The sequence below is a fragment of the Bacillus sp. EB106-04-02-XG92 genome, from assembly GCF_058791995.1.
Map to the genome: position 1 here is coordinate 1 of NZ_JBYTEA010000001.1, position 57,671 is coordinate 57,671.

59 protein-coding genes and 1 pseudogene (1 of these 60 running past the window's edge) are annotated in these 57,671 nt (G+C 34.1%); 17 read left to right on the plus strand and 43 right to left on the minus strand.

Annotated elements, in window-relative coordinates; genetic code table 11:
- Both AC3WVA_RS00005 and AC3WVA_RS00010 read left to right on the plus strand, forming a co-directional pair.
- A partial coding sequence (locus AC3WVA_RS00005) for a Gly-Xaa-Xaa repeat protein (protein ID WP_492321738.1) occupies positions 1-780 on the plus strand: 780 nt, incomplete at its 5' end.
- A 102-nt stretch (positions 781-882) separates the two neighbouring features.
- A pseudogene (locus AC3WVA_RS00010) lies at positions 883-2,183 on the plus strand (IS3 family transposase).
- 75 nt (positions 2,184-2,258) lie between these two features.
- Here AC3WVA_RS00010 and hfq read toward each other — a convergent pair.
- Entirely contained in the window at positions 2,259-2,483 is a 225-nt protein-coding gene (gene hfq, locus AC3WVA_RS00015) for an RNA chaperone Hfq (protein ID WP_000813896.1), read from the minus strand.
- A 21-nt stretch (positions 2,484-2,504) separates the two neighbouring features.
- Entirely contained in the window at positions 2,505-3,458 is a 954-nt protein-coding gene (miaA, locus tag AC3WVA_RS00020; RefSeq protein WP_098345330.1) for a tRNA (adenosine(37)-N6)-dimethylallyltransferase MiaA, read from the minus strand.
- A 182-nt stretch (positions 3,459-3,640) separates the two neighbouring features.
- On the opposite strand from miaA, the gene AC3WVA_RS00025 reads away from it, so the two are divergent.
- Entirely contained in the window at positions 3,641-3,886 is a 246-nt protein-coding gene (locus AC3WVA_RS00025; RefSeq protein ID WP_071757749.1) for a hypothetical protein, read from the plus strand.
- A gap of 62 nt (positions 3,887-3,948) precedes the next feature.
- Here AC3WVA_RS00025 and entD read toward each other — a convergent pair whose 3' ends face one another.
- The 8 genes from entD to gabP all read right to left on the minus strand — a co-directional run bounded on the left by entD (position 3,949) and on the right by gabP (position 12,925).
- Positions 3,949-4,881, minus strand: a complete 933-nt coding sequence (gene entD, locus AC3WVA_RS00030; RefSeq protein WP_098345329.1) for a cell wall-binding protein EntD — start codon at positions 4,879-4,881, stop codon at positions 3,949-3,951.
- A 347-nt stretch (positions 4,882-5,228) separates the two neighbouring features.
- The gene (locus AC3WVA_RS00035) at positions 5,229-7,085 is read right to left on the minus strand and encodes a PTS fructose transporter subunit IIABC (protein WP_492321739.1); all 1,857 of its coding nucleotides are present in this window, start codon (positions 7,083-7,085) and stop codon (positions 5,229-5,231) included.
- A gap of 13 nt (positions 7,086-7,098) precedes the next feature.
- Positions 7,099-8,010, minus strand: coding sequence for a 1-phosphofructokinase (gene pfkB / locus AC3WVA_RS00040; protein WP_088316304.1), 912 nt, complete (start codon positions 8,008-8,010; stop codon positions 7,099-7,101).
- On the minus strand, positions 8,007-8,759 hold the full coding sequence (locus tag AC3WVA_RS00045; RefSeq protein WP_098345327.1) for a DeoR/GlpR family DNA-binding transcription regulator: 753 nt from the start codon (positions 8,757-8,759) through the stop codon (positions 8,007-8,009). The genes pfkB and AC3WVA_RS00045 overlap by 4 nt, the downstream gene beginning before the upstream one ends.
- Positions 8,760-8,916: 157 nt before the next feature.
- Positions 8,917-10,080: an iron-containing alcohol dehydrogenase gene (locus AC3WVA_RS00050; RefSeq protein WP_088316302.1), complete on the minus strand. Its 1,164-nt coding sequence runs from the start codon at positions 10,078-10,080 to the stop codon at positions 8,917-8,919.
- Positions 10,081-10,196: 116 nt separating this feature from the next.
- Positions 10,197-10,739 (minus strand): DUF420 domain-containing protein, encoded by a 543-nt coding sequence (locus AC3WVA_RS00055; protein WP_000228314.1) that lies wholly within the window; start codon positions 10,737-10,739, stop codon positions 10,197-10,199.
- Between the two features lie 319 nt (positions 10,740-11,058).
- Positions 11,059-11,397 carry a hypothetical protein gene (locus AC3WVA_RS00060; RefSeq protein WP_116746294.1) on the minus strand — a complete coding sequence of 113 codons (339 nt, stop codon included), beginning with the start codon at positions 11,395-11,397 and terminating at the stop codon, positions 11,059-11,061.
- 133 nt (positions 11,398-11,530) lie between these two features.
- Positions 11,531-12,925: a GABA permease gene (gabP, locus tag AC3WVA_RS00065; RefSeq protein WP_048530351.1), complete on the minus strand. Its 1,395-nt coding sequence runs from the start codon at positions 12,923-12,925 to the stop codon at positions 11,531-11,533.
- A 271-nt stretch (positions 12,926-13,196) separates the two neighbouring features.
- On the opposite strand from gabP, the gene AC3WVA_RS00070 reads away from it, so the two are divergent.
- On the plus strand, positions 13,197-14,279 hold the full coding sequence (locus AC3WVA_RS00070; RefSeq protein WP_492321740.1) for a chitinase: 1,083 nt from the start codon (positions 13,197-13,199) through the stop codon (positions 14,277-14,279).
- 119 nt (positions 14,280-14,398) lie between these two features.
- On the opposite strand, the gene AC3WVA_RS00075 is transcribed toward AC3WVA_RS00070, so the two are convergent.
- The gene (locus AC3WVA_RS00075; RefSeq protein ID WP_048530359.1) at positions 14,399-15,292 is read right to left on the minus strand and encodes a metallophosphoesterase; all 894 of its coding nucleotides are present in this window, start codon (positions 15,290-15,292) and stop codon (positions 14,399-14,401) included.
- Positions 15,293-15,487: 195 nt separating this feature from the next.
- Between AC3WVA_RS00075 and AC3WVA_RS00080 the strand changes: the two genes are divergently transcribed.
- Positions 15,488-16,303 (plus strand): formate/nitrite transporter family protein, encoded by an 816-nt coding sequence (locus AC3WVA_RS00080; RefSeq protein WP_048530360.1) that lies wholly within the window; start codon positions 15,488-15,490, stop codon positions 16,301-16,303.
- 141 nt (positions 16,304-16,444) lie between these two features.
- Positions 16,445-16,717 carry an HU family DNA-binding protein gene (locus tag AC3WVA_RS00085; protein WP_001043904.1) on the plus strand — a complete coding sequence of 91 codons (273 nt, stop codon included), beginning with the start codon at positions 16,445-16,447 and terminating at the stop codon, positions 16,715-16,717.
- Between the two features lie 31 nt (positions 16,718-16,748).
- Here the strand turns inward: AC3WVA_RS00085 and AC3WVA_RS00090 are convergent, their stop codons facing one another.
- The 11 genes from AC3WVA_RS00090 to AC3WVA_RS00140 all read right to left on the minus strand — a co-directional run bounded on the left by AC3WVA_RS00090 (position 16,749) and on the right by AC3WVA_RS00140 (position 27,128).
- Positions 16,749-17,216, minus strand: a complete 468-nt coding sequence (locus AC3WVA_RS00090) for a GNAT family N-acetyltransferase (RefSeq protein ID WP_098345325.1) — start codon at positions 17,214-17,216, stop codon at positions 16,749-16,751.
- Between the two features lie 161 nt (positions 17,217-17,377).
- Positions 17,378-19,798 (minus strand): heavy metal translocating P-type ATPase, encoded by a 2,421-nt coding sequence (locus tag AC3WVA_RS00095; protein WP_492321741.1) that lies wholly within the window; start codon positions 19,796-19,798, stop codon positions 17,378-17,380.
- A 95-nt stretch (positions 19,799-19,893) separates the two neighbouring features.
- Entirely contained in the window at positions 19,894-20,100 is a 207-nt protein-coding gene (gene copZ, locus AC3WVA_RS00100; RefSeq protein ID WP_048530366.1) for a copper chaperone CopZ, read from the minus strand.
- A gap of 201 nt (positions 20,101-20,301) precedes the next feature.
- The gene (locus AC3WVA_RS00105) at positions 20,302-20,604 is read right to left on the minus strand and encodes a metal-sensing transcriptional repressor (protein WP_000349636.1); all 303 of its coding nucleotides are present in this window, start codon (positions 20,602-20,604) and stop codon (positions 20,302-20,304) included.
- 288 nt (positions 20,605-20,892) lie between these two features.
- Positions 20,893-21,120, minus strand: coding sequence for a hypothetical protein (locus AC3WVA_RS00110; RefSeq protein ID WP_000849106.1), 228 nt, complete (start codon positions 21,118-21,120; stop codon positions 20,893-20,895).
- 277 nt (positions 21,121-21,397) lie between these two features.
- A complete protein-coding gene (locus AC3WVA_RS00115) occupies positions 21,398-22,216 on the minus strand; it encodes an alpha/beta hydrolase (RefSeq protein WP_098881479.1) in 819 nt (272 codons plus the stop codon).
- Between the two features lie 16 nt (positions 22,217-22,232).
- Positions 22,233-23,054: an ABC transporter ATP-binding protein gene (locus tag AC3WVA_RS00120; RefSeq protein ID WP_098345323.1), complete on the minus strand. Its 822-nt coding sequence runs from the start codon at positions 23,052-23,054 to the stop codon at positions 22,233-22,235.
- A gap of 14 nt (positions 23,055-23,068) precedes the next feature.
- Entirely contained in the window at positions 23,069-24,091 is a 1,023-nt protein-coding gene (locus AC3WVA_RS00125; RefSeq protein ID WP_048530376.1) for a FecCD family ABC transporter permease, read from the minus strand.
- Positions 24,084-25,091, minus strand: a complete 1,008-nt coding sequence (locus tag AC3WVA_RS00130) for a FecCD family ABC transporter permease (protein ID WP_417902491.1) — start codon at positions 25,089-25,091, stop codon at positions 24,084-24,086. The genes AC3WVA_RS00125 and AC3WVA_RS00130 overlap by 8 nt, the downstream gene beginning before the upstream one ends.
- 27 nt (positions 25,092-25,118) lie before the next feature.
- A complete protein-coding gene (locus tag AC3WVA_RS00135) occupies positions 25,119-26,084 on the minus strand; it encodes an iron-hydroxamate ABC transporter substrate-binding protein (protein WP_098881481.1) in 966 nt (321 codons plus the stop codon).
- Between the two features lie 285 nt (positions 26,085-26,369).
- Complete coding sequence (locus AC3WVA_RS00140) at positions 26,370-27,128, minus strand: exodeoxyribonuclease III (RefSeq protein WP_492321742.1); 759 nt, start codon at positions 27,126-27,128, stop codon at positions 26,370-26,372.
- 154 nt (positions 27,129-27,282) lie between these two features.
- Between AC3WVA_RS00140 and adaA the strand changes: the two genes are divergently transcribed.
- Genes adaA through AC3WVA_RS00155 form a run of 3 tightly spaced genes read left to right on the plus strand, consistent with a single transcriptional unit; the run spans position 27,283 to position 29,298 of the window.
- Positions 27,283-27,879 (plus strand): bifunctional transcriptional activator/DNA repair enzyme AdaA, encoded by a 597-nt coding sequence (adaA, locus tag AC3WVA_RS00145; protein WP_048530382.1) that lies wholly within the window; start codon positions 27,283-27,285, stop codon positions 27,877-27,879.
- A complete protein-coding gene (locus tag AC3WVA_RS00150; protein WP_098520156.1) occupies positions 27,860-28,390 on the plus strand; it encodes a methylated-DNA--[protein]-cysteine S-methyltransferase in 531 nt (176 codons plus the stop codon). Before adaA ends, AC3WVA_RS00150 begins: the two co-directional genes overlap by 20 nt.
- Positions 28,387-29,298 (plus strand): DNA-3-methyladenine glycosylase family protein, encoded by a 912-nt coding sequence (locus AC3WVA_RS00155; protein WP_098881482.1) that lies wholly within the window; start codon positions 28,387-28,389, stop codon positions 29,296-29,298. Before AC3WVA_RS00150 ends, AC3WVA_RS00155 begins: the two co-directional genes overlap by 4 nt.
- A 37-nt stretch (positions 29,299-29,335) precedes the next feature.
- Here the strand turns inward: AC3WVA_RS00155 and pepT are convergent, their stop codons facing one another.
- The gene (pepT, locus tag AC3WVA_RS00160) at positions 29,336-30,568 is read right to left on the minus strand and encodes a peptidase T (RefSeq protein WP_098345317.1); all 1,233 of its coding nucleotides are present in this window, start codon (positions 30,566-30,568) and stop codon (positions 29,336-29,338) included.
- Positions 30,569-30,746: 178 nt separating this feature from the next.
- Between pepT and AC3WVA_RS00165 the strand changes: the two genes are divergently transcribed.
- Positions 30,747-31,391: a YczE/YyaS/YitT family protein gene (locus AC3WVA_RS00165; protein ID WP_048530389.1), complete on the plus strand. Its 645-nt coding sequence runs from the start codon at positions 30,747-30,749 to the stop codon at positions 31,389-31,391.
- 91 nt (positions 31,392-31,482) lie between these two features.
- On the opposite strand, the gene AC3WVA_RS00170 is transcribed toward AC3WVA_RS00165, so the two are convergent.
- The 4 genes from AC3WVA_RS00170 to AC3WVA_RS00185 form a co-directional block, all read right to left on the minus strand.
- Positions 31,483-31,800, minus strand: coding sequence for a hypothetical protein (locus tag AC3WVA_RS00170; RefSeq protein ID WP_098345316.1), 318 nt, complete (start codon positions 31,798-31,800; stop codon positions 31,483-31,485).
- Positions 31,801-32,123: 323 nt separating this feature from the next.
- Entirely contained in the window at positions 32,124-32,699 is a 576-nt protein-coding gene (locus AC3WVA_RS00175; protein WP_098345315.1) for a histidine phosphatase family protein, read from the minus strand.
- A 30-nt stretch (positions 32,700-32,729) separates the two neighbouring features.
- A complete protein-coding gene (locus tag AC3WVA_RS00180; protein ID WP_098345314.1) occupies positions 32,730-33,545 on the minus strand; it encodes an alpha/beta fold hydrolase in 816 nt (271 codons plus the stop codon).
- Between the two features lie 209 nt (positions 33,546-33,754).
- Positions 33,755-34,144 carry a VOC family protein gene (locus AC3WVA_RS00185; RefSeq protein ID WP_098345313.1) on the minus strand — a complete coding sequence of 130 codons (390 nt, stop codon included), beginning with the start codon at positions 34,142-34,144 and terminating at the stop codon, positions 33,755-33,757.
- 422 nt (positions 34,145-34,566) lie between these two features.
- On the opposite strand from AC3WVA_RS00185, the gene AC3WVA_RS00190 reads away from it, so the two are divergent.
- Positions 34,567-37,287, plus strand: a complete 2,721-nt coding sequence (locus tag AC3WVA_RS00190; RefSeq protein WP_141539448.1) for a sensor domain-containing phosphodiesterase — start codon at positions 34,567-34,569, stop codon at positions 37,285-37,287.
- 100 nt (positions 37,288-37,387) lie between these two features.
- Here the strand turns inward: AC3WVA_RS00190 and murG are convergent, their stop codons facing one another.
- From murG to AC3WVA_RS00210, 4 genes are read right to left on the minus strand one after another with little or no spacing between them, the layout of a single operon-like run.
- Complete coding sequence (gene murG / locus AC3WVA_RS00195) at positions 37,388-38,452, minus strand: undecaprenyldiphospho-muramoylpentapeptide beta-N-acetylglucosaminyltransferase (RefSeq protein ID WP_098345311.1); 1,065 nt, start codon at positions 38,450-38,452, stop codon at positions 37,388-37,390.
- A gap of 48 nt (positions 38,453-38,500) precedes the next feature.
- Positions 38,501-38,821, minus strand: coding sequence for a DUF6572 domain-containing protein (locus AC3WVA_RS00200; RefSeq protein WP_098881483.1), 321 nt, complete (start codon positions 38,819-38,821; stop codon positions 38,501-38,503).
- Positions 38,822-38,846: 25 nt separating this feature from the next.
- A complete protein-coding gene (locus tag AC3WVA_RS00205; RefSeq protein ID WP_098345310.1) occupies positions 38,847-39,758 on the minus strand; it encodes an SDR family oxidoreductase in 912 nt (303 codons plus the stop codon).
- Positions 39,755-40,741 carry a UDP-N-acetylglucosamine 4,6-dehydratase family protein gene (locus tag AC3WVA_RS00210; RefSeq protein WP_048530402.1) on the minus strand — a complete coding sequence of 329 codons (987 nt, stop codon included), beginning with the start codon at positions 40,739-40,741 and terminating at the stop codon, positions 39,755-39,757. The genes AC3WVA_RS00205 and AC3WVA_RS00210 overlap by 4 nt, the downstream gene beginning before the upstream one ends.
- A gap of 289 nt (positions 40,742-41,030) precedes the next feature.
- On the opposite strand from AC3WVA_RS00210, the gene AC3WVA_RS00215 reads away from it, so the two are divergent.
- Positions 41,031-42,209: a DUF2515 domain-containing protein gene (locus AC3WVA_RS00215; RefSeq protein ID WP_048530404.1), complete on the plus strand. Its 1,179-nt coding sequence runs from the start codon at positions 41,031-41,033 to the stop codon at positions 42,207-42,209.
- Entirely contained in the window at positions 42,115-42,597 is a 483-nt protein-coding gene (locus AC3WVA_RS00220) for a CBO0543 family protein (RefSeq protein ID WP_255285073.1), read from the plus strand. Before AC3WVA_RS00215 ends, AC3WVA_RS00220 begins: the two co-directional genes overlap by 95 nt.
- Before the next feature lie 54 nt (positions 42,598-42,651).
- On the opposite strand, the gene AC3WVA_RS00225 is transcribed toward AC3WVA_RS00220, so the two are convergent.
- Entirely contained in the window at positions 42,652-43,407 is a 756-nt protein-coding gene (locus AC3WVA_RS00225) for an HAD-IIB family hydrolase (protein ID WP_098520152.1), read from the minus strand.
- Between the two features lie 78 nt (positions 43,408-43,485).
- On the opposite strand from AC3WVA_RS00225, the gene AC3WVA_RS00230 reads away from it, so the two are divergent.
- Positions 43,486-44,175 carry a Crp/Fnr family transcriptional regulator gene (locus AC3WVA_RS00230; protein WP_048530407.1) on the plus strand — a complete coding sequence of 230 codons (690 nt, stop codon included), beginning with the start codon at positions 43,486-43,488 and terminating at the stop codon, positions 44,173-44,175.
- A 63-nt stretch (positions 44,176-44,238) separates the two neighbouring features.
- Here the strand turns inward: AC3WVA_RS00230 and AC3WVA_RS00235 are convergent, their stop codons facing one another.
- From AC3WVA_RS00235 to AC3WVA_RS00285, 11 genes are all read right to left on the minus strand, one after another.
- The gene (locus AC3WVA_RS00235; protein ID WP_098345307.1) at positions 44,239-44,664 is read right to left on the minus strand and encodes a YfmQ family protein; all 426 of its coding nucleotides are present in this window, start codon (positions 44,662-44,664) and stop codon (positions 44,239-44,241) included.
- A 21-nt stretch (positions 44,665-44,685) separates the two neighbouring features.
- Positions 44,686-45,357, minus strand: coding sequence for an LrgB family protein (locus tag AC3WVA_RS00240; protein WP_098345306.1), 672 nt, complete (start codon positions 45,355-45,357; stop codon positions 44,686-44,688).
- Between the two features lie 23 nt (positions 45,358-45,380).
- A complete protein-coding gene (locus AC3WVA_RS00245; RefSeq protein WP_098520151.1) occupies positions 45,381-45,737 on the minus strand; it encodes a CidA/LrgA family holin-like protein in 357 nt (118 codons plus the stop codon).
- 33 nt (positions 45,738-45,770) lie between these two features.
- Positions 45,771-47,204, minus strand: a complete 1,434-nt coding sequence (gene pdxR, locus AC3WVA_RS00250) for a MocR-like pyridoxine biosynthesis transcription factor PdxR (protein ID WP_071757762.1) — start codon at positions 47,202-47,204, stop codon at positions 45,771-45,773.
- A gap of 68 nt (positions 47,205-47,272) precedes the next feature.
- Entirely contained in the window at positions 47,273-48,046 is a 774-nt protein-coding gene (locus AC3WVA_RS00255; RefSeq protein ID WP_098520150.1) for an alpha/beta fold hydrolase, read from the minus strand.
- A gap of 23 nt (positions 48,047-48,069) precedes the next feature.
- Positions 48,070-48,750, minus strand: a complete 681-nt coding sequence (gene bshB2 / locus AC3WVA_RS00260) for a bacillithiol biosynthesis deacetylase BshB2 (RefSeq protein ID WP_098520160.1) — start codon at positions 48,748-48,750, stop codon at positions 48,070-48,072.
- A gap of 43 nt (positions 48,751-48,793) precedes the next feature.
- Positions 48,794-48,985 (minus strand): hypothetical protein, encoded by a 192-nt coding sequence (locus tag AC3WVA_RS00265; RefSeq protein WP_000006467.1) that lies wholly within the window; start codon positions 48,983-48,985, stop codon positions 48,794-48,796.
- Between the two features lie 213 nt (positions 48,986-49,198).
- Positions 49,199-49,906, minus strand: a complete 708-nt coding sequence (locus AC3WVA_RS00270) for a GntR family transcriptional regulator (RefSeq protein WP_048530422.1) — start codon at positions 49,904-49,906, stop codon at positions 49,199-49,201.
- A 30-nt stretch (positions 49,907-49,936) separates the two neighbouring features.
- Positions 49,937-51,346: a glycoside hydrolase family 1 protein gene (locus tag AC3WVA_RS00275; RefSeq protein ID WP_048530424.1), complete on the minus strand. Its 1,410-nt coding sequence runs from the start codon at positions 51,344-51,346 to the stop codon at positions 49,937-49,939.
- 191 nt (positions 51,347-51,537) lie between these two features.
- Positions 51,538-52,524, minus strand: a complete 987-nt coding sequence (locus AC3WVA_RS00280) for a phosphatidylinositol-specific phospholipase C (protein ID WP_098520149.1) — start codon at positions 52,522-52,524, stop codon at positions 51,538-51,540.
- Positions 52,525-52,701: 177 nt separating this feature from the next.
- The gene (locus tag AC3WVA_RS00285) at positions 52,702-54,543 is read right to left on the minus strand and encodes a S8 family peptidase (protein ID WP_098345302.1); all 1,842 of its coding nucleotides are present in this window, start codon (positions 54,541-54,543) and stop codon (positions 52,702-52,704) included.
- A gap of 290 nt (positions 54,544-54,833) precedes the next feature.
- On the opposite strand from AC3WVA_RS00285, the gene AC3WVA_RS00290 reads away from it, so the two are divergent.
- The 3 genes from AC3WVA_RS00290 to AC3WVA_RS00300 all read left to right on the plus strand — a co-directional run.
- Positions 54,834-55,631, plus strand: coding sequence for a cell wall hydrolase (locus tag AC3WVA_RS00290; RefSeq protein WP_098345301.1), 798 nt, complete (start codon positions 54,834-54,836; stop codon positions 55,629-55,631).
- Between the two features lie 260 nt (positions 55,632-55,891).
- Entirely contained in the window at positions 55,892-57,229 is a 1,338-nt protein-coding gene (locus AC3WVA_RS00295; protein WP_048530431.1) for an NAD(P)/FAD-dependent oxidoreductase, read from the plus strand.
- Between the two features lie 430 nt (positions 57,230-57,659).
- Positions 57,660-57,671: the start of an LTA synthase family protein gene (locus AC3WVA_RS00300; protein WP_098520146.1), read on the plus strand. 1,908 nt of this gene lie beyond the right edge of the window; the window shows 12 of its 1,920 coding nt (coding positions 1-12); its start codon is at positions 57,660-57,662; the stop codon falls past the right edge of the window.

The window sequence follows — 57,671 nt, forward strand, 5'->3', positions numbered from 1 at the left end:
ACTGGACCTCAAGGTGTTCAAGGTAACACAGGCGCTACTGGTGCTACTGGACCTCAGGGTATTCAAGGTAACACAGGCGCTACTGGACCTCAAGGTGTTCAAGGTAACACGGGCGCTACCGGTGCCACTGGACCTCAAGGTGCTCAAGGACCGGCGGGTGCTACTGGCGCTACTGGACCTCAGGGTATTCAAGGACCGGCGGGTGCTACTGGCGCTACTGGACCTCAAGGTATCCAAGGACCAACAGGCGCTACTGGTATAGGAGTTACTGGACCTACCGGGCCTTCTGGCGGGCCTCCTGGACCTACTGGACCTCAAGGTATCCAAGGACCAACAGGCGCTACTGGTATAGGAGTTACTGGACCTACCGGGCCTACTGGACCTAGCTTCCCTGTAGCAACAATTGTCGTTACAAACAACATTCAGCAAACAGTACTCCAATTTAACAACTTCATTTTTAATACTGCAATTAACGTAAACAACATTATCTTCAATGGCACAGATACAGTCACTGTTATCAACGCTGGTATTTATGTCATTAGCGTATCCATCTCTACAACTGCACCAGGATGTGCTCCACTCGGGGTAGGAATTTCAATAAATGGAGCAGTCGCAACTGACAACTTCTCTTCAAATCTAATAGGCGACTCACTTTCATTCACTACAATCGAAACATTAACTGCCGGCTCAAACATTTCTGTTAAATCTACTCTTAGCGAAATTACAATTCCTGAAACAGGAAACACTAACATTCGCCTTACTGTATTTAGAATCGCTTAAAATCCACTATGTATTGCTTATGGCAAATAAAAAAAGAGCGAGAAATTTGAACTGCACTCCAATTGTTAGACGCCGTCTAACAATTGGAGGCGCAGTTTTTCTATGGTTAAATTTACAGCTGATGAAAAAATACACATCGTTCAACGTTATCTGAACGGAAATGAAAGTTACCGAGAAATTAGTAAAGTGATTGGTATAAGAGACACCGTAATTTTGAATTGGGTAAACCAATATAAATAAAATGGTGCGGAAGCTTTTCTAAAACGGTATACAAATTATACGCAACAATTTAAACTAGACGCACTAAATTTTATGATTGAAAACGGCACGTCCTTATTTGAAACGGCAGCTATTTTTAATATTCCTGCCCCTTCAATCAAAGAAAAAGGGGCGTCCATCCACGAAAAAAGAGTCAAATAAACAATTAAAACAAGCCCAGTTGAAGGTTCAGTCGAAGCACTTGAAGCACGTATTCAACAGCTTGAAATGGAAAATAAGTACTTAAAAAAGTTGAATGCCTTAGTTCAAAACAAGGAAAAATCACGAAACAGGACACAGCGCAAGTAGTCTATGAATTAAGGCATAAATATTCGGTGAAGGCACTTGTAGAGCTAGCTAACATTCCACGAAGTACGTATTATGATTTAGTAAAGAAAATGAATCGCCCGGATTTAGATGCCGATTTGAAAGCCGAAATTAAAGGGATTTATGAGGAAAATGAAGGTCGTTATGGCTACCTTCGCATTCGTGATGAATTAACGAATCGTGGTCAGAAGGTGAATCACAAGAAGGTTCAGCGCATTATGAAAGAGCTTGGATTAAAATGTGTTGTGCGTATGAAAAAATATAAGTCTTATAAGGGGAAATTCGGTAAAACTGCACCTAATATTTTAGCACGCAGTTTTCATACAGATGCTCCGAATAAAAAATGGGTAACAGACATCACAGAGTTTAAATTGTTTGGAGAGAAACTGTATGTATCACCTGTATTAGACTTGTATAATAGTGAGATTATTACCTATACAATTGGCTCTAGACCGACGTATTCACTTGTTTCAGAAATGTTAGAGACAGCATTAGAACGTTTACCTGAAGATCACCAACTATTGATGCATTCCGATCAAGGGTGGCATTATCAAATGAAACAATATGTCCGGACACTTGAATCAAAGGGGATGGTGCAGAGTATGTCTCGAAAAGGAAACTGTTATGACAATGCAGTAATGGAGAATTTCTTCGGGATCATGAAGTCGGAGTCCCTCTACATAAACGAGTTTGAAAGTATAGATCATTTTAAAATAGAATTAGAAAAATATGTAGATTATTATAATACAAAACGGATAAAGGCAAAATTAAAAATGAGCCCGGTGCAATACCGGGCTCATTTGGATCAAGCTGCCTAATGAAATAACCGTGTCTAACTTTTAGGGGTCACTTCAGAAATTCGCTCTTTTTTTGTTATGTACAATAATTCATTACTACTCTAATTCAATTGAAACATTTTTTTGTGGTACAAATGTAGAAATTGCATGTTTATAAATAAGCTGTTGCTTACCTTCTGTTTCCAGTAGGACTGTAAAATTATCAAATCCTTTAATTAATCCACGAAGCTGGAAACCATTTAATAAGTACAGCGTGACAAACGTATTCTCTTTACGGAGTTGATTTAAAAATTGATCTTGAATATTGATTGATTGCTTCATGTCGAATCCTCCTCTTTTTCTCTACTTACTATTATTCGACTTTAGTTGTAGCTTTCCTTCTATGTATCGTAAAATTTCTGACGTTTTTTCACCGTCTGTAACATCAAACCATGTGACACCCATCTTATTACGGAACCACGTTAATTGACGTTTTGCATAACGACGTGAATTTGTCTTTAATTGTGATACCGCTTCTTCTAAAGAGACACGACCTTCAAAATAATCATATATCTCTTTATATCCAATCGCTTGAATAGATTGACAATCTCGTATCCCTCTATTATACAATCCTTCTACTTCTTCTAATAAGCCTTGTTCCATCATTATATCAACTCGTAAGTTAATGCGATCGTATAGCATTTCTCGATCCATTGTCAAGCCAATCAAGGAAACATCGTATAATAACTCATTTTCTTGTTTTTCAAGCTGATCACTCATTTTTTCACCCGTCGTATGAAAAATTTCTAAAGCTCTAATGACACGACGGACATTATTTGCATGAATACGCTCAGCGCTTTCTGGGTCTACTTCTTGTAATTTTTTATGTACATATTCCACACCATGTTCTACTGCTACCTTTTCCATCTGCTCTCGGTATGTAGTATCACCAGCATCATCCGTAAACTGATAATCGAATAAAACAGATTGTATATACAAACCCGTTCCACCAACGATAATTGGCAATTTACCACGTTCTGTAATTTCTCGAATATGCTTACGAACACGCTCTTGAAATTCGGCAACAGAAAATGATTCTTCCGGATTTTTTATATCGACCATATAATGTGGAATTCCGTCCATCTCTTCTTTCGTCACCTTTGCAGTTCCAATATCCATTGTGCGATAAATCTGCATGGAATCTCCACTTATTATTTCACCATTCAATGCTTTGGCAAGATCAATACTTAACTTCGTCTTCCCAACAGCAGTTGGTCCAATGATGACAGCAACTTTTTCACGTTGCACTTCTCCCATATCATTCAACTCTCTTTATGTGATGTACTCCATCTATTGATTATATCCAATCTTACCAATTTTAACGGCATGATTGCAAGTTCTTTCATTTCGGTACATGAAATTATAAATAAAAAAAGAACATAGTTTGTCCAATTACGCATATACATGAGTAAAAATACGTTTGAGAGGATGAGTTGACTATGGAACAATCTGCCATCAATTTTTCATCATTAACAAAAGATCTCATTTTAGCTACTGCTACAAAAGAACAAAATTGTTCACAAGAAGAATTATACTTCGCCTTAAATTGTTTGCTACGTTCTTTTCATTCTACTCTCCAAGAAACTACATTACATCCAGAAAATCAAAATACAGAGTATATACAAAATCAGTTTTGTAGTGCATATAAAATTATTACAGGTAAAACGATTTATCCTTTTCAATAATTCATAAAAGGCGGTTGCTTACACACTTTCAAGCAACCGCCTTTTATATTAATACATATACACTACTCTATAACTTTCACTTTTACAGATTTGCGTCCCCAGCTATTAGCACTACCATCTGAACCTACTAGAACATCAATACGATTTCCTTTAATCGCACCACCAGTATCTCCAGCAATCGCTTCTCCGTATCCTTCTACCCATACTTTCGATCCAAGTGGAATTACTTTAGGATCAACTGCAATTACTTTCATATTTGGATTCGCTGTTAAATCATGCCCCATTGCAGTTAATACACGCCCACCATACGTACCATTCTCACTTGGATGCGCTGTATACGCTGTCGCTTCTACTGTTATTTCACGTCCACCAGCAGGTGCACTTGTTTGAGTAGATTTCGCAACTTGTTTCGTAGTTGACTGCTGTTTTACCACAGGTTTATTTGATTCTACATTCTTAACAGACTCTTTGTTCTTAACCACTTTATTATTCTTAACCGGCGTATTTACTCTTACTGGCGCTTCTTCTTGCGTTACAACTTCTTTCTTTTCAATTACAGGTGCCGTTCCTGTTAAAAATGGCACGTGAACATATCCTGTTTTTCCATTGTAGTCAAATTGTAACCATTCATTTTGAACTTGATTTGTCGTTTCAATTACATCATCTTTATTTAGTTTACCAAGAATTTCAGAATCAGTATTCGCTCCAGCACGAACATTTAACACGCCCGCCGTCACATAATATGTACTTTTTGTAAATTCAGCACTTACAAACGCTTCTTGACCATTTAATTTAATTTTTGTCCATCCGTTTTCTGTATTTACAACATCTAATTTATTTCCACTTAACATTTTACCTACAAGCTTAGACTCTACAGTTGGGTTTTCTCTAACATTTAATACGTCTGTTGTTACAATCGTTTCTGCTTTCGCAGAACCTGCAAAAATCCCAAGACCAAAAACTGCCGCCGTTGCTATACCTAATAATTTTTTCATGAATAGCCTCCATTTGCTTTGTTTTCGTATTTTCATTATAGCAACAGATTTTTAGGATTTTTAGAAATCACACAATTACAAACCATTCGTAATATGCGATTAATGAGTTGTAACATAAATTTCCATATTAACGAATCCCGTTTCCAATAGAATCCTCAATAGTTTTCATATATTTTCCACATACAAGCACCAGAATTTTTTCCAGAAAAAATTACAGTATTACTTTTTTGTTACAAAAAAACCATATTTCATTACATCTTTTACCAAAATTCATCATTCTCCAATTATTAACCCCTTTTTTTGTAATAAAAAGGAGCAACTAATAAAAGCTACTCCCTTTACATCTATTATTTAACTTTCTTTTTCCAAATCCCCATCATAAGAGCCGAAATAACTGTCCCTATTAATATTGAGAAAATATATAGCACTGGTTTATTTACTAATGCGATAACAAACAATCCACCATGCGGTGCTGGTAATGTAATATGGAATAACATAGATAATGCACCCGCAATACTCGAACCAACGACACAACTTACTATTACTCGAATCGGATCTGCTGCTGCAAATGGAATTGCACCTTCTGTAATAAACGACGCGCCCATAATATAATTTGTTAAACCAGATTTACGTTCTGCTTCGATAAACTTTGATTTAAATAAAGTAGTTGCGAATGCAATAGCTAACGGCGGTACCATACCACCAGCCATAACAGCAGAGTGCACTCCAAAGTTCTGCGCTTCTATTGCAGCAATACCAAATGTAAATGCAGCTTTATTGATTGGACCACCCATATCAATTGCCATCATGCCGCCTAAAATAAGACCTAATAATATAGCATTTGTACCGTTCAAACCATTTAACCATCCTGTTAACATTTCATTCAATGCTACTACAGGTGGGTTAACTACTTCTTGCATAACAACTCCTGTAATTAATAATCCAAAGACCGGATATAACAATACAGGTTTAATTCCTTCTAACTGTACTGGTAATCCTGAAAACAATTTTTTCAATCCTAAAACAACATACCCAGCTAAGAAACCAGCAATTAATCCACCTAAAAATCCAGCATTCGCATGCGCTGCTAAAAATCCACCGACAACACCAGGCATGAAACCAGGGCGATCAGCAATAGAACTCGCAATAAATCCAGCTAAAATTGGTACGAGGAATAAAAATGCCCCTGTTCCCCCTCCACCAATAGACATTAACAATTCAGCCAATGGCCCTTCTGCTTTTATACCACCAACCCAAAATGCTAGTGCAATTAAAATTCCTCCACCAACAACGAATGGAAGCATATTACTTACACCGTTCATTAAGTGCTTATAAATTCCTAATCCTTTTTCTTTCTCCGTATTTTCTGCCTTTCCATCCTCTTTTACACCTTTAAAGATTGGCGCGTCTTGTTTTACAGCTCGATTAAGAAGCATTTCCGTCTTTCTAATCCCATCAGCGACTGGCACTTGAATGACATGTTTCCCAGCAAAACGGTTCATTTCTACTTGTTTATCTGCCGCAACAATTATAGCCGTTGCTCGTTCAATATCCTCTTTCGATAAACCGTTTTTTATACCTGTTGATCCGTTTGTTTCAACTTTAATTGCGATACCTAGCTCTGCTGCTTTTGCTTTTAAGCTATCCGCGGCCATATACGTGTGAGCGATTCCAGTTGGGCAAGCCGTAACTGCTAATACGTACGGTTCATTTCCTTCTGGTTTTGCAACTTCAACCTCATCTTCTTTCTCATTCTCTTTTTCATCAAATAAACGAAGAAGTTCCTCCTCATCCTTTGCGTCTAATAATTGCTTACGAAACGCTTCATCCATTAATAATGTAGATAGGCGCGATAACGTTTCTAGATGCGTATTATTCGCTCCTTCACTTGCAGCAATCATAAAGAATAAATGCGCTGGCTGTCCGTCAAGCGATTCATAGTTGATACCGCTTACACTTCTACCAAAACAAATCGCTGGTTGCTTAACAGCTTTTGTTTTCGCATGAGGGATTGCAATCCCTTCCCCTATTCCAGTTGTACTTTGTGACTCCCGCTTTAAAATCGCTTCTTTAAATTCCACTTTACTATTTAAACGGTTTGCACCGGCTAATGTCTCAACTAATTCTTCTATGACAGCTTCTTTATTTGAAGCTGTCAAATTCATAATAACTGTATCCCTTTTTAATAGTTCTGTAATTTTCATATATTGCTTCCCCCTATCGCTTAGCTACAATTACTTGCGACAACAATTCTTCTACTTTTTTCTTCTCACATAAATCAGCTGAAAATGCTGTTGCACTCCCTGTTGCAACGCCATATTGAAATGCTTTTTCAATATCTTTTGTCTGTTCATATTTACCTACAAACCCTGCAACGAGAGAATCTCCAGCCCCAACCGAATTAATTACAACACCTTTTGGAACAGTTGCTTCATATATACCTTCTGCCGTAAATAATAAAGCTCCGTCTCCGGCCATTGATACGATAACGTGCTCTACACCTTGTTCGATTAATTTTATTCCATACGGTAAAACATCTTCTACTGTGGAAATCTCTACACCGAATAACTCACCAAGTTCATGATGATTAGGCTTAATTAAAAATGGCTTATTTTTAATTACGTGTTGCAGTGCACTTCCGCTCGCATCAACTACTACGCGAATACCTTTTTCAGCTCCGATCGCTGCGATTGATTCATAAAAGGTAGTTGGGATAGACGACGGTACACTTCCAGCTAGTACAACACAATCTCCCTGCTTCATACTTTCGATTTGTTTCATTAATTGTTCAAATTGTTCATTTGTCACACTTGGTCCTTGCCCATTTAATTCCGTCTCTTCTTGCCCTTTTATTTTCACATTAATTCGAGAATCTTCATCCACTTGGACGAAATTTGTTGTTACACCTTCCGTCTGCAATACATCTTTAATAAATTGACCGGTAAATCCACCAGTAAATCCAAGTGCTATATTTTCAACACCTAAACGATGGAGAACGCGAGAAACATTAATCCCTTTTCCACCAGGAAACTTCATATCTTTCTCCGCTCGATTTACTGCGCCTAAATCAAAAGAATTCACTTGTACTACATAATCAATAGATGGATTTAAAGTAACTGTATAGATCATTGTTTATCAGCCTCAATTACATTGGTTTGTCTTTTATATTTTTCTAAATCAATTTCTAAATGGTTTGTAATAATATTTGCTTCTTCAACATTAGCAATTTTCGCAAACGCAACTTCCGAAAACTTACTTTCATCAATTAAGAAATACCCTTCGTTCGCTAATGTTAGTGCCATTTGTTTTAAAAGTGCCTCTTCTGGATCTGGAGTTGTAAAACCAAGCTGTTCATGTACACCATTCGCACCTAAAAAACATTTATCAAAACGATACTTTTGCATACTTTCCTGTGCCATAGCACCGATTAAAGCTTTCGTCCTACTTTTCATCATTCCACCTAGTAAATATGCACGAATATTATTTTCAACTAAAGCTTCAATATGCATAAGTCCATTCGTAACGACAGTAACACCTTTATTTATTAAAAATGGAATCATTTCGAATGTCGTACTTCCTGCATCTAAATAAATACAATCGCCTTGTTCAACAATGCTAGCGGCATACTTCGCAATTTGTTGTTTTATTTGAATGTTTTTGGATGATTTTTCAACCATCGTTGGCTCCTGTCCTTTTCCCGTTAAAACAGCCGCACCACCGTGAACTCTTTTTAGTAACCTTTGTTTTTCCAATTGCGCTAAATCACGACGAATTGTTGATTCAGAGCTTTCTGTGCTTTCCACTAATTGTTGTAATTTAACAACCTTCTGCTCTTTTACAAGTTGCAATATCATTTGATGACGTTCAGGAGTTAACATTTCATTCACCTCTTCTTTGATTACAGTATAATGAAAACGATCACAAAAATCAACCACAAACATTCACAAATAACCAAAACCAATCACAAACAGTTATAAATAGCAAAAAGAAACCCATTTGATATAACAATCAAATGGGTTTCTTTACTCGATTTACTTATAGAGAAGCTTTATATATGCTTAAAACATCATCTTTATTTAATTTTTTAAAGTTACCAAATTCACCATAAGCCATCGCTTTATCCGCCATTACATCAATTTCATTTTCTCCAATAGCATAATCAGCTAATGTTACCGGCGCCTCAATTGAAGTCCAAAATTGACGTAACGCCTCAATTCCTTCTAACGCAATTTCTCGATCAGTCTTCCCATCTGTTTCTACATCGAATACACGAATAGCAAACTGTTTAAAACGACTTACATTTTCATCTACAACATGCTTCATCCAGTTCGGGAATAGAATTGCTAAACCGCCTCCATGTGGTATATCATGAACCGCAGAAACTGCGTGCTCAATATTGTGAGTTGCCCAGTCTCCTTTTACTCCCATCGCTAAAATGCCGTTTAGCGCCATAGTACCGCAATATAAAATAGTTTCTCTATGCTCATAACTTTCTAAATCACTTAAAAGCTTAGGAGCGGTTTCAATTACTGTTTTTAAAACAGACTCACAATAACGATCTTGTAGTTCTGTATTTGTTCCGTTGTGGAAATATTGCTCTAATACGTGCGACATAATATCTACCATACCGTAAATTGTTTGATCCCTCGGCACAGACGCAGTATGAACGGGATCTAAAATTGAAAATTGCGGGAAAGTAACTGGACTACCCCATCCATATTTTTCATTCGTTTCCCAGTTTGTAATAACAGAACCAGCATTCATTTCAGATCCTGTTGCCGCAAGCGTAAGCACAGTACCAAACGGTAATGCCTCACTAGCAAATGCTTTTTTCGTTACAATATCCCATACATCTCCATCGTACTTACTACCAGCAGCAATTGCCTTCGTACAGTCGATTACACTTCCTCCACCAACTGCTAAAATAAATTCAACACCATTCTCTTTACAAATTTGAATTCCTTTCTTTACAGTTGATACACGTGGATTCGGTTCAACACCTGTCAATTCAAATACTTCTGCATTTATATCTTTTAAAATAGAAAGTACATTATCATAAATACCATTTCTTTTAATACTTCCTCCCCCATATACGAGAAGAACTTTTTTACCGAACTGTGGAATTTCAGCTTTTAACTGTTCTAATTGACCTTTACCGAAAATAAGTTTCGTTGGATTACGAAATACAAAATTTTGCATATCCCTTTACCATCCCTTCTATATGAAAAGCAACTATACTTTTGTATAACATATTTTTTTCATTTCACAAAAATATTTGCCTAACAAAAAAATCCCAGCCTACAGGCTGAGATTTTTTATTGATAATAAGGTGAGATCATTAAGTAAACAATAACACCAGACAAACTTACATATAACCAAATCGGCATTGTCCAACGTACAATTTTACGATGACGTGTTAATTGATTTGTAAAACCAAATACAAGTGCAAACAATGCAAGCGGTACAATAATTGCTGCCAGGATAATATGTGTAATTAAAATGATGAAATACACATATTTAATGAATCCTTCTCCGCCAAAATGTGTTGCTGGCGCTAAGTAATGATACGATAAATAAGAAACACAAAATAGCAATGTCGTCGTAAATGCTGCCAGGATGAAACCACGGTGCATTTTTACATTCTTCTTAATAATAGAGTATAAAGCTGCTAATAAGAATACGAACGTAAAGCTATTAAAAATTGCATTTAACATTGGTAAAATTGTTACATCAAAATGTAATTCTCCTTCATAGCCAACAGGTCCAAAGAACAAAAATAAAATAATCGCATTTACAATTACAGAAAGCGTTATCACAATAGGAGCATAGCTTTTCTGATTTGTTGATTGATCCACCAAAATGGTCACTCCCTCTTCCTTCAAATATGTATACGTAACCTCACTATTTTAACATACTATTCACAGTGTAAATGTGACAATAGTTTGACACAGTAAGACAGAGCAAAGAAAAAAAATCCTTCTTAATAAAACTTCTTAAGAAGGATTTTATCGCTTTATTATTTAAATAGCAATGTAATTAGTTTTTGTTGAAAAACGTATCGCTATATGCTTGAAAAATTTCAGACACTTGATATCCCATTAATGAAATTGCTGTTAATGAAAAGAAACCAATCATAAGAAATCGAAACCACATATAAATCTCCTCCTTGTATTTAGCTTAAAAAACGTTCGCTATATTACAAGTTGAGTGGCACTCTTCATCATCGCTTTCCTTTTTCTTTACAATTGCAGTTATAAATCGAATCATAAAGAATATAACAAAAGGAAAATGTTCGTAATTCACATTGGCATAGTTTAGCAACGGCTCGCGCTGCACATCGAACGAGGATGAGAAGGAATAGAACATACCTTGCTCTTCCATATATACAATTACAATTTTCATACAAAACATTATTCCTAGAAACGAAACAATATCTTGCCATTCTGTCGTATATAACAGGTTATACAGCTCTAATACGTACTCTTCCATCGTCATCCCCCCTTCCTTTTTTACCATTTTGCTCGCCTTCGTATAAAAAGTCAAGAAAAAAGTTTATATTCACTATGACAATAGTAATTACTTGTTTCTATGATTATATATGATTCTTTTATAGCAATGATTGGGTGTAACTCTTTTCTAAAACAAGTAATTAGAATCGAACAGATTCCTCATTCTTACTTTTAGAATTCAACACTGTACTATTTTTATTTCTATTAAAAATAAAATAAGAAATGATTATAAGAACAGTAACAAGCATCGTTAATAATGCCTGCGAACGCAAAGATTCAATTGCTAGCATGGCAACTAAAACTGCTATAATAGCGGCAATTGTAACATACGTCGCATAAGGGAAAAACCACATTTTCACTTTCAAATTTTGCTGTTCTACTTTCCCCATTTTTTTACGAATCTTGAAATGCGAAATAGCTATAACGAGATAAACGAGTAACGCAATCCCGCCAGATGCATTCACTAAAAATAAAAAGACTTTATCTGGAGATATGTAGCTAAAAACAACGCCAATATAAGCAAAGAACGTTCCGAATAAAACGGCCCGAACTGGAACACCACTACTGTTCAATTTCAAAAACGCCTTTGGAGCATCTCCTCTTTCTGCCATCGAAAAAAGCATTCTTGAGTTTGTATATAAACCCGAATTTAAACAAGAGAGTACAGCTGTTAAAACGATAAAATTCATAATCTGTGCTGCAGCTGGTATTCCTATATGTTCCAGTACCGCTACAAACGGACTTTTTAGTATGTTTGCTGAATTCCATGGAAGAAGTGTAACAACTATAGCGATCGATCCAATGAAAAATACGAGAATACGCCAAATCACACTATTTGTTGCTGTTTTTACTGCTTTTACAGGTTCAGCAGACTCTCCAGCAGCTACTGCAACAATCTCAGATCCCATAAATGAAAATATAACGACGGTAATTCCAAGTAGCACCGAACTTATACCATTTGGCATAAATCCTCCTTGCCCTACTAAATTCGAAGTGCCAGGTGCTTCCGTTCCTGGTACAAATCCTAAAATAACAGCAAGTCCGAGACAAAGGAACAAAACAATACTTATTACTTTAATAAATGAAAACCAATATTCAAACTCTCCAAATGATTTCACTGAAAAAACATTCGTCAACGTTAATAAAACCGTTAATATTAGGCTTAATAACCAAAGCGGGATTTCTGGAATCCAGTATTGAATAATACCAGCACCTGCTGTAGCTTCTATCGCAATAACAATTACCCAGAAAAACCAATATAGCCACCCAATTGTATAACCCGCCCATGGACCAATTGCTTCTCGTGCATATGTTGCAAATGAACCACTTGTCGGGTTAATAGCTGCCATTTCTCCTAGCATTCTCATAACGAAAATAACTAGAAGTCCTGCTAATGCATATGAAACGATAGAACCTGGCCCTGCTGAATGTACAACCGCACCACTCCCAACAAACAAACCAGCTCCTATTACGCCGCCAATTGAGATCATTGTAATGTGACGTATTTTTAGATCTTTCTTAAGATTTTTATCCAACTCTTGTACATCCCCTTCCAAACGTAATTTTGAAATTTATGTAAGAGTATTTTGTGAAAAACCTTGTTCTATACTTTTAAATATATCAAAATATTCTGAATTTAACAATCGCAATTCGACTTCCTTCAAAAAAATATTTCATTAGGTTTAATAATTTCCTATACACAATTGTTGAGAAAATTATAGTCACCTTACAAAAGAATGAATTTTCAGATATTATTAAATAAACAAGATTATACATCTAGACAACTTTTTGTATAGGAGTGTTGATATGTTAAACAAGTTCAAATTCATTTGTTGTACTTTAGTCATTTTCTTACTGCTACCGCTAGTCCCTTTTCAAGCACAAGCAGCAAACAATTTAGGATCAAAACTACTCGTTGGATACTGGCATAACTTCGATAACGGTACTGGCATTATTAAATTAAAAGACGTTTCACCAAAATGGGATGTAATCAACGTATCTTTCGGTGAAACTGGTGGTGATCGTTCCACTGTTGAATTTTCTCCTGTGTATGGTACTGATGCAGAATTCAAATCAGATATTGCTTACTTAAAAAGTAAAGGAAAAAAAGTAGTTCTTTCAATAGGTGGACAAAATGGCGTCGTTTTACTTCCTGATAATACCGCTAAGCAACGTTTTATTAATTCTCTACAATCTCTAATCGATAAATACGGTTTTGATGGAATCGATATTGACCTTGAATCAGGTATTTACTTAAACGGAAATGACACTAATTTCAAAAAACCAACGACTCCTCAAATCGTAAATCTTATTTCAGCTATTCGGACAATCTCAGATCATTATGGTCCAGATTTTCTATTAAGCATGGCTCCTGAAACAGCTTATGTTCAAGGCGGTTATAGTGCATATGGAAGCATATGGGGTGCATATTTACCAATTATTTACGGAGTGAAAGACAAACTAACATATATTCACGTTCAACACTACAACGCTGGTAGCGGAATTGGAATGGACGGTAATAACTACAGTCAAGGTACAGCAGACTACGAGGTCGCTATGGCAGATATGCTTTTACATGGTTTTCCTGTAGGTGGTAATGCAAATAACATTTTCCCAGCTCTTCGTTCGGATCAAGTCATGATTGGACTTCCTGCAGCACCAGCGGCCGCTCCAAGTGGCGGATATATTTCTCCAACTGAAATGAAAAAAGCTTTAGATTATATCATTAAAGGAATTCCTTTTGGAGGAAAGTATAAGCTTTCAAATCAGAGTGGCTACCCTGCATTCCGCGGCCTAATGTCTTGGTCTATTAATTGGGATGCAAAAAACAACTTTGAATTCTCTAATAACTATAGAACATATTTTGATGCGATTCCTTTGCAAAAATAATAAAAAACAACAGTGGGTTATTTAACCTATTGTTGTTTTTTATTCAGAGTGTTGGGAACCCCTAAAGGGTTCCAACACTCTGACTTTCTTTGAAAGCCCTCCTACTAATCTAAAGTAGTCTAGTTACTATCTTGCTTCAATACAAATACTGAAAGTTCAGGTACACTCCAAAATCTAACAGGCATTCGGGTTGTCCCAATACCACGATTTACGTATAAATGTAACAGCTTATTCTTCCCCTCTAATTCATACATACCTTCCACATAGCTATCCGCTAATTTTGTAGTAATTAATGGACCTATAAAAGGAATTTGAACTTGTCCTCCGTGACTATGTCCTGATAATTGAAAATCAACTGGGTAACGCGCTACTTTATCTACAACATCCGGCTCATGTACTAAGAGCATATTGAAATCTTGTTGTCTTATATGTTTTAAAGTCGAATCTATTTGTGGCTTCCCTAATAAAAAATCATCCAAACCTGATATTGTAATATACTTGCCGTTTTCCGCTTTAATTTTCTGCACTTCATTTACCAACACAGAGAAACCAGCTTCCTCCATATATTTTTTATAAAATAAACTACCTCCCCCGCCCCTATCATGATTCCCAAACACTGCATATTTCCCTAATGGCGCATGTATTTTCTGTAAAATGCTTTTCGCTTCTTCTCTTTCTTCCTTATACGATCCAAACTTATCTATTAAATCCCCTGTAAAAACTACTATATCTGGATGCAACGCATTCATTTTCTCCACCAAATTTTCTAGTTGTTTCAGTGTAAATTCTGGCCCTAAATGTACATCTGAGAATTGTAATATCTTTTTATTATTAAACTCTTTAGGAATTGTAGATGCTTCTATTTCATTCCACGTAACTGTTACTAGTTTTCGTTCAATTTCTGTCGCATAGAAATACAAACTTATTGAAATCATTACTATACTTATAAAACTGATTATGAATATTTTTATGATTGATGTTTTTTGTTCTTTTTTTACATGATGCGTATTCATGTTCTCACCTCTAGAAGTACTTTAAAGCCTTATTGTTACATTAATGTGACAACATGAACAATGTTAGTTATATCCAATTCCACTCTACTCACTTTGACAAATTTATACAGAAGTCATAACATATTTTTATAATACATAGATTCTTAAAAATGTTCTTTCTATTTATTCTATCATTTTATTAAGGAGAGGTTATTCATGTCTGTATTTACACCAGAAGAAATTTCGGAGCTTGCTGCGAATTCCGGAAGAAAAAAAGCTTATTTATCATTACTCCCTATGCTAATTCTCGGTTTTTTTGGTGGTGCTTTCATAGCATTAGGGTATTTACTCGATATCCATGTTATCGGAACAATGCCAAAGTCTTGGGGATCATTTACTAGTTTTCTAGGCGCTGCTGTATTCCCTATCGGTCTTATACTCGTTATTCTTGCAGGTGGTGAATTAGTAACTGGCAATATGATGACTGTTTCAATGGCGTGGCTTCACAAGAAAATCGATTTATTTCACTTCATTCGAAATTTAGTAATTGTTACGTTTAGCAACTTCATAGGTGCTATATTCGTGGCCTATTTTTTCGGTCATATCGTCGGATTAACAGAGGGCGCTTTTTTAGCGAAAACAGTTGCTATTGCGCAAGCTAAACTTCAAGACACACCACTACAAGCCTTCATTTCTGCAATCGGATGTAATTGGCTCGTTTGTTTAGCTGTTTGGCTTAGTATGGGAAGTAAAGAATTTATCGGAAAGATTATCGGAATTTGGTTCCCAGTTATGACTTTTGTTGCGATTGGATTTCAGCATGTTGTAGCCAATATGTTTGTCATCCCAGCTGCAATTTTTGCTGGTCATTTAACTTGGATTGAATATTTTCCAAACTTCATTTTTGTTTTCTTTGGAAACTTAGTAGGAGGTATGTTATTTGTAGCATTACCTTATTTCATATCTTATAATAAAAAACTACCTTCCAATAAAGAGCAAACCGAATTAAAGAAAAGATCTGTATCCGCTTAAATGAACTGTCTATATAGTGACTCTAAAAAATATTACAAATTTCATTTTTTTTACGAATATATGTACGTACACTTGTTCTCGAATGTTTTATACGTTATAATAACAACTTAAATAGCATTATTTACATATGAGGTGAAAAACATGAACAAAACAGAATTAATTAAAAACGTAGCACAAAATGCTGAGATTTCTCAAAAAGAAGCTACTGTAGTTGTACAAACTGTAGTAGAATCAATCACTAACACTTTAGCTGCTGGTGAAAAAGTACAACTTATCGGATTCGGTACATTCGAAGTTCGCGAAAGAGCTGCTCGTACAGGCCGTAACCCACAAACTGGTGAAGAAATGCAAATCGCAGCTTCTAAAGTACCTGCTTTCAAAGCTGGTAAAGAACTTAAAGAAGCTGTAAAATAATGAAAAAATAGCCTTCTCGTTTACGAGAGGGCTATTTTTTCATTACATAATTAATAAAAATCTGACCGTTATGCTGTTTCTTTTGTTCCTTTATGCAAATAAAACCTTTACTTTCAAAGAAAGGTTTTGCTGTAACACTCGCTTCTGTATATATCTCCCTATGCCCCAAGTTCACTGCTTCTTTTTCTAACTCCTGTAGTATGTAGGAAGCTATCCTTTTCCCTTGATAATCTTTATGCGTAAATAAGCGATCTACGTAATGATCATCATTATAATCCCCAAATCCCACTATCACACCGTTATGATCCGCTACATAACTAATATTCTTCTCTAAAGAATGTAACCAACTTTCTCTATCTAGTCGCTCTGGTGCCCATGCCTGTAGCTGTAACACGTTATAATCTTTTGCATTAATTGTATGAACTGTTTCATAGAACAACTGTAATACTAGTTCTAAATCCTCTTTATGGAATGTTCTAATGATCGTGTCTTTTAACATATATGAACCTCCTTACTAAACTATCATTTAACTTTTTTACCATCTAGTATTCAATATTTCTGCTTTATTATATCTTTTTTCTTTCTATACAAACAAAAAACAATACTTATTTCAAAGTATTGTTTTTTGTTTGTAAGCATATGCAATTACTCTATAGATTTTTATTTTTTTAATTTCACTCTTTGCAGTCGTAATGCATTTAATACAACGGATACAGAACTAAATGCCATCGCGGCTCCAGCAACCCAAGGTGCTAAGAAACCGAACGCTGCAATCGGGATGCCTAATCCATTATAAGCTAGTGCCCAGAATAAGTTTTGCTTAATATTTCTTATCGTCATCTTACTCATAAAGATTGCATCAGCAATACTATTTAAATCACCACGGATTAACGTAATATCTGCCGCTTCCATCGCTACATCCGTTCCGGTTCCAATTGCCATACCGATATCCGCCGTAGCCAGTGCAGGAGCATCATTTATTCCATCTCCAACCATTGCTACTTTTTTACCTTGCGCTTGCAGTTTTTTCACTTCTTCTGCTTTTCCTTCTGGTAATACTTCTGCAATTACGTGATCAATACCAACTTGCTTAGCGATTGCCTGAGCAGTTTGTGTATTATCTCCTGTAATCATAACAACGTCTAGACCCATTTTCTTAAGTCTTGCGATAGCTGCTTTTGAAGTATCTTTTACAGTATCCGCAACGGCAACTATTCCAGCATACTCCTTATCTATCGCTATTAACATTGCTGTTTTTCCTTCTCGTTCTAGCTCTTCCATCGCTTTAGAAACTTCTTCAATATCAATATCGAATTTCTTCATTAATCGACGTGTACCAATTAATAATTGTTTCCCTTCTACGACTGATTCGATACCGAATCCCGGAATCGCTTCAAACGTTTCTGAACTTGGGATATCAATTTTCTTTTCTTTAATTCCTTCTACAATCGCTTCTGCAAGTGGATGTTCAGAATTTTTTTCTGCCGCACCTACTAAACGTAGTATTTCTTCTTCACGGAATCCATCTGCTAATATTACATCTGTTAACACAGGCTTTCCGTTTGTCACAGTACCTGTTTTATCTAGAATAACTGTATCTAATCGATGCGTTGCTTCTAAATGCTCTCCGCCTTTAAATAAAATACCATACTCAGCTGATCTTCCAGACCCAGCCATAATAGATGTAGGCGTTGCAAGACCTAATGCACATGGACAAGCGATAACAAGTACAGCTATCATTTTTTCAAGTGCCCCACCAAAATCACCAGGTGTAACAAATAACATCCACACTGCAAATGTGATAATAGCAATTACAACTACAACAGGTACGAAAACACCTGAAATTTGATCTGCTACCCTTTGAATAGGAGCTTTTGAACCTTGAGCCTCTTCTACTACTTTAATAATTTGAGCTAATGCAGTATCTCTTCCTACCTTAGTTGCTTTCACTTTTAAAAATCCATTTTTATTCATTGTAGAACCGATTACTACATCCCCAATTGTTTTATCAACTGGAATGCTTTCACCTGTTAACATCGATTCATCTATTGCTGACTTTCCTTCTACAATTTCTCCATCTACCGGGATTTTTTCACCAGGCTTTACATAAACGATATCACCAGCTACTACTTCTTCGATTAAAATTTTCATTTCTGTTCCATCTCGTACAACTGTAGCTGTCTTTGCTTGTAAACCCATCAACTTTTTAATTGCTTCTGATGAACGTCCCTTTGCTTTCGCTTCAAATAATTTACCTAAAATAATTAATGTAATAAGTACTGCACTCGTTTCAAAATACAAGTCTGTCATATGTTCCGAAGAACCAATCGACCTAATACTTAAATACACACTGTAGAAATACGCTGCAGACGTTCCAAGTGCCACGAGAACATCCATATTGGCGCTTTTATTTCGTAACGCTTTATAAGCACCAACATAAAACTGCCCACCAATGATAAACTGAACTGGCGTTGCAAGAGCGAGTTGTACCCAAGGGTTCATAAGCATATCAGGTAAATAAATAAACGATGTAAATGAGAAATGACTTACCATTGCCCAAAGTAACGGGAATGATAAAATAAACGAAATAATAAATTTCTTCTTTTGTCGCTCAATTTCTTGTAAGCGATGATCAGTTGATCCATTTTGTTCATCTGATTTCACTTCTAATTTATATCCTAATTTCGTAATTGCACTCTTCATTTCATTTACATTAATTTCATCAGGATTAAAATCTACTGTAGCTGACTCCAAAGCGAAATTTACTGTCGCTCCGTTCACACCTTCTAACTTATTTAAACGCTTTTCCACTCTATTGGCACATGCTGCGCATGTCATCCCCGATACAGTAAACTCAGCTTTATCACTGACAATTCCATATCCTAACGATTCAACTTTTTGCTTAAACTGTTGCGGATTTGTTTTTTGGGGATCATACATTATTTTTGTTTTTTCAAGTGCAAAATTTACATTTGCATCATGAACACCTTCTACTTTTTTTAGGCCTTTTTCAATTCTATTTGCACATGCCGCACATGTCATTCCTGATATTTGAAGATTGGCCTCTTTTTGTTCATACATGTCTCTCACCTCTATATACCCTTATGAGGTATAATTATTAGCAAAATAAATCGTACTTCCTATAAAGTACGATTTATTTCCATATCTAAAAATAATTATTGAACATCGTATCCTTGATCTTCAATTACAGCAACAATGTCTTTTAGTGTTACAGCAGACGAGTCGATAGTAACGTCAACAGTACCTTCTGCTAATTGAACCTTCACTTGTTCAACACCATTTAGTTCTTTCACACTGCTTTCAATAGAATTTACACAATGTCCACAAGACATACCTTCAACTTTTAATGTTAACTGTTCCATTTAAAATCCTCCTCTTGTTTCTTCATTGTTTGTTGATTACAACTACATCTTACCATACCCCCCTAAGGTAATCAATGGTTTTGTATCATGATTTTTCAATTATTTTCTAAAAGTTTATTTTACATACACTTTTTCACATCAATACCCGAAACATTATATGAAGGTAAACAAAAAACAAGCCAGTTACATACTAGCTTGTTTTTACGCTTTTGAAAAACGTTCAAATACAGTCATTAATTCTTCAATTGCTTCATCACCATTTCCATCTTTAATAGCACCTGAAACGCAATGACTTGTATGGTTTTTTAATACACCCATTCCTACTTTTTTCATCGCTGCATTAATCGCTGAAATTTGCACTAAAATATCCACACAATAGCGATCATTTTCAATCATATTTTGAATACCGCGGACCTGTCCTTCAATTCTCTTTAATCTATTTATAATTTGTTCTTTTTCTTTTTCTGATCTATGTGTTACCGCTTCATGCTCTTTATGATCCATATTATCACCTTCTTAAAGTTTCTCTTCATCCAATAAAACAATTGCTTTTACGAGTATACCAATTATAGCATTAATTATCTATGTATGATACCCCATATGAGTATATTTCCGCCCTATGCTTATTCTTAACAATTTATTAGATTCCCAGCCTCAATTTTCATGATACCCTTTCCTTTTTCAAAAAAATAATAAGTGTAGATTAACTACCCCCGCTTATTATTCATCCACAAATAAAAAAGTCTCAATTTATAAACGTATAAATTGAGGCTCTTTTCTTCCTATATATAATTATTGTTGATCACATACTTTTGTATCATTCACTACTGAAGTTCCTTCAACGGTTACCGTATGAAAACAATCATTTACACGAACTGTCACGACATTATCTTGCCGATCAATAACGTGATATTCATTAAAATTTTTATTCAGAGCACTGCGAATTTGTTCTCCTTCATAAATTGGAATGCCATGTGATAAAACCCAAATAAGCCCAGCGATAGCAAGAATAGTTTTCATACGATCTACCTCCTTGAAAATATAGTGAACTTTTAATCCATGCTTTTGCAGCTCTACGAATCATGATTGGAATGAACTAAGCCTTTTTGGAAATAAGTTCATTTCGTCTATTTTATGTTTATGCTAATTGTGACCGAATTGTGACAACTTTTTGTCTCTTTAGACGAAAAGTTGAAACAAAACTTTCAAAAAGGACAATTCTACTTGCACAAACAAAAGGCTATGGAGAATTTCCCCATAGCCTTTCGTTTTCATTTGATTAGACAATTAATTCAATTTATACGTGACTAATAAATCTTAACCCTTTACTTAAAGAAGTCGGTACAACAGATGCGTGATTCTCCCCTTCAGCTTCATAAAACGTAAATCTAAACTGATCGTGCTTTACTTGGAAAAGGCGCTCTGATAATTCGTTTGCCCCTACAACCATATGCTCTCGTTCTAGTGACCCAACTGTAAGGAACACTCCCGTTTCAAACTTCGCACTATTTAATTCACTTATAAGATTCTCTTCTTTTTCAAGCACAGATTGGTTATTCCACCAAATAGATGGACTACTAATAAAATAATTTTGAAAGGCATTTATGTTTGTAAATAGTATATGTAAAGCAAATAAACCACCTAACGAATGCCCAAATAACGTTTGTTTTCCTTTATCAACCTCAAAGTCATTTTCGATTTGAGGCTTCAGTTCTTCTTCTATAAAAGTAAAGAAGTTATGTGCTCCTCCTGTTTTAGGCCACGGTTTGCCATCTGGTTTTAAAGGCGCATCTTTTGAAATTACGCTAGGCGTAAAATCATAGCATCTTTCTTCCCCTGAAAATGCCCCTTCAATTGGATATCCAATACCTACTATAATTGCTGGTGAAACACCTGTTTTTTCTGCTCTAACTGATTGTATTTTAACCGCTTCATGGAATGTTTGAAAAAAGGCATTGCCATCTAATACGTATATAACAGGATATCCTGAATCTGGTGCTGTTTGCCTCGGCTTTGAAATATGAATTTGATATTCCTTACCTTCTATTTTCGAATACATTTTCCACTGTTCCGTATTAGATGTTATAATCTGCTGTTTTTCAATAGTAGTATTCATCCTATATCCCCCCTTTTTAACTCGTTACATATATTTCAACTTTCTCTTCTTGAAGTGCAACGCTATCGTATCCAAAACAAACAGGAGACCCATTATACGGATCAATCATGACACGCGCATCAATATGAAATACTTCTTTTAACACTTCATTTGTAATGATTTCTTCTGGGATACCAGTTGTAACGATTTCCCCTTCCTTCATTGCAATAATCTCATCTGAAAACCTTGCTGCATGGTTAATATCGTGTAGTACCATTACGACCGTACAATTATGTTCTTTATTTAACTTCTCCACAATTTGTAATACATCTAATTGATGAGACATATCAAGATATGTCGTTGGTTCATCTAGTAGTAACACTTCTGTCTCTTGCGCTAAAGCCATTGCTAGCCATACCTTTTGTCTTTGACCACCAGATAGATTTGCTATTTGTCTCGTTCGAAATTCAGAAGTTTTCGTAATATCTAATGCCCAATCAATCGTCTCTTTATCTTTTGAAGTTAACTTATTTACGTTATTTCGATGTGGATAGCGTCCATAAGAAATTAATTCTTCTACTTTCAGCTCTCCTGGCGCAATTGGAGTTTGCGGTAGTAATGCTAACTGCTTTGCAATTTCTTTCGTTGGAATGGTATTTAAATCCTGTCCTTGTAAATATACTTTACCACTCTTTTGCTTTAAAATTCTTCCCATTGTTTTTAACAATGTCGATTTACCGCACCCGTTTGGCCCTATAATTGTCGTTACTTTTCCTTCTTGTATTTCCACATTTAAATCGCGAAACACTGTAAGCTTTTCATAACTCGTTTCTAAATTTTTTGCACTTAAAATACTCACTTTTATTCCTCCTCTTACGCTTTCGCCTTATAAAGTAAATATAAGAAATACGGTACGCCGACAATAGAAATAACGATTCCAACTGGTAACTCTACAGGTGTGAAAACTGTTTTTGCAATAAAGTCTGAAGCAATTACAAGGAACATTCCGATTACTCCGCACGTAGGAATGATATGCTTATGCTGAATACCGACAAGTCTTTTCGCTATATGCGGTGCCATTAGTCCAATGAAACCAATACTTCCTGAAACAGCCACACATGCACTAACAAGTCCGATACTACTTAGTAGTAAAATAGATTTCTCTCTTTCTACTGAAACACCTAAGCTTGTAATACTCGTTTCTTCCAATTGAAATAAATCTAATAAATAAGCTTTCTTTTGTATAAGCGGAATTAATATGATAAGCCACGGCAACATTGCAATAATATACTTCCAGTTTGCATTATATATACTTCCCGACACCCAAACTGCAGCCATCTCGAAATCAGTTGACTTCATTTTGAGTGATAGGTACATAGAAAATGCTCCAAATCCTGATCCAATTGCAATCCCTGTTAATAAAAGACGCTGCGAATCTAACTTACCGTTTTTCCAAGAAAACAGATAAATGATAATAGCTGCACCTAATCCGCCGACTAAACCAAACATCGGCATCATCATAATAGACATCCAGTCTGTGCTCTTTAATTGTCCTTGAAAGAAAAACATAAAGATGACGATTGCTGTTCCTGCTCCGGCATTTACTCCTAAAATACCTGGATCCGCCAGTCCGTTTCTCGTAATCCCTTGAATTACAGCGCCTGCAACGCCGAGGCCCAATCCTACTAATCCAGCAATTACGATGCGCGGGAGACGAAACTCAAAAATAACTAAATCATGATCTGGTACTGGATCTATTCTAAGGAGTGTTTTAAATACATCTGTAATCGTAATATCAAACGTGCCATTCGTTAAACTAATATAAATAGCACATAGTATTAAAAATATAATAATCCCCATCGTCATTCCAAAACGTTGACTTGAACTTTTAAGCATGTCTCTCTCCTCCTCTTGTACGGATTAAATAAAGGAAGAAAGGAATTCCAATTAAGGAAGTAACGACTCCAATTGGCGTTTCAAATGGATAATTTACAAACCTACTTAAAACATCACATAATGCTAAGAAAACCCCACCAATAACGCCTGCACATGGCAATATCCACTTATAATCTACCCCAATTATAAAGCGAGTAATGTGCGGAATAATTAAACCTACAAAACCAACTTTCCCCACTAAAGCAACTGCTGTTCCTGTTAAGAAAATAACTGATAAAATAGACATCGCTTTAACTAGTTTTGTACGTTGCCCTAAATTAATAGAAACTTCTTCTCCTAAAGAAAGAATCGTAATAGATTTTGATATTAACAGTGCTAAAACTATTCCAATTATCCCAAATGGTATCGTAATTTTAATAATATTTAGGTCCACTTGATCTAACTTTGCATTAAACCAAAAACTAACATTTTGAGAAATTTGGAAATACGAAGCCATCGCGGCAGATACACTACTTAAAAATGTTCCAATAACTGTTCCGATAATTGCTAATCGAACTGGTGATAAGCCATTTTGAAGGAGCGAACCAAAACCAAACACAATACCTGCTCCTAGCGCAGAACCAATCATTGAACATACAACCATACCAATTGATGACATTCCCGGAAGAAAAATCATACAAAGTGTAATAACAAAAGCTGCCCCATCCGTCACACCCATAATAGAAGGGGATGCAAGATAGTTTCTTGTCATCCCCTGCATAAGTGCTCCTGATATGGCTAGAAATGCTCCAACTAAAAGAGCTGCAACTACCCTTGGTAAACGTGAAGTAATAATAATATTATGATTTACATCGCTTGAATCAAAATGAAATAATGCATTCCACACTGTTTGAGCATCAATACTTTTGGCCCCATACAAAATAGATAGTATCACTGTAAATAAAATGAGTATGGGTGCAATACATAATATAGTCACTGGTACTGCATTTGTTTTCTGCATATCATTCAACGCACCTTACTTATTGTATTATTTAGATAACTTTTTCACTGCTTCTTTTAAGAATGCTGTTTTACTCCAAGCTGTACCACCTTGTGCCATTGGATCTACAACGTTTACAAATACTTTCTTTTCTTTCGCAGCGTTCATACTTTGCCAAATTGGATTCTTTTCAATCTCTTCTAGTACTTTCGGATTTTTATTTTCAGTTGTCTCATATTGTAAGAAAATATAATCTGGGTTAAGTTCAGCAAGTTTTTCAAATGAAATTTTCTCTTGTGCTTTTACCGTTTTTAGTTGTTCTGGAGCAGTTAATCCAAGATCTTTATAAATTACAGGGTTGAAATATACTCCTTCTGGATATAGGAATAATTCGTTTGCTCTTAGTCTAATGACAAGAACTTTTTTGTCTTTTAACTTATCTCCTAGTTTTGCTTTTGCTTTTTCAGCATCTGCATTGTAATCTTTAATAATTTTTTCCGCTTTATCTTTTTTACCAGTTAATTCTCCCATTAACTTTAAGTTATCTTCCCAATTTGTTGAAACGTGCGATACCGGGAATGTCGGAGCTACTTTCGTAAACTTTTCAGCTGTTTCTGCTGGGAATTTCGTACTAGATGTAATAACATCTGGTTTTAATTGAAGTAATGTTTCAAAATTCGGCTCCATTTTCTCACCAACAGATTTCGCACCCTCTAAATCTTTTTCAAGATACTTCGGTAATTTACCGCCTACAGTAATGGCACCAACTGGCTTAATACCAAGTACCGCTGCATCTTCCATTGACTCTAAACTAGCTGTCGCAATTTTATCTACTTTTGCTGGTACTGTATATTCTTTACCTAAATATGTAATTTTTCTTTTTTCGTCTTTTTTCGTTTCTGTTGCTTTTGTCTGTTGCTTTTGCTCTCCTGAAGTTTTATCCGCACTATTGCATGCTGCTAGCCCTACACTTAAAACTGTAACCATTCCTAATGTAAATAACTTCTTATTCATCTTTATATAACTCCTCTCGAATTTTCAATAAAATTTAACTATATGAAACTTGTCTTACATATATATTTCATTAGATTAATAATTCTATCCAGAACTCATTCTCGTTCACTTCCCCTAAACTATAATTCTTTTACACCTCATCCATTGATAATATTTTTCATTGATAATGATTATCGTTACTAAGTATATATTTAATATGCAATTATTTCAAGAAAGATTTGAAAAATTTTAACAAACTGAATAAAAAAAGAAGTATCCACCTGATGTTAGGAAGATACTTCTTTTTTAGAAATGTATATGTAATTCTACTGGGCAATGGTCTGATCCCATCACTTCACTATTAATTTTAGCCTCTGTTATTTTGTCTTTCATTCTTTCAGAAACAACAAAATAATCTAAACGCCATCCAATATTTTTTGCTCTCGCTCCCATACGATACGACCACCACGAATATGCACCTTCCTGATCAGGATACAGATAACGATATGTATCAATAAATCCTTCTTCTAAAATACGTGTAAATTTCTCTCGTTCCTCATCAGAGAATCCAGGGTTTTTACGATTACTTTTTGGATTTTTTAAATCGATTGCTTTATGAGCAACGTTTAAATCTCCGCAAAAAACAACTGGCTTTTTTTCATCTAATTGCTTAATATAAGTCCTGAAATCATCTTCCCATTTCATTCTGTAATCTAATCGTTCTAATCCACGTTTTGAATTTGGCGTATATAACGTTATCATATAAAAATCTTCGAACTCTAAAGTAATAACTCGTCCTTCTTGATCATGCTCTTCAATACCTAAACCGTATGTTACAGAAAGTGGTTCTTTTTTCGTGAAAATAGCTGTTCCTGAATAGCCTTTTTTCACAGCATAATTCCAGTATGTATAATATCCATCTAGGTTTAAATCAATTTGCCCATCTTGTAATTTAATCTCTTGTAAACAAAATATATCAGCATTTGATTCCTCAAGATATTCTAAAAATCCACCTTTTGCGATAACTGCTCGCAAACCATTTACATTCCATGAAATTAACTTCACTTATAGTCCTCCTCTTGATGTTTATTTCCAAATTTCATGCTATCACAAAATAGAAAAACAATCATATTTTCACCTTTGTAATCTTGCTCTTACATTTGTGAATACATACATACGTACTTTATTCAGGTTATACTAGCTTCAGAGGTGATGTTCTTTGCACAATGAAGGAGTTACGTTAACAAATGAGCATTGGCAAGCGATTATTCATAATGATTCTTCCTATGATAGTAAATTCTTTTATGCTGTGAAATCAACAGGAATCTTTTGCCGGCCGTCATGCAAATCAAGAATACCGAATAGGAACAATGTACGAATTTTTCATCATGCAGAGCAAGCATTAAGTGAAAACTTTCGCCCATGCAAACGTTGTAAGCCAAACGGAATCACTTTACCTAATGAAGAGTGGGTAGAACAAATTAAAGAGTATATCGAGAAACATTTTGATGAATTATTAACTCTCGACATACTTGCTGAAATGTGCCATGGTAGCCCATTTCATTTACAACGTACTTTCAAAAAAATGACAGGAATAAGCCCAATAGAATATATACAACAATTCCGGATTGTAAAAGCGGCAGAACAGCTATTACAAACAAATCAATCCATTAAAGAAATTAGTACTGCTGTCGGGATAGAAAACTCCGAATATTTCGCAACATTATTTAAAAAGAAAACCGGATTTACGCCTACTGAGTATCGAAAAAAGAACGAAATGAAAGAGGGATACAATAATGAATTCCTACAAAAATAAATTTATATATTGGATGCTACTTACACATAAGAATTGGCAGTTTCATATTGCTGCAACTGAAAATGGACTATGTTTCATTGGATCACAAGACGAAAGCTTAGAAGAATTAAATACATGGGCTAGAAAAAAATTGCCACAGCATATATTAACCTGTAATCCAGATTATCTACAAACATATACGAAAGAAGTTATCGAGTATTTAGAAAGCAAGCGAGAAACCTTTACATTCCCTATCGATACTTACGGAACTGACTTTCAATTATCTGTTTGGAATACGGTACGTGAAATTCCTTATGGGAAGACATATTCTTATTCAGAAATTGCCGAAAGAATACAAAAACCTACTGCTATACGTGCAGTTGCTACTGCTATTGCTGCCAACCCTCTACTTATTACAATTCCTTGTCATCGCGTTATAGGGAAAAATAGGAAACTAACCGGCTTTAGAGGTGGATTAGAAATGAAGAAAGAGTTGCTTACATTAGAAAAGTCGCGGGTAAAATGTATATGACAGCAGAATATACTAGCACTTTAACTTTAGCAGTTCCAACAGAATTTAGTTACCAAGAAAATGTACGCTATCTATCACGTTCTAACAATGAATGTATGTTCCACATTGAAAATAACAAAATTTATAAAGTTATCCCTGTTCACGATGTAAATCCTTTAGTTGAAATTAGTATGAATACGGATGGACATATTCAAATACGTTTTTTAGAAGAATTATATACATCTGAAGAATCGATACACAAAGCTGTAGCTAACTATGTGAAAGAGTGGTTTGATTTAACTACTGATTTAACTCCCTTTTATACATTAGCTAAACATGATGTACTCCTTCAAAGACCAATTGAACAATATTATGGCCTTCGTACTTTAGGTATTCCAGACTTATTTGAAGCACTTTCCTGGGGAATTATCGGTCAGCAAATTAACCTCACATATGCTTATACACTAAAAAGACGATTAGTCGAACACTACGGAAATTATGTAGAGTGGAATGATAGAAAACATTGGATATTCCCTTCTCCTGAAACGATTGCCAATTTACATGTAGATGATCTCAAAAACTTAAAAATGACGACTAGAAAGTGCGAATATTTAATCGGTATTGCAAAGCTAATTACAGAAGGAAAACTATCAAAAGAATCTTTACTACAAATACAAGACGTGAAACAAGCTGAAAAACAATTAACTGCTATACATGGTATAGGACCGTGGACTGCCAACTATGTTTTAATGCGCTGTTTACGATTTCCTTCCGCTTTTCCAATTGACGATGTTGGCTTGCACAATGCAATTAAATATATAACAGGTTCTGAAAGTAAACCGACTAAACAGGAAATAAAAGATTTTGCGGCAAATTGGATTAACTGGGAATCTTACGCAACTTTTTATTTGTGGCGAGTATTATACTAAAAAACCAAGTAGCGCATTTGCACTACTTGGTCCCTGTTTAAGCTTGTTCTTCGAATCGTCTTGCAATTTCTATAATAACTTGCACAGCTTTTTCCATAACATCTACCGAAACATACTCAAACTTCCCGTGATAGTTTTCACCACCTGTGAAAATATTCGGCGTTGGTAATCCCATATACGATAATTGTGATCCATCTGTTCCACCACGGATTGGATGAATATTTGGTTCGATATTTAAACTTTTCATTGCTTCATATGCAATATCAACAATTTCTCTCACTGGTTCAATTTTTTCAAGCATGTTATAGTACTGATCATTCATTTCTAAAACGACTGCATCTTGTCCATACTTCTCTTGCATTTGCTTCACAATATTTTCAACGTTATGTTTACGCGCTTCAAAATTTTCACGATCAAAATCTCTAATAATATAATACGCTTTACTTTGCTCAACATCACCATTTAAAGAAAGTAAATGATAGAATCCTTCATAACCCTCTGTATATTCTGGCGCTTCTTCCACCGGTAAATAGCTATTAAACTCCATCGCAAGTTTAGTTGCGTTACGCATTTTATTTTTCGCTGTTCCAGGATGTGTATTCGTTCCGTTAAACGTTAACTTAGCACCTGCAGCATTAAAGCTTTCATACTCTAAACCACCTAGTGGACCTCCATCCATCGTATAAGCACATGATGCACCAAACGCTTCTACATCAAAATGCGCTGGTCCACGGCCAATTTCTTCATCCGGCGTAAATGCAACTCTAATTTTCCCGTGTTTAATTTGCGGATTATGTATTAAATAGTTCATTGCAACCATAATTTCTGTAAGACCAGCCTTATCATCTGCTCCTAGAAGTGTCGTACCATCCGTTGTAATAATTGTATGCCCTTTATATGATGGTAATTCTGGGAACTGTTCTGGTGTTAACACAACATTTAGCTCTTCATTTAACGTAATCGCATTTCCATCAAAGTTTTCATGAATTTGTGGTTTTACGTTTTTCCCTGTAAAATCTGTTGCCGTATCTAAATGTGCTAAAAAGCCGATTACAGGAACATCCTTATCCGTATTAGCAGGAAGTGTTGCCATTACATACCCGTTATCATCCATCGTCACTTCTGTTAACCCAATCTCTTTTAACTCTTCCACTAATAGCTTACCAAATTCAATTTGTCCAGGTGTTGTTGGTACTGTATGACTTTCTTCATTTGATTGTGTATCAATTTTTACATATCTCGTAAATCTTTCAATAAGTTCTTGTTTCAAATTCATTCACTCCCTTGTATATTTCTTTCTCTATTATAATCCTTGAGACGAAATATTTTAACTTTTTTGGCTATGAAGATATATATTACATTTTCACAAACAATAAAAATTCATAATATTTGCTCACCACAACTCTAACATGTAACATACATAATTATAAATATGGGAGGTATTAAAGATGAGGCTCACCCTCTTTCACTATTTTCTTTTTTTCTTAGGATTAATTTTCTTTGGCCTTGGAAATGCTCTTGCAGTCAAAGTTAAATTCCTCGGTTTACATCCTTGGGAAGTTTTAAATATGGCTCTCTACCAAAGATTTGGATGGAGCATCGGTACATGGAGTGTTATATGCGGATTATGTCTCGTTCTCATTTCTTTACTAGTAGATCGAAAATATATAAATGTGGGTACATTTTTGAATGCACTACTTATCGGTCCCATTATGGACTTTTTCTTACAATCAAACATACTTCCAGACGCTAGTAATTATTTATGGATAAACTTACTCATTTTATTTTCCGGTATTGCAATTACAGGGATTGGGGGAGGGATGTACGTTGCGGCTGGGATCGGTGCTGGACCTCGCGATGGATTCATGCTTACTATTTCCGACAAAACAGGACTGTCTATTAGCCGTGCTAGAATTATAGTAGAATGTGTTGTACTAGTTATTGGATTTATGCTAGGGGGTCCTATTTTCATCGTAACTTTTCTGTACACCTTTATTCAAAGTCCAATCTTTCAACAATCATTTAAGATGTTTCAAACACTTTTACATACTTTACATAGCAAAAACAAAGAGCAAATTAATGAAAATTTATAAAACATCACTTAATACAAATGAATTCACCCTATTTACGATTCTCACCGCAAATAGGGTGTTTCTTTTTCATCTCACAATTTAAGAATATATACTACTCATTCACAATAAAAGTATATACATCGTTATAAATACAACCATTTACCCTAATAACGTACTTCCCAGGTTTACTAAAACGAATTGTGTATTTATTTAGCTGAATTGCTTCTTTATCTCCAGAAAGAACATCAATGCTTCTGCCACTTAATACATATAATTCATTTAGATTCATCGATACATCAATTGCATTGAAATTCTCCTCTTTCACTTGCTGTGCCTCCGCAGCACTTACACTTGGTTCTAAAAACAGTAGTCCACTTAATCCAATCGTCCCCGCTAAAGCAACTCCCGCAAACTTTTTAATCTTCTTCATCACAATGTCCCCCTTATAGATTTTGTGTAAAGGCGATTTTTCCCTTTACACCACAAAGCCTATATGTAATGAAATGAAAAGTAAACGGAGACCGTAAGACAAAATTCTACATCTTTTTCTCCAATTGAATATAAATCCATTGTTTGGAATTTTGTCACATTTAAAATTGTTTCCCTAAACCAAATTCCACATAATTTATTCAAATACTGAATAATTACTTATTGATTTAACATTCTAAAAACAGTTGATAAAAATGCATTCTATTTAAATAAGAATATTTTACTATAAAAGTATCTTTTACAAAAAAATCCATACAACCAATTTTATTCCGCTTTCCATAATCTCTCTACATTCATTAATTGTTCTTTTTTAAACTCCATCTTATATATATCTGGTTTTGACGTATTCATTAAAAATTCAAAATCATATTGTTTATCCAAATAGTTCATCATTAATGTCATGACAAGACCATGTGTACCAATTACAATTTTTTGTCCTTGAAAACCCATTAATATTTCTTTTAACACTTTCACTACCCGTCTCTGACAATCCTTATATGACTCTCCTTCCGTTCGTGTAAAGTCCGGATTAGAGAACATCTTCTTTACAAGTGGATACACTTCTTTATCTGATATAACCTGACCCTCACTTAAAAACATACACTCTTTGAGATTTTCATATACTACTATTTCTTTTTCATAGAAATTAGCTGCCCCTTCTATCGTTAACATAGCCCGATTATAGGGACTGGAAATAAAAGTATCAATCCTCTCCGCTTTTAATATGTCAGTTACTCTACGGGTATCCATATATCCCTTCTCAGTTAACCCACGTGTTCTTTCATCTCCTTCTAATTTTGGTGATTCACCATGCCTAACCATATAAATATATGTATTCATACTGCCTCCTTGAAAATATTCATTCGTCTTTTATAAACTTTGCTGATTTGTTCGTGTAATCCATTCTCCTACTAAACTCTCGAACAATTCAGGCTGTTCAATTTGCAAATTATGCCCTGCCTTATCTAACACCGCTAATGTCGCTCTTGGGTAACCATCAATAATTTCTATAATATCTTGATAACCTACCGATATATCTTGTCTTCCAGCTAATAAAAGAACAGGTTTCTCATATTTCTTATGATGCAAATTCATAGTAAGAGAGTAATTCTGTTGCAATCTTTCAATAAATTCATAATTAGCAATATCTAGTCCCGGCTTAATCTCCTCTTTAAATCTCGTATATGTATATTCATTCGCGACCACTGCTAACTCGCAAAATTCTTCTCTAACAGTTGAAGTAAGCTTATTTAAAAACTCCTTATCTTGTACAATTACCTGTTTATTCGGGCGGTTCCTTTTTTCTTGCTCCGCTACAACAACAGGACATACTAATAGTAATCCATTAACTCTTTCAAACAGCTTTGTGAGTATACCTCGAGCTAAATATCCGCCATAGGACTCCCCTACTAATAAAAAATTTTTGGCTGGAATAATTTTTTCAATACATGCAAGTAACAGTTCTAACATATGTTCTGAACTATTTATCCAATCTGGAGCATTCGATTTCCCCATGCCAGGTAAATCAATATATATTCTTTGGTGACCTTTATATTTTTGAAATACTGATTCCATGCATCTCTTCATTAATCTATGATCAGGTGCACAGCCATGTATAATAATGACTGGTTGTCCTTCGCCAATGATTTCATAATATATTTCTGCATCCTTAATCCGGCATATCACAAAAAAGCCCCCCTAGTGTTCTCTTCATCTTTACAGACACTCCTCTCAAACCAAAAGGAATATACGTTCTTATTTTATAATTTTTCAGAACATAATTTCAAATTTTATTTTTCAGATTATAAACAAAAGAGCTTTCCATGAGTGTATCCCCTCAAAAGAAAGCCCTCTTACGTATTTCCTCCTACTTGAACTTCAAGCATCATTACACATTATTCCTCTAGTTTCATCAACACAATTCTCCAACCATCTGGATCCTCTATCGTTATCCCCTTGTCTTTCCAGTATGGGTTTTCAGGTTCGACCTCGTCATAACCCAATGCATGCAGCCTTTTACTCACCTTTTTCATTTCACTATCTTCACTCATATAAAATACAAGTAAATTATCTTTTGTCGGAGCTGGACAAGGACTCCCATCTATATGTCTTGTAAATTCTAAATGATACTCTTCCTCTGGGAGTCCAAACATGACCCCATCATAGCCTTCATGATTGTAGAATTCACCTATACGTTTTAAGCCTAATCCTTTTTCATAGAATTCTATAACCTTTTCAAATTTATCAGTTGGACGCGCTATTCGAAACTTTACCCAGTTCTTCATGCTCTTCCTCCCATACTAAAAATTTTATACATGCTTACGTATTATTGTATATACGCAACATCTTTTTGAAATCCCTCATTAGTATGAGAATAAATACATACAAAAGTTTAGTTCATACTTTATAATGAAAACATTTTATATAAAATTGAATGTATTATCTTTATGCAATTATGCATATGTACTTGCGAACTATTAAAAAAACTATAGAATTCAAAAGATGATTAAATATACAATTCCCATTTAAAATTTTGATGAAGTACACATTATTAAAAACGATACTTTTTTAATTCTAAGAATTATTTCACTTTTCAACACTTTCCTTATAAACATGATTTTTATAAGGAAATCTGATACAATTCTTAAATAATATTATTATGTATAGATATTACGAATAAAGTGCATAATTAAAGAAGGTGATTTTATTGAAATTAAATAAAAATTTGCAACTATGTATATTAATTGCGACATTGATATGCTATTCCATCTATTTTATATTTTTTTATCTGTTCCCTACTCATTTTTCAAATTCTGATGTACGCTTCGCTTCACTTATCGTTGAAGCCATTACATTTGTATCACTCATTTACTCTATATATTCTAAAAAAGTTAGTTCAAATCCGTTTTGGATATGTATCACAATAGCAATCGGTAGCTTTTTATTAGGGAAAATAGTATATACATATCAAGATAGCTTCTTCGAAATTCCAATACATCAATTTACTATTTCTGATGTATTTTATATGTTTTTTCTATTCTTCTGTCTTATCGCTTTCTGCTATAAAATCTTAAAAGAATGTGATAAATGGGAAAAAGCGTTCTTTATTTGTGATATATGCATCGTACTTACTTCCATATTCACATTGGAGTGGTATTTATTTAATCAACCAAATTTACATATATTCTCTCTTTCACTAGGAGATGTTTTCCTTTCATTTCTATATCCAATTGCAGATTTATTATTTCTTCTACTAGGTGTTAGTCTTTTTTTCCGTCCAACAATTTTTAATTCCAAACGGAAAATTTATATCTTTATTTTTGTCTTAATAAGTTCTGCAACTTTTAACTATATTTATTTTTACTTAAATAATCATTTATCGACTGAAACGATAACATTATTACGTCTTTTATATAGAATACCTATATTACTTATGGCAATAGCTGGATCTATTTCAGAAGACCATAATAGCCATAAAAATTATTTCATTGTAAACCCTATAATAGGTAAAAAGGCTTTAGTTGTATTTCCCTATCTTGCTGTTGCGATACTAATCGGGTTTACATTAAAAGAACAAACAGCATCTTCAACTCTCATTACAGGAAATTGTATGACTTTTATTTTCGTACTCATTCGTCATTCTATTGTACGTATGCAAAACAATTCCCTAACAAAACGTTTACAGGCATTTAATGCTCAACTAGAAGAAAAAGTTACTTTACGAACTTCTGATTTAGTTTATAAATCAGAGGCTCTATCTCAAAAACAACAAAAATTCAAATCACTATATGAATATCATCCTGACCCTATTTTTACAATTGATTTAAATGGAATCTTCTTAAATGTAAATAAAGCCGGAAGTATGTTACTGGGAGCACCAACGAATGAGTTACTCGGTGAAACTTGTTTTTCGATTATTTTAGAAGAAGATAAACATAAACTAGCATCTGCATTAGAAAAAGTGAAACAACAAGAATCGGCATCCTTACAACTTAGTTCTCAATATAAAGATGGCTTTACTTATTTTTTATATGTTACCATCGTTCCTATCATGATAGACGGACAAATTTCAGGAAGTTATATTATGGTGAAAGATATTACTGCACTAAAAAAACAGCAAGAAGAAATAAAATATTTAGCATTCCATGATACTGTAACGAAAATTGGGAACCGTGCCTTTTTCCATAAGAAATTAAAAAGGGTTATCAAAAATGCGAAAACAACAGACAGTGAGTTCGCATTATTATACTTAGATTTAGATCGCTTTAAAGCAATTAACGATACACTTGGACATTCGTCAGGAGATTACATATTAGAAGAAGTAGCAAAGCGATTCCAATCCTGTCTTCCATCACATACTTATCTGTCAAGAATCGGTGGTGATGAATTTACTATCTTAATTGAAAATTATACTGATGAAGATTCCTTATTCGAATTATGTAACCAATTATTTGAAAGCATAGAAAAACCGTTTGTCATACATGAGCATACATTAACTTTATCACTTAGTATCGGCATCGCTATTTATCCACATTCCGGAATCGATACCGCTACACTTCTAAAAAACGCTAATGTTGCCATGTATGATGCGAAAGCAAAAGAACTTAACTCTGTCTCTATTTATGATGATGTTATCGCTAAGAAAATTGAAAGACGATTACGATTAGAAAAAGATTTACCAAATGCAATACAAAATGAAGAATTGTTCCTATTGTATCAACCTCAAGTTGATAGTGAATCTAATAAAATTATCGGTGCAGAAGCTCTAATCAGGTGGAATCATCCTGAATTAGGCGTTATTTCTCCATACGAGTTTATTCCGATTGCAGAAGAAACACTACAAATTATTCCAATAGGAAAATGGACATTGCAGCAAGCCTGTGAGCAAATGAAACGTTGGCACTCACTCGGATATTCTCATTTAAAAATAGGCGTAAATTTATCTGCTAAAGAATTTGAACAAGATGATTTTGTAAAGTCTATTTCCGCTACATTAGCACATACAGGCTTACCAGCTAGTTCTCTCGATCTTGAGTTAACAGAGCGAATTGCAATGATGGATGAGCGAGAAACATTGATAAAATTGCGCACACTAAAAAGTTTAGGGATTCACATTTCAATCGACGACTTTGGTACAGGGTATTCTTCACTAGCGTATTTACCTTTATATCCAATAGACACGTTAAAAATCCCAAGGGAGTTTATTACAATGTCTGAAACGTGCGAAGATGGAATGGAAATTATTAAAACGATTATCACATTGGCACATACATTAGAAATGTCTGTCATTGCTGAAGGGGTAGAAACGAAAGAACACGTAACTTTCCTTCAAAAAAACAAATGTCAGTTTATTCAAGGTTACTATTATAGTAAACCTATTCATATTAATGCATTTACTGAGCTATTAAAAAGTGGGATTCACCCATAGTACATAGTTAATCGGGATAAGTAATAATGAATTTGAACAACCATAGTAAAAAGGAAAGAAGATACCTTCTTTCCTTTTGTTTTTTCTATTTAAATTTCTATTACTTCACCACTTCATTTATTATATCTATTAATTGATGAATTCCCTCATCATTTGTTTTCGTATAGCCATTCATGTTTTGAATGTATCTCTCCTTATTTGTATTCAACTTATTTACTGCATGTATAAATGCATTCGTACTTACTTTGTCTTGGAATATAACTTCTGCATATCCTTGTCGAGAAAAATATTCAGCATTTAAAACTTGATCTCCCCTACTGGAACTGTTAGTTAACGGGATAAGCAACATCGGTTTCTTCAAGAATAGCAATTCAAAGATAGCCGTAGAACCCGCTCTCGAAACTACAACACTCGCCATATTTAGTATATGCGGCAACTCTTCCCCTATATATTCAAATTGTATATAGCCCTCCATGTCAATAGATGAATCGACCTTCCCTTTACCGCACATATGAACAATATTAAAATTTAATAGTAATGTTTCCAAACTTCCCCTTACCATATCATTTATCCATTGAGCACCTTGACTCCCACCCATAATTAACAATACTGGTTTATCTTGCTGAAATTTACAATAGCTTCTTCCCCGCAATACGTTGCCCCTCTCAATTTCTTCTCTTACAATTGGTCCTACATAAACCTTTTTCTCATTACTTACATTTTCTCCTGTCTGAGGAAATGTTGTGCATAGTTTTGTAGTAAATGGTAATGCTATTTTATTTGCTAATCCTAACGTACTGTCCGGTTCACGTATTATTACGGGTACTTTATTCATCCACGCTCCTATTACTACAGGAACGGAAACAAATCCTCCTGCCGAAAAAATAACATCTGGTTTTATCCGTTTCATTAATTTATAACTTTGTATGCAACCTTTTATTATTTTAAAAGGATCTTTAAAGTTCTCCCAATCCCAATATCTCCTAAGCTTCCCCGTTGAAATACTATTGTATTTAACATTTTGAACTAATAGTTTTTCAATTCCATTTTGAGATCCAATATACTCAACTCCCCATCCTTTTTCGATGAATTTAGGAATCAATACCATATTAATCATTACATGTCCGGCTGTACCGCCCCCAGTAAAGAGAATCTTTTTATTCATAATTTATATCCACCTTTATCATTAAAAATCTTGTTTTATACTAATCTATTAAATGTAAGTAAACTTACTATTATTTATATAAACATTTAATTCAAATCCTATATCTTGCAAAAAGTCTTTAATGAGATCATAAAAATCATTTCCATACTCACTACATTCATACTGAGCAAAGACTTGGATTACAAGCCTAGTTCCCGTATCTATTACTATATTTTTCCTATCATCCTTTTTTCCTTCCACATAAGCCCGACATTTATTTATCGCCTCATAGATACGCAAAACATGCTCTTCTTCATTTTTCCAGTCCAGCATATCAACAATTAAAAGAACTAGCGTATTTTGATTATCTATTGTTGTATAGCCATTCATATATTTCTTACACCCTTTTTATTTTTCATTGAATGCAAATGTCACTGCACTTCACATACTCAAGTACATCTTTTAATGATTGATGAAATTGAATTTCTGGGATCCACCCTAACCTTCTTATATCCTCTATTACTAAACTCTCATTTGAGTCGCTCCCACTTTTCTCTGTTTCATCTATAAAAAAATTCAATCGTGTTAATTCCTTATATTGTTCTAGTACATCTAATAAAGATCGTTTCACTCCTGAACCAATATTATATTGTTTTCCATTTATCCCCTCTCGTAATAACACATGATACGCTTTAACCGCATCACGTACATCTAAAAAATCCCTACTATCTTTTAAACTGTTTACTTTAATAACAGCTTTACTTCTACCTGATTCTATATCTATCATTTTTTTTGCGAGAATCGAACAAATGCCATTCGATATTCCTGGACCAATTAAATTCGTGGGCTTTGCAATGATAATATTTGAATTCATTAATTCACTCCACGCCTCTGCAATAATGACTTGCATCGTTTTACTTAAACTATATGGATTTGAAATTTTTATGTTGCTCATACAATCTGCCTGCAAAGCAGATCCTATAACCAATGTTCTACAATGAGGTGCTTCTTGCTTAATTGCTTCTAATAAATATAATGTTCCTATTACATTAACCTCTACATATTCAAGAGCAGCTGTCCAAGACTCTATGACCGAATTCCTTCCTGCTAAATGCAATACATAATCTGGCTTTATTTGTTTCATTACCCTCATTACTTCGCTCTTATTAGTTAAATCACAAATAATACCACTCCCAATACTTTCTCTATGTGTACGATTTTGAAACATAGGAATTACATGAAAGCCCTGCTCTAAAAAATATTGGCAAGCATGGCGTCCTGTGAAACCATTTGCACCAGTTATTAAAAGGCTCGCATTTTTTTTCATCGTAAAAATCCTCCTTTTAATAACATTTGTTTCACCTCATGTTTTGCAAGTAAGTCTTGTTGAGAACTAAAATTCTTCACATCCACAAGCGGATAGCTAGCATAATATTCTTGAAGCCCTTCTATAGGAATAGTCGGTAGTACCACAAAATAATTTTGATCAAAACTTATACTTGTTTTACTCTCTACCTCAGATAAAAGCATTTCACTTAATTTTTCCCCTGGTCTTATCCCTACTTCTTTTACCTTCACGTTTCCCTTTTTCGAATCTTCAATTAACACTTCTGCTAAATCTGTTATTTTACATGCCGGCATTTTCATAACAAAGATTTCTCCACCTCTCCCCTGATATAAGGCTTTAAACAACAATCCAACAGCATCTTCAATCGTTAAGAAAAATCGAGTCATATTTGCATCGGTAATCCCTACTTGTGAAGATTTTTTGATTTGTTTTTTAAAAAGTGGTACCACGCTTCCGCTCGTCCCCAAAACATTTCCACCACGGACACAAATGAATTTTGTTTTCTTCGTTTGCCTATTCGCATGAACCATTAACTTCTCACCAATTGCTTTTGTCATCCCATACGTATTTGATGGGTCAGCTGCTTTATCCGTTGAAACATATATAACTTTCTCAACTTGCATCTGTATAGATGCTTCAATTACATTTTGCGTACCATTTATATTGGTTTTTATAGCTTCATAAGGATAATACTCACATACTGGAACATGTTTTAAAGCTGCAAGATGAAATACATAATGTACACCTTGGCAAGCATATGCTAGTTGATCTTTATCACGAATATCTCCAATAATAAATTTTAATCTATCATCATTTATAAACTGTTGCTGCATTTCAAACTGAATCGTTTCATTTCTTGAAAAAATCCTAATTTCTTTCGGTGATTTTTCTAATAGTTGTTTTATAAGTTCATGTCCCCACGAACCTGTACCACCAGTAATTAAAATTATTTTATTTAGCATTTCTTTTCCTCCTACCACACCATAAAATTTATTGAATTATTTTCAATTGATTTAAATCATAATCATCGTTTGTTACATTTAATTGACAAAAATAAAAAACAGAAACTATTAAACATAGTTTCTGTTTTTTATTTCACCTTACAACAGTAAGATTTTTTATACTTTTTGCATGATAACTAAATCCTTGTAAAAAACACTGCTCATTTATTTCTTATACTTGTAATAAAATAAATAGAATGATTCATAGCCAGTAATCCTGTTTAATTTTATGAAAAAGGGAGGTAATGGAATGTACCGAAGTAATTCAAATCATACATATAACGGACCTTCCCAAGCCCTGCCTCTCTCCCTATTCGATGTAAAAAATGAATTGAAACAAAAAAGCAAGCTCATTCATTCTGGCACAATGTATAAATTAACGAAAGAAGAGCAACTCATCATCAACAACATAAAAATACAAACAGAACAGCTAAATAAAAATAATGTGACAAGAACACGCGCATACTACCAATTTTACATTCAATATCCAGAAATACATTGGGCACTACTTGGGCATATGGTATCACGTAACGGCGGTTGGAATATGACTGATTTGAAGGGCGATTTATATACGAAAATTTTATCAGAAAAAGAGCAAATCACATTTTTTTCTTTTTTAGAAAGAGGGAATTGGCTTATTTTCCAAGATGTATATCCTCAATTTCTGCTTTATGAACAAAGTGTAAAAAGAGCACAAAAGCTATTTCACCTTCTCCCTCACCTAAATGTTTCTACATTTATGGAAACGATGTGGAACGATTTTTGGAAAACAGGTAACAAAAAAACATTAGCCATTGCAACTATTATTAATGAACAAAACTACTTAGAAAAAAGAGTGATTCAAAATATACAATTTAAAAAGACTGTACTTAATAGTATTGGATTTAAACTCTTTGATTTCTTTCAATTTAATCATATTCTTTTCCCATTCTACGAAAATGATAAGAAACACAAAGTATTACTATTTGGTGATACAATGAAACATTTCACTTCCTTACACGAACGAATCTTAATTGGAAAAAGGTTGTATTCATTATTATTTCGGGACACACATGTTTTATCTCAAATAATAAGCTGGGCCCAGCACCATCCGCATACAGGGTCAAGGAAAGATTACTGGCCTCATTTATTTTCAAGTGTCAATGAATCTTTTTCCCGTGAGTTTTATAAGCGTCGAATAAAGAAATGCCAGTTGCGTAGTGGCGCTTATCGTATATACAGTCCTGCACTCATCTATGCATGGCGAGATATGAAGCATGAAGAAGTTGACAATGAAGATTGGTTTACAGACTGGCAAGTTGTAAATTACTTAGTAGATAAGGAGGAAAATATAAATGGACAAATTACAGAAGACTACTGTAAAACACTCGAAAAAATTGAACTCGCCATTCTTGCAAAGAAAAACGTCCTCCTTCGAGAAGAAGAATAAATTTCTAGCATTAGCAGTTACAATATTACTCTCTTCTATTATCGGAACTTGCCTAGATGCTTTCTTTGTTGCGAAACAAATATATTCCTTTCCAGTTAGACCATTCTCCTCTATATTTTCAGTTAACATCGGCTTTACTTTGTTTGTACTACCAATTTTAACAACCATTTTCATACAAATTTCAAAAACATTATCTACAGTTTCTAGAATTTTATTTATTATTTTAATAGGTATTTGTGCTAACATTTTTGAACAGGTTGCTGAAAGATTTGGTTTATTTATTCATAGCTTGGATTGGAATCATACATATTCTTTATTTGGCTATATGATTTTCTTTTCTTTTATTTGGAAAGTATATCATTTCATGATTAATAAAAAAGAGTACTAAAAGCTAGCAAAAACCTTTGAGTACTCTTTTTTATTATGTTTCACATATGTACCATTACGCATATAAATCGGATAACTCAATTATTTTATTAACAATACTTTGTTCATCTATTTTTAAACATGTGGATGCATGACCCACTAATACTTCATGACTCCCAACACAAATACTTTCCTTAGCATGTATAAACATTGATAAATCGTTTAAATCATTACCAAACACTACGAATTCCTTCTCTTTTATACCTAATCGTTGTAACCCCATCCATTTATCAATATTTTCAGAGCTTATATCCACGATTCCCTCATTATCATGTTCATAAATACGTATAGGAAGTTCTTTCAACTTATTCATAATTTCTTCTTTTTGAGCATTATCAGGAAATAATACCACCTTTACTACTTCCTTAATTTCATCAATATGTACATTATTAGCCAATTGATTAGGATCTATGTTTTTGTAAATAGGGTGATTCTCGCTTCCCGTATAAGAATAATTCCAATGACTATCTATCAAATATGAAAGGCTATGCTTCTCTATTATTGAATGTATAGCACTTACCGTTCCAAGATCAAACGTTATAACTTCAATAGTCTCCTTTCCCTTTGCAATAAATGCACCATTCCCACCAATCATTGAATAATGATGCATATGATTTGGTAGCACCGGTAATAAGTCCCTAATCGGTCTAGCTGATGCAAATATAATCTCATGCCCTCTACTTTGACATACGTCTAGTGCCTGAATTATCCCTTTCGTTACTGCGTTCCCTTTAAAACAAATAGTACCGTCAATATCAAAAATAAATTTCATATACATCACTCCTTTCTTTTTAATGTATATGAATTATTTTATAATAGACAGGACAGATGTCCCAAAAGGAGAAACATTATGCAAAACATTGTAGATAATACCTTATTATTAAGCTACTTAAATAACGCGTACATAAAGAAGCTATTCCAACAATTCAATCATCCATTTGAAATCCGTAGATATGAAGCGAAAGAAGCTGTATTACACGAAGGCGAAACGATTGATGGCCTATATATTCAAATGTCGGGGCGTACAAAAATAACCTCAAGTGTAATTACAGGTAAAGCATTATTACTAAGATTTTGTTCTGCCGTTTCTATCATGGGAGATATTGAATTAATTCAGTCCGTAGATATACAATCTCATGTAACCTCCGAACTACAGACTGATTTTCTTTTTATTGATAAAAATTATGTAACAAATTACTTATTACACGATGTAGTCTTCCTTCAAGAGCTCATTCATCACGTCACTTATAAACTACAAACCTGCACAACGGCTTCACGTATCAATTTACTAGCTCCTGTGGAAACACGTTTTGCTAGTTATTTATGTACAGCCCGAAATCCATCTCATTTATTTGGGCGCGAAATTCATACTAAAGATCATCATGAAATCGCCTCATTAATTGGGACAACTACCCGTCATCTTAATCGAGTCATTGAAAAACTAATAGCTAACAATATAATTCATAAAAATAATAAACAAATTGTTGTTGACGATTGGAAAGCTATTGATACCCTTTCAAATGGACTACGATATGAATAAAAAATTTAATAATTATATAGATTCTCCCTATAATAAAGAGACCGTTTTTACAACGATCTCTTCTCAAGCATAATCTTCAGTTATTGCTAATGATGCGGGATTTTGAAGACTTTTTGAACGTAAACGATAGGCAACGATTTTCTTCTTATATTGCTTAATTACATCAACATGTTCCTCATGGCTATATAGAGAAAACCTAATCTCTTTATTCCCTTTCTTCGTGTTAATAACGATTGGTGTTCCTTCCCCGTGCGGCGGGAAATAATGTTTATCTAAAAATAAAGCTTCATTAAATTCATGAATAACTTGTCGTTTCATTTCTCCCTCTATATTTTTTCCATCTATCGATATAGAGGTATTCTCTTCCTCAAGTTTTTGATGTAATTCAAATCTACTAATAATTGATTCTACAACAGAAGTTGGCATACTAGAAACAAGTACTTTAAGGGCTCCAAAAATAAATAATGTAACTATAAACCATGTTGTCATTTTCATCATCTCCATTACATTTTAAAAAATATATTTCGTTCCATACGGTATAAATACACTAATAAGTATTCCAGTTACAATCATCGTCACCGAACCGATTGTCGCCTCTTTCTCGCCTTCCTTCACGAGACGGCTCACACCAATAATATGTGATGCGCATCCCATCCCTACTCCTTTTCCAATCGTACTTGTTATTCGGAAAAATTTAAGTACTGCCGGTCCGATCATAGCACCTGTTATTCCTGCAACAACTACAAAACTAGAAGTCATGGATGTAATACCGCCAATTTGATCCGCTAATGATATGGCGATAGGCATCGTCGCTAATTGCGGCAGTGTCGTTACTATGAGTTCCTTATCTATATTTAACATCCCGCCAATCACTACATTCATACTCGTTAAAGCCACTATACCTACTGCTACGCCAATAAGTATCGACAAAAAGTTTTTCATAAGTATGTTTCGCTCTTTAAATAAAGGTATCGCTAACGCTACAATTGCAGGACTTAATAAGCCGGAAAGAATATCTCCCCCATTTTCCCTATATTCATGATGAGAAATATCAAAAATTAAAAATAAGCAAATCATACTCGCTGTAACTGTTAACACCGGTAACATAACTGGAAACGGAATTTTTTTATATAACTTTGTCGCCAATACATACATTACTACAGTAATAATAATTAAGACCATTTGCATCGTGCACCTTGTCGATTTTATTTTTTTGATGTTACTAATAATTGACTTATATATCCTGAAACAATTAAAGTTACTACCGTACTTGCAACTACTAACAGGAATATAATACTCCCCTTACCGAAAAAAAAAGACCCGAATTCCATCAGCCCTGTTGTCGAAGGAATTAGAAATAACGGTAAAAATATGAGTAACTTTTCCGCACCTTCCTCAAACCACTTTAATGGTAAAATACGAGTAGAAAGGAGCAGAAACAGCATTAACATCCCAATTAAACTTCCTGGCATTGATAGATGGAATACTCCCTGAATCCACGTACCCACTACGCTAAATACATATAGCACGCCTACTTGCAGTAAAAGCGTCACGTACTTCATTTCTCTCCCTCATTTCAATATTACGCACCACTATTATGAGATCTCATTTAACGTTTCCGCAAATCTCGTAATTCCCAGTTGAATTTGTTCGACATCTACTCTCCCAAAAGTAAAACGAATATATTCACTTGTAGTACCTAAAACACTTCCTGGGACAAACGCTACACCATTTCGTATAGATTCACCTAATAAATGATATTCATCAAACGTTCCTTGCACTTTGCACCATAAATGTATTCCACCCTCTGGAACAAAAAATTCAACCTGTTCCCCTAATATTTCTCCAAGCTTTCTAATTAACACATCTCTTCTTTCTTTCAATTGCCTACGGAGCATTGTAATATGTGCATGAAAATCTTCTGATTCTAAAAACTGATTTGCCACCCACTGCGTAAATACACTATGACCAAAATCAACTTGCTGCTTCGCATCCGCTAAACGTTCTATTACACGCGTAGGACCAATTACCCAGCCAATACGTAATCCTGATGCAACAATTTTTGATAATGAACTTATATAAAGAACATTCCCGTTTTGATCCATTGATTTTAATGTAGGATTCACTTCTCCATTAAATGAAGTTAAACTATACGGATCATCTTCTACAATCGGTATACCAAATTCAGAAGACAGTTCTAAAATCTTTTTACGCCTTGCTAATGACAGCACAGTTCCCGTTGGATTTTGATAATCTGGATTCAAAAATACCATGCGAATACGATGCTTTTTATGCAAATCAATTAAGTCATCTGGATTCATTCCATGCTGATCAACAGGTAGATGGAATATTTTTAAGCCAGCAGATTTAAACATCGGCAATGAAAAACAATAGGAAGGGTCCTCAATTGCAATCGCATCTCCTGGTTTTAATAAGCATTGAACGATAAGATTAAGTGCCTGTTGTGCGCCAGATGTAATAAGGATAGAATTCGAATCTGCTTCAATTTGTTTATATTGCTGAACATGTGCTGCAATTGTTTTTCTCAACATTTCATTCCCAAGTGGATGGTCATAACCGAGGTTTTCCATAAATGTTTTCTCCGACAAAATCGTTCGGAATCTATCACTCGGAATTAATTCTGGTGACAATTCACCACTCGCTAAATTAATTAAGTCGTCTTTTTGTGTTTCCGTTCTAATTTGTTGAACGAGTGGTACATTAGGTAAGAACGATCCATCCTCAACGTACCTACCCCAGTTCGGTATTCGTTTATGTGAAACACCCCATATGTCTGTATTCACCCGTGTTCCGCTTCCTTTTTGCCGTTCTACTACCCCAAGTGATTTTAATTCTTCATATGCAGCTACTATCGTACTCCTATTCACCTGTAATTCTTTTGCTAACATACGCTCAGAAGGTAACTTACTGTCAGAAGGAAACTCACCTGAAGAAATACCTCTTTCAATATAATCCGCTATTTGTTTATATACAGGCGTCTTATCTGCACGATTTGGTTTCCATTCCATATAGTTGCCTCCTCTCAAAACGAACTATATTTTACTCACTAATAACAGTATTGACTGTAATAATAGTATTAATTAGGCGCACAATCTAAAAATGTTTCTACCGTCACATTAAAGCCAGTTGGCTGCTCTAAATAAGGTAAGTGCCCGCTATTTTTAAATTCAATGAAAGTTATATTTTTTAAATGTCTTTCAAACTCTCTTACATATTTTTCTGGCACAAAATCATCATTTCTCCCTCTTATAATTAAAACAGGACATATAATATTTGAAAGAAACGGTCTTTGATCATAATCTACTAATTCAGCAAATAATCTTTGAATATGCACCGGATTAATAAACTGTAAAGATTGATAAAATCCCCTGACAATTACTTCATTATTTGCTACTCCCATCGCCTGCAACAATGTATCCGCCCATGTTTCTCCGTTATCATGTAAGCTAAGTAAATCATATATTTCAAGCCGTTTCTTTCGATCTTCAGGCTCCAAATAGGGAAATGCATTTACAATAATTAAGCTAGAAACAAAGTCTGGATATTGAATAGCAAAATCGATACCAACTCTAGCTCCTTTTGAAAGACCGCAAATGACTACTTTTTGTAGCCTTAAATAATCGCATAACTCATACAAAACATTTGCGTATTCTTTAAAAGGGATTTCCAACCCTTCTGATTTCCCATGCCCCGGTAAATCAAGAGAAATTACTGTCCATTTTTTCTTAAAATATTGCCTTTGATATAACCAATTATTTGTGTTTCCTCCAAGGCCGTGTAAAAACAATATGACAGGACCCGATCCTTCTATATTGTAAAAAACCTTTCGATTCTTATATTCAAAATACATATTCATCACCTTTAGCTGTAGCATCACTTATTCTTATCTTTGAATGGATATATCCAAAACGGTTCTCTTTCTAACCACTCGACTGTTTCCGGTACACCATCTTCATACTCTTTTTTTAGTTCCGTTACTTTCGTCGCAAATTGTGATGCATGTGCTTGCAATGCTTCTAGCTTTTTTGGAACATATTCTTTCACTTCATTTTTTAAATGTGGCGGACCTATTTCCGCTTCATGATTATTTGAAAAAGCTACCGCATAAAATGTTGGCCTTTTATTTTCAGGAATAGTGGCTAACGCCTCAGCCACCGCTTCTCCTGTTGCATCATGATCTGGATGAACTGCATATCCCGGATAAAAAGAAATAACCAACGACGGATTCAATTCTTCCACACATTTTTGTATTACACGTCTTAACTCTCCAGGAGTTTCAAATTCAAGAGTTTTATCACGATATCCCATCATACGTAAATCTTTAATACCTAAAATATTTGTAGCTCTCTTTAGTTCTTTCTCTCTTATAGCATATAATGATTCACGTGTTGCAAAAGGAGGATTTCCCATCGCTCTCCCCATTTCACCTAAGGTTAAGCAAACATAGGTAAGGGGAACATTTCGCTGCGCATAAGCTAAGATTGTACCCGCCACGCAATATGACTCATCATCTGGATGCGGAAAAACAATTAAAACGTGACGTTCATTTTTTATCAAAACAATACTCCTCCATCACTTTCGATATTAGTCTTTTCTATCAAATCACTACCGCATACCACGTTACACCAACAAGTAGTACAAAAAGAAGGATAATATAAATAGTTGATAAGTTTTTCACATTTCTCTTTGTAGACTTTCCGTAATTCTCCTCCACATTTCGTGCAACTAGTACGGTCCCAAACAGCGATACAATTACAATAATAACGACTAGTGAAATCGCAAAGCTCATTGTATATTCACCTCTCTAAGGCCAGTCTATTTTAATTAAGAATTTCCCTTTTAAAACATTAATAACATACTACCTTTCTTCTCTTATCATAATAGATGTTTGTAAAAAACGGACCAACCACTTTTATGTTTTTTTGCTCATCCACTTTAATAATAAAAAACAACTGATCACTTATGATCAGTTGTTTTTTCGCAGGTTTATTTAAGCTAATTTTCATTTGAAATTAATTCGATTTAAAAGTTTAGCCTTTTCATAATGAAACATCGATTGAGATAACTCGAAAATTGTTCCATTTACAAGATACACTGTATTTTCAATAAGAAGCGCCGGATCACCCTCATTTAATTCTAAAAGCTTTGCATTTTCTTTATTTACTTTTTCACAACTAATTACTTTATCGGCAAAACCTATGTTTAATCGTAAATCTTCAATAAAATAACTGTATACAGAGCTTAATGCTATTTCTTCATTCAAATATGGAATAATATCCTTTTTGAAATAACTTATTTCAATAGAGAACGGTTTTCCATCTACAATTCTTAAACGCTTCAAAAAATATATCCTAGTTCCGGCTTCACATTGCATCCGCTTTGCGATCTCTTCATCCGCATCTATTACTTCAAGCTTTAGCACTTTCGTTTCAATATTTTGCGAAACGAGATTTTTCGTTAATCCACGTAAACTTCCTAAATTAATATAATCTGTTACAGAAGTTTCGCGTAAAAACATACCACTACCTTGCACTTGAAAAATATAGCCTCTATTTACAAGCTGACTAATTACTTTACGTATCGTATTACGGCTTACTTCAAATCGATTCATTAACGCTTCTTCTGTAGGTAGTTTTTTCGTTTCATTAAAAAGCCCGTCTCGAATATTTTGCTCTAACACATCTGCAATCTGTTTATACTTTGCACTCATACACTTTCTCCTAAAATACTCTTTTATCTATTATAACTCTTCTCCTCTCGTTTCGATCACATGTTTATACCAATGAAACGACAGTTTCTTCTTACGTTTTAAGTTATCATTATGATCGACAAAAATAAAGCCATATTGCTTTTTGTATCCATTTAACCAACTTAAAAGGTCAATCACTGACCATGCATAATAACCTTTTAAATTGACCCCCTCTTCAATTGCACGCTTTATTACTTTTAAATGCTCTTCAATAAATTTAATTCTCGAAACATCTACAATTTCTCCATCAATGATTGGATCTTCATCACCAAGTCCATTTTCCGTTACATACATCTTTATATCACCGTAACGCTCTTTCAACATATGCAATCCATCTAAGAAACCTTCGGGAGATATTTCCCATCCCCATTTCGTATATGTTTTATCATCCATTTTAACTGTTCGATAAAAACCATCAAAAGAAGGATTACCTGGAGCAAGTGTTGAGTTTTCTCGAGAATGCTCCCCGCCATTTATATCCATATCGTATCTTTCTACTCGTATTGGTTGATAATAATTTAATCCAATAAAATCATTCTTTTCAGCATTTTGTTTAATGATTTCTAATTCTTCAACCGTCCAATTAGGAGTCCATCCTTTTTTCTTTAATTGTTGTACAACATAAGACGGATACTCACCCTTTAAAACTGGATCATAATACCAATACGTTTCATATTCATTCGCATGCTTTGCTGCCAGTATATTTTCTTTTTGACCATCCACACTATAAGCAGGTAAGAAAACATGAGTAATACCAATTTCCCCATATTGTTTCAGCTGTTTGTACACCGCAACTGTTTTCGCATGCGCATAAAATACATAATGCGTCGCTTGAAAATACTTTGGAACATCATTTTGTATTCCTGGTGGATGTGCACCTTTTAAATAACCTAATCCACAAAACATTACTGTCTCATTAAAAGTAATCCAATGTTTAACTCTATCACCAAATGCCTTAAAACAAATTTCTGCGTATTTCACGAAAGCTTCTGCTGTTCGTTTATTCGTCCATCCACCATCTTTTTCTAACGCTAACGGTAAATCCCAATGATATAAAGTGACAAACGGTACGATCCCATATTTTAAACATTCATCAATTAAGTTGTTATAAAATTCGATTCCTTTTTCATTCACCTCTCCATCTCCAGTCGGCAATATTCTCGCCCAAGAAATAGAAAAACGGTACGATTCTAACCCCATTTCAGCCATTAAGCAAACATCTTCCTTATATCGATGATAATGATCAACAGCTACATCACCATTTGTTCCATTGTATGTTTTGCCAGGAATTTTTGAAAACTCATCCCAATTCGTAACACCTTTTCCATCTTCATTCCATGCACCTTCTACTTGGTAAGAAGCTGAAGCAGCTCCGAATAAAAAATCATGTGAAAACTTCATAGTATATACCTCCATTTCATTACAACAAATAGAATTCATTCATACATATAAAATTTATGGGTACAAATTTTATATGTATGATTATATCGTATGTTTTTATTTTTTTCTATCACGAAAGTATGATATTCAATGTTGGTTTTTGGAAAACAAAAAGAAGCGACGTATTTTATCGCTTCTTACTCTCATCATCTTTATTCTTTTATAAGTGACTCATTCGCTCTTATAACTTCTTGATACAGCAATGGTGACCACTTTTCATTTATATAATCTTGAATGATCCAACCTACTCTTGTAGGATTCTTTTGTTTTATATAGTTTGCAATTTCAGGATTTATGTAAGAGGCGTAGTAATATGGACTATTCCATGCTGTACCACCAGAAGACAAACTTGTAAAATTAATATATAGATGATGTAAATCCTCACTATTATTCATCGTGTCATTGATCGTATCTTTAATAGATTTTACTTTCTCATCATAACTCACTTTATATTTATCTTGCACTGTTACATTTACATTTTGATTTACAGTTGTCGTAAATGTCTCATTATCTGGCCAATAAAAATTATTATATCCTCCTGTTTCATTACTACTATACCTTTTTAACAGCACAATTTTCCCACGAGCATCTCCAAGTTTTATATTTCCTTCTGTTTTTAAAAAGATAGGATCAACAAAATAACTTTTTTCAAACGTATTACTAAAGGAACCTTCTGCTCCTTTCATATCCTCATACTCTTTTTTTAAAGACATAATAATCGTTTCACTTGGATTATCTTTTAAAAATTGTTTCGCTTCGCTTATGAATTCATGCAATGTTACATAAAGATATAATGGCCCATGATGAAGAACTATCGTATTATCATCTGTTAAACGTCCTCTTATATCAAAAATACGAGCTCCATGATCCATTTGGTAACGAAAATCATATTCTTGCGTCATTCCCCATACTTGCTTAATTGGATTTTGTAATTTGAACGTACCACTATCATGTGTTCCCGGAATTGAAATTCGTGCCAATGGGATGTTATCAGGTATAGGTTGCATCCATTTTGACCAATTTTCAAGCTCATTAACAGGGCTAGCTGCAAGGACTCGCTTATCATGTAAAGCAAATACAGATGTGCTAAATATCATAATACATATGAATAATTTCAAAATAAAATTATTATTGCTCACTACTATTCCTCCTTTTTCTGTTTTACATCAAACTTATTGAATATAATATAAGTTAGTTCATAAAAAATAAATAACATTTCATCAATATGAAATATTGCATAGAAGTAAAGTTAAAAAATCATTCACATATACTAAATTAGAAACATTTAAAGGAACTTCATCTGAAGTTCCTTTCGTTTATTTTATGTTCAATACATATGAACCATCTTTATTCTCATACTTATAGACATATAAATAATATTTACCTGGCTTTGCATTATAAGTTCCTTTAACTACACCCCCTTCATTTTCACCATATGCTACATAGTTGTTTAAATCTGATTCATGATGAAGTACCCATGTCATTCCAATGTTTTGTTCATTTAATAAAGAAATATTAATATTTTCTGGTGAGTCAATTTGGAAAGTAAATACATCCACCTTATCACGATTATCTAGTTTTCCTTTCATTGGTGTATGAAAGGAGACTTTATTTGCCTGTCTACGTTCATTATTTGGTTCATTTTCTGTTACTTGTAACTCATTCCCACCGTTCGTTTCTCTTCGTTCATACCCTAAATCTACTAGTATAGACTTCAAATCTGGTAAAACACCAATTTTATCTGAAGATGGATCTTTAGATTTCGTTCCAGTGTTACGGTTACTTAATATCGTTCTTAATTCACTTGGTCTATATGGTTGTCCTAAATTTTCTTTAGCAATGCTTTGTACTAAAGTCGCTGCTCCTGCGATAATGGGTGAAGCACTAGATGTTCCACTAAAGCTTGAAGTATAAAGATTTACAGCACTTCGACTTTGCTCGGCTGTAGTTGTATCTACATTTTCTCCCCAACCGTACACATCAATCCGACTTCCATAATTTGAAAACCACATACGCTCATGAGGGAAAGATGAAGAGCCCGCGCCTACCATAATTGCACCTGAATCTTTAAAATCTTTACTATTTCGATTTAAGACTTGTTTACCATTTCTATCTTTAAATTGATCTAAATCATTCCACCCATTTGCTCCAGCTTCTATAATGACAACACCTTTATCTGTACCAGCACGAATCGCATCAAAGATATCTGGTTGTATTTCAACAGGTAAATATTTATCACCATATCCATCAAAGGAAGCTTGTGCCTCTAATAATAAAACATCCCCAGCTTCTAACTGATTTACAGCACTTAATATTGCATCAGCTGTATTATACTGTCCGTTATCTCTTATTTGAGAAATCACTTTCGCTTTCGCTTTTGGCGCAATCCCAATATTCCCAACCTCATTATCCTCAGAGGATACAATCCCTAGTACAGACGTTCCATGTCCAACATGCTGATCTATATTTCTTCCAGACATTAATTCAATATTTTGATGTACTAAATCCTCATGATTTAATAGCCATCCATATTCCATATCAACAAAGGTTATATCACTTCCATTACCACCTTGGACTCCCCAGGCAAAAGGCGCATTAATACCGTATGGTGCCGCATCAAGGTAACCTTGTTTTTTATATCTAGGATTGTTATTAGGATTAAAAGATACACTTAATGGTTGTACTTCCGGTGGCGTTATTTTTTCTTGTTTCTTCACATACACATCTTCTATTAAAGATGATGTCTTTAACTTATCTACTAGTTCTTCTTCCTGCTCACCATTTTGATTTTGAAGAATATAATAGTTTGATAAACTTGTAGATACATTATTAGGTGCTTTCACTTCAAGGTTTTGTATTTGTTCCGGACTTACAGATGTGAATAAACGATTAAATGTTACATCTGGATATTCTGCAAAAAAATCTTCTAGTACTTTATCGTTCATTTGAGATTGTATTTGTTTTTCAATACCATCTTCATATGGCAATTTCAAATCCGCTCTGAATTTTACAATGATTTGCTTATCTGTTTCTTGTTCTATCCCTAATTTACTCTGTTGTTCTATAGAATCAGCATTTACAATATTGACTGTTTCCCCTATTCCTAAAAATGTTGAAATGATTACAGCTGAAACAGATATTCTTTTAAATATACTCATTACATCACTCCTCTTATTAATAATATTTAATCATTATATTAATCTATAATGATTTTATTTATATAACATATTCCCTTTCTACTAAATAGATTATAGTAATCAGCAATATGAACTTCAATGTATTTTCATATGCAATATTTCATATTCGGACTCTACACCACATAAATAAGAAACTTATAATGATTATTTATTTCATATGTGCTAATATACTTACATTACAATATTATGTATAGACATTCTTAACTACATTATTTAACAGTTTGACCTTATTTTTCCTAGGAGGATTTACAATGAAATTATTAAAAATAAAACATATAATCCCTATATCTGCAGCAGCAATTACATTCGTATGTCATCAAAGTACAGCTGAAGCATCTACCATTCATACAGTAAAAAAGAATGATACACTTTGGGGCATTAGTAAACAATACGGGGTTTCAGTACAATCCATTAAACGAGCTAACAATAAAGGAAACGATCAAACTTTTATTGGTGAACAGTTACATATTCCAGGGTCCAAGAATTCAAAGGAAATCACCGTTCGTCAAAACGCCCAATCTGCGAACATTTCTGGACAAATTATTTATCAAGTACAACAGGGAGATTCATTAGAAACGATAGCAAAGCGTTACAACGTTACCGTTCAATCTATAAAACAAATTAACAATACAATCGGAAACAAACTTTATACAGGACAACATTTAAAAATTAACTCAAGCATTTCAGAAAAAGAAAAAGACTTAATGGCACGCTTAGTTACCGCTGAAGCAGGTGGCGAATCCTATAAAGGTAAAGTAGCTGTAGCAAAGGTTATACTAAATCGTGTAAACGCAAAAGGTTTTCCAAATACAATAACAGGTGTTATTTATGAACCTATTAAACACGGCTATGCATTTACTCCTGTTACAGATGGAAGAATTAATCATCCTGCAAGCCCAGAAGCAAAAATGGCAGTAGAAGAGGCTATCTCCACAAATGGAATACATTCTGACTGGCTTTATTTCTATAATCCGAAAACATCAACAGACAAATGGATTACGACACGTCAAACAGTAGCAGTAATCGGTAACCACGTCTTCGCTAAATAACATATAAAAAACAGGCCTTCTCACTTAAAAGGTCTGTTTTTTTATATGTAAGAATTTATTTATCATATGACATAGTGATCTTTGAAAACTATTTCTTCTTTTAAATAAAGACATTTGTATTTACTTCATCACTCCGAAAAATTAAAGAAGCATCGAGTTCAAAAACTCCCTCTTTATTAATAAAAGCTATTTCTTAACTTCATAAAATTGTTATACACTAAAGAAATAAAAACAAACTATTCGTTAGCAGGTGAAAGAATATGTATGATGTTACAATTATCGGCGCTGGAGTAAGTAGCATTTTTATGGCTTATTCACTAGCTAAAAGTAACAAAAAGGTTTTACTTCTTGATAAAGGTAAAGCGCTAGAAGATCGTCATTGTCCTTTAGACGAAGGAAAAGTGTGTACTTGTACTACATGTGATAAATATTTTGGGTTTGGCGGTTTAGGAAAATCTGAAGGGAAATTTAATTATACAAACGGATTTGGCGGAGAACTTGAGCAAAAAGTCGGTAAAGAGGGCTTTATACAACTCATGACTGAAGTAGATGAAATTCTATGTCAGTTCGGAGGAAGTTCTGTTTCAAAATATTCTACAGAAAGTCCAACTCTCAATAAGAGAGCTGAGGCGTGTGGTTTACAAATGCTCACAACAGAAGTAAGACACCTTGGTACTACCCTTTCAAGTGACATTTTTCAGCAGCTCTACGAATTTTTACTTACGAAAATAGATATACAATTTCATATAGATGTACATCATATTATGAAACAGAAAGATCATTTTACAATAAAGACGAATGAAGGAACAGTTCAATCGAAGCAACTAGTATTTGCAACTGGACGTTCCGGATCGGATTGGCTAAAAGAAATGTGCACTTCTCTCAATATTTCTCAGGAACAAACTCGTGTAGATTTAGGGATTAGAGTAGAGATGAACGAACACCAATTACGTTCTATATTAAAAGATACATTTGAGACTAAACTCTCTTATGAGCATGAACACTTCACAGCAACTACGTACTGTATGAATCCGAAAGGACGCATTATTAGAAAGTACGAAGAAGGTTTAGTTATGCCTGACGGACAAAATTTTCGCGAGAAAGGAACTGGCACACCTAACTTAAATTTCACTTTATTTATCCCGCGCTATTTTTCCACTCTCAAAGAAGCAAACATATACGCAAGTTCAATCATTAAAAACATTAACCAAGGACGAGATCGGATTGTTATTCAGCGCTTAGAGGACTTACTACATGAACAGCCTACAACAGAGGACGGGATGAAACATAATCGTATACACCCTACACTACAAGGAGATTATGGCGATTTGCATACAGAAATTCCTCCATTATATATTGAAGGACTTAAGGGATTTTTATTACGCTTAGAACAATTCATCCAAGAACCGATCGATAAAGATACTTTATTATATGGAATTGATGGAAAGTTCTATGCTCCTACGATAAAAATCAATAACCACTTTGAAACAAGTGTGCATGGGCTATTTTTAGTTGGAGATTGTTCTGGTGTCACTCATTCATTATCTCAAGCTGCTGCAAGTGGGTTGTATGTTGGAAAATATTTATCTCATATTTAATTTCCTACATTCAGATTGCAATTAAATATTTTAATTTCCATAGTAATAGCTTACTATTTCCCCACAAAGAATCAGGGTTTTATGGGATACACATTTAACATAGCTATTGACATTCAATTCCAACAAATTGAATGTCAATGGTTTTAAAAGCCCCTATTCATTTCCCCTTTCATTTGTTCGATATTTTGTAACATCACCATAGTGTTTAATATGTTAGGATGTCTATAAGTATTTTTTACTACAACTATGACTTTTTCTGTTCTGTTTCTAAAAAATAGATTTATGCTTTAAAATTCCCCATTGTACGTATATGAATACTTCATATTATGACCTTTAGAAAGCATAAACTGAATGGTTCATAATACTTATATAGTTATAAAAATATAATATATAACATAAATTGAATAATTTGTATAAAGAAGGAGTAAAAATGAAAAATAAA

Coding starts and splice junctions, on each gene's coding strand:
- AC3WVA_RS00025 (WP_071757749.1), top strand. CDS start 3,641: ATGGAACAATCTGCCATCAATTTTTCATCATTAACAAAAGATCTCATT.
- AC3WVA_RS00080 (WP_048530360.1), top strand. CDS start 15,488: ATGTCTGTATTTACACCAGAAGAAATTTCGGAGCTTGCTGCGAATTCC.
- AC3WVA_RS00255 (WP_098520150.1), bottom strand. CDS start 48,046: ATGTATTTTGAATATAAGAATCGAAAGGTTTTTTACAATATAGAAGGA.
- AC3WVA_RS00210 (WP_048530402.1), bottom strand. CDS start 40,741: ATGCTAAATAAAATAATTTTAATTACTGGTGGTACAGGTTCGTGGGGA.
- murG (WP_098345311.1), bottom strand. CDS start 38,452: ATGAATAAAAAGATTCTCTTTACTGGGGGCGGTACAGCCGGACATGTA.
- AC3WVA_RS00205 (WP_098345310.1), bottom strand. CDS start 39,758: ATGAAAAAAAATGCGAGCCTTTTAATAACTGGTGCAAATGGTTTCACA.
- AC3WVA_RS00185 (WP_098345313.1), bottom strand. CDS start 34,144: ATGAAGAACTGGGTAAAGTTTCGAATAGCGCGTCCAACTGATAAATTT.
- AC3WVA_RS00115 (WP_098881479.1), bottom strand. CDS start 22,216: ATGAATACTACTATTGAAAAACAGCAGATTATAACATCTAATACGGAA.
- copZ (WP_048530366.1), bottom strand. CDS start 20,100: ATGGAACAGTTAACATTAAAAGTTGAAGGTATGTCTTGTGGACATTGT.
- AC3WVA_RS00170 (WP_098345316.1), bottom strand. CDS start 31,800: ATGAAGAAGATTAAAAAGTTTGCGGGAGTTGCTTTAGCGGGGACGATT.
- AC3WVA_RS00155 (WP_098881482.1), top strand. CDS start 28,387: ATGACAGCAGAATATACTAGCACTTTAACTTTAGCAGTTCCAACAGAA.
- AC3WVA_RS00105 (WP_000349636.1), bottom strand. CDS start 20,604: ATGGATCATAAAGAGCATGAAGCGGTAACACATAGATCAGAAAAAGAA.
- AC3WVA_RS00270 (WP_048530422.1), bottom strand. CDS start 49,906: ATGAGTGCAAAGTATAAACAGATTGCAGATGTGTTAGAGCAAAATATT.
- AC3WVA_RS00090 (WP_098345325.1), bottom strand. CDS start 17,216: ATGTTAAAAGACACGATCATTAGAACATTCCATAAAGAGGATTTAGAA.
- AC3WVA_RS00035 (WP_492321739.1), bottom strand. CDS start 7,085: ATGAAAATTACAGAACTATTAAAAAGGGATACAGTTATTATGAATTTG.
- AC3WVA_RS00215 (WP_048530404.1), top strand. CDS start 41,031: ATGTACCGAAGTAATTCAAATCATACATATAACGGACCTTCCCAAGCC.
- AC3WVA_RS00295 (WP_048530431.1), top strand. CDS start 55,892: ATGTATGATGTTACAATTATCGGCGCTGGAGTAAGTAGCATTTTTATG.
- entD (WP_098345329.1), bottom strand. CDS start 4,881: ATGAAAAAATTATTAGGTATAGCAACGGCGGCAGTTTTTGGTCTTGGG.
- AC3WVA_RS00200 (WP_098881483.1), bottom strand. CDS start 38,821: ATGAATGGCTATACAACAATAGATAATCAAAATACGCTAGTTCTTTTA.
- AC3WVA_RS00045 (WP_098345327.1), bottom strand. CDS start 8,759: ATGTTAACTCCTGAACGTCATCAAATGATATTGCAACTTGTAAAAGAG.
- AC3WVA_RS00235 (WP_098345307.1), bottom strand. CDS start 44,664: ATGACAACATGGTTTATAGTTACATTATTTATTTTTGGAGCCCTTAAA.
- AC3WVA_RS00075 (WP_048530359.1), bottom strand. CDS start 15,292: ATGAATACGCATCATGTAAAAAAAGAACAAAAAACATCAATCATAAAA.
- miaA (WP_098345330.1), bottom strand. CDS start 3,458: ATGGGAGAAGTGCAACGTGAAAAAGTTGCTGTCATCATTGGACCAACT.
- AC3WVA_RS00110 (WP_000849106.1), bottom strand. CDS start 21,120: ATGAAAACTATTCTTGCTATCGCTGGGCTTATTTGGGTTTTATCACAT.
- AC3WVA_RS00245 (WP_098520151.1), bottom strand. CDS start 45,737: ATGAAGTACGTGACGCTTTTACTGCAAGTAGGCGTGCTATATGTATTT.
- AC3WVA_RS00095 (WP_492321741.1), bottom strand. CDS start 19,798: ATGTATGAACAAAAAGAGGCCAATCTTCAAATATCAGGAATGACATGT.
- AC3WVA_RS00070 (WP_492321740.1), top strand. CDS start 13,197: ATGTTAAACAAGTTCAAATTCATTTGTTGTACTTTAGTCATTTTCTTA.
- AC3WVA_RS00130 (WP_417902491.1), bottom strand. CDS start 25,091: ATGCAGAAAACAAATGCAGTACCAGTGACTATATTATGTATTGCACCC.
- AC3WVA_RS00085 (WP_001043904.1), top strand. CDS start 16,445: ATGAACAAAACAGAATTAATTAAAAACGTAGCACAAAATGCTGAGATT.
- AC3WVA_RS00175 (WP_098345315.1), bottom strand. CDS start 32,699: ATGAATACATATATTTATATGGTTAGGCATGGTGAATCACCAAAATTA.
- pfkB (WP_088316304.1), bottom strand. CDS start 8,010: ATGATCTATACAGTTACTTTAAATCCATCTATTGATTATGTAGTACAA.
- AC3WVA_RS00125 (WP_048530376.1), bottom strand. CDS start 24,091: ATGCTTAAAAGTTCAAGTCAACGTTTTGGAATGACGATGGGGATTATT.
- AC3WVA_RS00225 (WP_098520152.1), bottom strand. CDS start 43,407: ATGAAATTTATTTTTGATATTGACGGTACTATTTGTTTTAAAGGGAAC.
- hfq (WP_000813896.1), bottom strand. CDS start 2,483: ATGAAGCAATCAATCAATATTCAAGATCAATTTTTAAATCAACTCCGT.
- AC3WVA_RS00060 (WP_116746294.1), bottom strand. CDS start 11,397: ATGGTAAAAAAGGAAGGGGGGATGACGATGGAAGAGTACGTATTAGAG.
- AC3WVA_RS00150 (WP_098520156.1), top strand. CDS start 27,860: ATGAATTCCTACAAAAATAAATTTATATATTGGATGCTACTTACACAT.
- AC3WVA_RS00050 (WP_088316302.1), bottom strand. CDS start 10,080: ATGCAAAATTTTGTATTTCGTAATCCAACGAAACTTATTTTCGGTAAA.
- pdxR (WP_071757762.1), bottom strand. CDS start 47,204: ATGGAATGGAAACCAAATCGTGCAGATAAGACGCCTGTATATAAACAA.
- AC3WVA_RS00265 (WP_000006467.1), bottom strand. CDS start 48,985: ATGAGCTTTGCGATTTCACTAGTCGTTATTATTGTAATTGTATCGCTG.
- AC3WVA_RS00230 (WP_048530407.1), top strand. CDS start 43,486: ATGCAAAACATTGTAGATAATACCTTATTATTAAGCTACTTAAATAAC.
- AC3WVA_RS00275 (WP_048530424.1), bottom strand. CDS start 51,346: ATGAAGTTTTCACATGATTTTTTATTCGGAGCTGCTTCAGCTTCTTAC.
- AC3WVA_RS00240 (WP_098345306.1), bottom strand. CDS start 45,357: ATGGTCTTAATTATTATTACTGTAGTAATGTATGTATTGGCGACAAAG.
- AC3WVA_RS00285 (WP_098345302.1), bottom strand. CDS start 54,543: ATGAGTATATTTAAAAGAATATCTGTTTCAGCTGTAATCATTTCAACA.
- AC3WVA_RS00135 (WP_098881481.1), bottom strand. CDS start 26,084: ATGAATAAGAAGTTATTTACATTAGGAATGGTTACAGTTTTAAGTGTA.
- AC3WVA_RS00220 (WP_255285073.1), top strand. CDS start 42,115: ATGGACAAATTACAGAAGACTACTGTAAAACACTCGAAAAAATTGAAC.
- AC3WVA_RS00290 (WP_098345301.1), top strand. CDS start 54,834: ATGAAATTATTAAAAATAAAACATATAATCCCTATATCTGCAGCAGCA.
- AC3WVA_RS00165 (WP_048530389.1), top strand. CDS start 30,747: ATGAGGCTCACCCTCTTTCACTATTTTCTTTTTTTCTTAGGATTAATT.